The sequence below is a fragment of the Lysobacter daejeonensis GH1-9 genome (assembly GCF_000768355.1).
Classification (GTDB): domain Bacteria; phylum Pseudomonadota; class Gammaproteobacteria; order Xanthomonadales; family Xanthomonadaceae; genus Aerolutibacter; species Aerolutibacter daejeonensis.
The window spans coordinates 1-57671 of the sequence record NZ_AVPU01000017.1; the positions used below are offsets into that span (position 1 = coordinate 1).

General features: G+C 68.8%; 50 protein-coding genes (1 of these 50 running past the window's edge). 39 read left to right on the forward strand and 11 right to left on the reverse strand.

From position 1 onward, the window contains the following. Window positions 1-3629: glutamate synthase large subunit (gltB, locus tag N800_RS10120; RefSeq protein WP_084087473.1), on the reverse strand; the 3629-nt coding region annotated here is incomplete at its 3' end. A gap of 229 nt (window positions 3630-3858) precedes the next feature. Here gltB and N800_RS10125 point away from each other — a divergent pair. Beyond that, window positions 3859-5151 (forward strand): TCR/Tet family MFS transporter, encoded by a 1293-nt coding sequence (locus tag N800_RS10125; RefSeq protein WP_425476508.1) that lies wholly within the window; start codon window positions 3859-3861, stop codon window positions 5149-5151. A gap of 13 nt (window positions 5152-5164) precedes the next feature. Here N800_RS10125 and N800_RS10130 read toward each other — a convergent pair whose 3' ends face one another. Then, window positions 5165-5605: a barstar family protein gene (locus N800_RS10130; protein WP_036137927.1), complete on the reverse strand. Its 441-nt coding sequence runs from the start codon at window positions 5603-5605 to the stop codon at window positions 5165-5167. Then, window positions 5602-6102 (reverse strand): guanyl-specific ribonuclease, encoded by a 501-nt coding sequence (locus tag N800_RS10135; RefSeq protein WP_036137930.1) that lies wholly within the window; start codon window positions 6100-6102, stop codon window positions 5602-5604. The genes N800_RS10130 and N800_RS10135 overlap by 4 nt, the downstream gene beginning before the upstream one ends. Before the next feature lie 123 nt (window positions 6103-6225). On the opposite strand from N800_RS10135, the gene N800_RS10140 reads away from it, so the two are divergent. After that, window positions 6226-7431 (forward strand): L,D-transpeptidase, encoded by a 1206-nt coding sequence (locus N800_RS10140; protein WP_156962953.1) that lies wholly within the window; start codon window positions 6226-6228, stop codon window positions 7429-7431. Window positions 7432-7597: 166 nt separating this feature from the next. After that, window positions 7598-8311, forward strand: coding sequence for a murein L,D-transpeptidase catalytic domain family protein (locus tag N800_RS10145; protein WP_425476506.1), 714 nt, complete (start codon window positions 7598-7600; stop codon window positions 8309-8311). Here the strand turns inward: N800_RS10145 and N800_RS10150 are convergent. Further along, window positions 8289-8612, reverse strand: coding sequence for an I78 family peptidase inhibitor (locus tag N800_RS10150; RefSeq protein ID WP_052108141.1), 324 nt, complete (start codon window positions 8610-8612; stop codon window positions 8289-8291). The genes N800_RS10145 and N800_RS10150 overlap by 23 nt on opposite strands. Before the next feature lie 139 nt (window positions 8613-8751). Between N800_RS10150 and N800_RS10155 the strand changes: the two genes are divergently transcribed. The 6 genes from N800_RS10155 to N800_RS10180 all read left to right on the forward strand — a co-directional run bounded on the left by N800_RS10155 (window position 8752) and on the right by N800_RS10180 (window position 16712). Beyond that, window positions 8752-9366 (forward strand): DUF938 domain-containing protein, encoded by a 615-nt coding sequence (locus N800_RS10155; protein ID WP_036137932.1) that lies wholly within the window; start codon window positions 8752-8754, stop codon window positions 9364-9366. 90 nt (window positions 9367-9456) lie between these two features. Next, window positions 9457-9972: an EF-hand domain-containing protein gene (locus tag N800_RS15390; protein WP_052108142.1), complete on the forward strand. Its 516-nt coding sequence runs from the start codon at window positions 9457-9459 to the stop codon at window positions 9970-9972. Window positions 9973-10022: 50 nt separating this feature from the next. Next, window positions 10023-11009: a calcium/sodium antiporter gene (locus N800_RS10165; protein ID WP_036137934.1), complete on the forward strand. Its 987-nt coding sequence runs from the start codon at window positions 10023-10025 to the stop codon at window positions 11007-11009. A 113-nt stretch (window positions 11010-11122) separates the two neighbouring features. Next, on the forward strand, window positions 11123-12874 hold the full coding sequence (locus N800_RS10170; protein ID WP_156962954.1) for a serine hydrolase: 1752 nt from the start codon (window positions 11123-11125) through the stop codon (window positions 12872-12874). A gap of 236 nt (window positions 12875-13110) precedes the next feature. Then, on the forward strand, window positions 13111-14784 hold the full coding sequence (locus tag N800_RS10175; RefSeq protein ID WP_036137936.1) for an NAD(P)/FAD-dependent oxidoreductase: 1674 nt from the start codon (window positions 13111-13113) through the stop codon (window positions 14782-14784). A gap of 212 nt (window positions 14785-14996) precedes the next feature. Next, entirely contained in the window at window positions 14997-16712 is a 1716-nt protein-coding gene (locus N800_RS10180) for a hypothetical protein (protein ID WP_156962955.1), read from the forward strand. A 257-nt stretch (window positions 16713-16969) separates the two neighbouring features. Here N800_RS10180 and N800_RS10185 read toward each other — a convergent pair whose 3' ends face one another. Beyond that, window positions 16970-20662 carry an indolepyruvate ferredoxin oxidoreductase family protein gene (locus N800_RS10185; protein ID WP_036137940.1) on the reverse strand — a complete coding sequence of 1231 codons (3693 nt, stop codon included), beginning with the start codon at window positions 20660-20662 and terminating at the stop codon, window positions 16970-16972. Window positions 20663-20860: 198 nt separating this feature from the next. On the opposite strand from N800_RS10185, the gene N800_RS10190 reads away from it, so the two are divergent. The 15 genes from N800_RS10190 to N800_RS10260 all read left to right on the forward strand — a co-directional run bounded on the left by N800_RS10190 (window position 20861) and on the right by N800_RS10260 (window position 37962). Beyond that, window positions 20861-21490 carry a tetratricopeptide repeat protein gene (locus tag N800_RS10190; RefSeq protein ID WP_036137942.1) on the forward strand — a complete coding sequence of 210 codons (630 nt, stop codon included), beginning with the start codon at window positions 20861-20863 and terminating at the stop codon, window positions 21488-21490. Window positions 21491-21586: 96 nt separating this feature from the next. After that, on the forward strand, window positions 21587-22783 hold the full coding sequence (locus tag N800_RS10195) for an EAL domain-containing response regulator (protein ID WP_036137944.1): 1197 nt from the start codon (window positions 21587-21589) through the stop codon (window positions 22781-22783). 8 nt (window positions 22784-22791) lie between these two features. After that, window positions 22792-25749: an ATP-binding protein gene (locus tag N800_RS16450; RefSeq protein WP_156962956.1), complete on the forward strand. Its 2958-nt coding sequence runs from the start codon at window positions 22792-22794 to the stop codon at window positions 25747-25749. 50 nt (window positions 25750-25799) lie between these two features. Next, a complete protein-coding gene (gene ggt / locus N800_RS10205) occupies window positions 25800-27563 on the forward strand; it encodes a gamma-glutamyltransferase (protein WP_425476507.1) in 1764 nt (587 codons plus the stop codon). Then, window positions 27563-28471 (forward strand): AEC family transporter, encoded by a 909-nt coding sequence (locus tag N800_RS10210; protein ID WP_036137950.1) that lies wholly within the window; start codon window positions 27563-27565, stop codon window positions 28469-28471. The genes ggt and N800_RS10210 overlap by 1 nt, the downstream gene beginning before the upstream one ends. A gap of 95 nt (window positions 28472-28566) precedes the next feature. Continuing rightward, on the forward strand, window positions 28567-29199 hold the full coding sequence (locus tag N800_RS10215; protein ID WP_036137953.1) for a ParA family protein: 633 nt from the start codon (window positions 28567-28569) through the stop codon (window positions 29197-29199). 22 nt (window positions 29200-29221) lie between these two features. Then, window positions 29222-29698: a SixA phosphatase family protein gene (locus N800_RS10220; protein ID WP_036137955.1), complete on the forward strand. Its 477-nt coding sequence runs from the start codon at window positions 29222-29224 to the stop codon at window positions 29696-29698. Then, a complete protein-coding gene (locus N800_RS10225) occupies window positions 29695-30258 on the forward strand; it encodes a YceI family protein (RefSeq protein ID WP_198032520.1) in 564 nt (187 codons plus the stop codon). The genes N800_RS10220 and N800_RS10225 overlap by 4 nt, the downstream gene beginning before the upstream one ends. Next, window positions 30255-32267 carry a phospholipase D family protein gene (locus N800_RS10230; RefSeq protein WP_036137960.1) on the forward strand — a complete coding sequence of 671 codons (2013 nt, stop codon included), beginning with the start codon at window positions 30255-30257 and terminating at the stop codon, window positions 32265-32267. The genes N800_RS10225 and N800_RS10230 overlap by 4 nt, the downstream gene beginning before the upstream one ends. Before the next feature lie 228 nt (window positions 32268-32495). Next, window positions 32496-32747 carry a hypothetical protein gene (locus tag N800_RS10235; protein ID WP_036137963.1) on the forward strand — a complete coding sequence of 84 codons (252 nt, stop codon included), beginning with the start codon at window positions 32496-32498 and terminating at the stop codon, window positions 32745-32747. 43 nt (window positions 32748-32790) lie between these two features. Next, window positions 32791-33237, forward strand: coding sequence for a hotdog fold thioesterase (locus tag N800_RS10240; RefSeq protein ID WP_036137966.1), 447 nt, complete (start codon window positions 32791-32793; stop codon window positions 33235-33237). A gap of 80 nt (window positions 33238-33317) precedes the next feature. After that, on the forward strand, window positions 33318-34121 hold the full coding sequence (locus N800_RS10245; RefSeq protein WP_036137969.1) for a lysophospholipid acyltransferase family protein: 804 nt from the start codon (window positions 33318-33320) through the stop codon (window positions 34119-34121). A 3-nt stretch (window positions 34122-34124) separates the two neighbouring features. Continuing rightward, window positions 34125-35123, forward strand: coding sequence for a YheT family hydrolase (locus N800_RS10250; RefSeq protein WP_036137971.1), 999 nt, complete (start codon window positions 34125-34127; stop codon window positions 35121-35123). 57 nt (window positions 35124-35180) lie between these two features. Then, window positions 35181-37253, forward strand: coding sequence for a tetratricopeptide repeat protein (locus N800_RS10255; protein ID WP_036137973.1), 2073 nt, complete (start codon window positions 35181-35183; stop codon window positions 37251-37253). Between the two features lie 82 nt (window positions 37254-37335). Beyond that, a complete protein-coding gene (locus N800_RS10260) occupies window positions 37336-37962 on the forward strand; it encodes a YbhB/YbcL family Raf kinase inhibitor-like protein (protein WP_036137976.1) in 627 nt (208 codons plus the stop codon). 99 nt (window positions 37963-38061) lie between these two features. Here N800_RS10260 and N800_RS10265 read toward each other — a convergent pair whose 3' ends face one another. Both N800_RS10265 and N800_RS10270 read right to left on the reverse strand, forming a co-directional pair. Further along, complete coding sequence (locus N800_RS10265) at window positions 38062-38916, reverse strand: undecaprenyl-diphosphate phosphatase (protein ID WP_036138040.1); 855 nt, start codon at window positions 38914-38916, stop codon at window positions 38062-38064. Window positions 38917-39014: 98 nt separating this feature from the next. Next, window positions 39015-39917 carry a LysR family transcriptional regulator gene (locus N800_RS10270; protein WP_232227600.1) on the reverse strand — a complete coding sequence of 301 codons (903 nt, stop codon included), beginning with the start codon at window positions 39915-39917 and terminating at the stop codon, window positions 39015-39017. A gap of 165 nt (window positions 39918-40082) precedes the next feature. Here N800_RS10270 and N800_RS10275 point away from each other — a divergent pair, with 165 nt between their 5' ends. Next, window positions 40083-41126, forward strand: a complete 1044-nt coding sequence (locus tag N800_RS10275) for a YeiH family protein (protein WP_052108150.1) — start codon at window positions 40083-40085, stop codon at window positions 41124-41126. 61 nt (window positions 41127-41187) lie between these two features. On the opposite strand, the gene N800_RS10280 is transcribed toward N800_RS10275, so the two are convergent. Then, window positions 41188-41370: a hypothetical protein gene (locus tag N800_RS10280; RefSeq protein ID WP_036137979.1), complete on the reverse strand. Its 183-nt coding sequence runs from the start codon at window positions 41368-41370 to the stop codon at window positions 41188-41190. Between the two features lie 501 nt (window positions 41371-41871). On the opposite strand from N800_RS10280, the gene glnA reads away from it, so the two are divergent. The 6 genes from glnA (at window position 41872) to N800_RS10310 (ending at window position 47227) form a co-directional block, all read left to right on the forward strand. Beyond that, on the forward strand, window positions 41872-43281 hold the full coding sequence (gene glnA, locus N800_RS10285) for a type I glutamate--ammonia ligase (protein ID WP_036137983.1): 1410 nt from the start codon (window positions 41872-41874) through the stop codon (window positions 43279-43281). A gap of 214 nt (window positions 43282-43495) precedes the next feature. Continuing rightward, window positions 43496-44272, forward strand: coding sequence for a TorF family putative porin (locus N800_RS10290; protein ID WP_052108145.1), 777 nt, complete (start codon window positions 43496-43498; stop codon window positions 44270-44272). A 49-nt stretch (window positions 44273-44321) separates the two neighbouring features. Beyond that, on the forward strand, window positions 44322-44660 hold the full coding sequence (locus N800_RS10295) for a P-II family nitrogen regulator (RefSeq protein ID WP_036137985.1): 339 nt from the start codon (window positions 44322-44324) through the stop codon (window positions 44658-44660). Between the two features lie 31 nt (window positions 44661-44691). Further along, window positions 44692-46095, forward strand: coding sequence for an ammonium transporter (locus N800_RS10300; RefSeq protein WP_425476509.1), 1404 nt, complete (start codon window positions 44692-44694; stop codon window positions 46093-46095). 171 nt (window positions 46096-46266) lie between these two features. After that, window positions 46267-46788, forward strand: a complete 522-nt coding sequence (locus N800_RS10305; protein ID WP_052108146.1) for a GNAT family N-acetyltransferase — start codon at window positions 46267-46269, stop codon at window positions 46786-46788. Window positions 46789-46882: 94 nt separating this feature from the next. Continuing rightward, a complete protein-coding gene (locus N800_RS10310) occupies window positions 46883-47227 on the forward strand; it encodes a hypothetical protein (protein ID WP_156962957.1) in 345 nt (114 codons plus the stop codon). A 21-nt stretch (window positions 47228-47248) separates the two neighbouring features. On the opposite strand, the gene N800_RS10315 is transcribed toward N800_RS10310, so the two are convergent. The 3 genes from N800_RS10315 to N800_RS10325 all read right to left on the reverse strand — a co-directional run bounded on the left by N800_RS10315 (window position 47249) and on the right by N800_RS10325 (window position 50024). Then, entirely contained in the window at window positions 47249-47815 is a 567-nt protein-coding gene (locus N800_RS10315; RefSeq protein ID WP_156962958.1) for an NADPH-dependent FMN reductase, read from the reverse strand. A 189-nt stretch (window positions 47816-48004) separates the two neighbouring features. Continuing rightward, complete coding sequence (locus tag N800_RS10320; RefSeq protein WP_036137991.1) at window positions 48005-49348, reverse strand: amino acid permease; 1344 nt, start codon at window positions 49346-49348, stop codon at window positions 48005-48007. 172 nt (window positions 49349-49520) lie between these two features. Then, window positions 49521-50024: a YybH family protein gene (locus N800_RS10325; RefSeq protein ID WP_232227602.1), complete on the reverse strand. Its 504-nt coding sequence runs from the start codon at window positions 50022-50024 to the stop codon at window positions 49521-49523. A 199-nt stretch (window positions 50025-50223) separates the two neighbouring features. On the opposite strand from N800_RS10325, the gene N800_RS10330 reads away from it, so the two are divergent. The 8 genes from N800_RS10330 to N800_RS10365 form a co-directional block, all read left to right on the forward strand. Further along, window positions 50224-50484, forward strand: a complete 261-nt coding sequence (locus N800_RS10330) for a DUF2249 domain-containing protein (protein ID WP_036137993.1) — start codon at window positions 50224-50226, stop codon at window positions 50482-50484. Between the two features lie 89 nt (window positions 50485-50573). Next, entirely contained in the window at window positions 50574-51176 is a 603-nt protein-coding gene (locus tag N800_RS10335; RefSeq protein ID WP_052108147.1) for a hypothetical protein, read from the forward strand. Window positions 51177-51286: 110 nt separating this feature from the next. Continuing rightward, a complete protein-coding gene (locus tag N800_RS10340) occupies window positions 51287-51937 on the forward strand; it encodes a YjfI family protein (protein WP_036137996.1) in 651 nt (216 codons plus the stop codon). Continuing rightward, the gene (locus N800_RS10345; RefSeq protein ID WP_036137999.1) at window positions 51934-52677 is read left to right on the forward strand and encodes a PspA/IM30 family protein; all 744 of its coding nucleotides are present in this window, start codon (window positions 51934-51936) and stop codon (window positions 52675-52677) included. The genes N800_RS10340 and N800_RS10345 overlap by 4 nt, the downstream gene beginning before the upstream one ends. Next, window positions 52674-53309 carry an OB-fold-containig protein gene (locus tag N800_RS10350; RefSeq protein ID WP_036138001.1) on the forward strand — a complete coding sequence of 212 codons (636 nt, stop codon included), beginning with the start codon at window positions 52674-52676 and terminating at the stop codon, window positions 53307-53309. The genes N800_RS10345 and N800_RS10350 overlap by 4 nt, the downstream gene beginning before the upstream one ends. A 27-nt stretch (window positions 53310-53336) precedes the next feature. Continuing rightward, the gene (locus N800_RS10355; RefSeq protein ID WP_036138005.1) at window positions 53337-55352 is read left to right on the forward strand and encodes a flotillin family protein; all 2016 of its coding nucleotides are present in this window, start codon (window positions 53337-53339) and stop codon (window positions 55350-55352) included. 76 nt (window positions 55353-55428) lie between these two features. Then, window positions 55429-55686: a hypothetical protein gene (locus tag N800_RS10360; protein ID WP_036138007.1), complete on the forward strand. Its 258-nt coding sequence runs from the start codon at window positions 55429-55431 to the stop codon at window positions 55684-55686. 73 nt (window positions 55687-55759) lie between these two features. Continuing rightward, on the forward strand, window positions 55760-57671 hold the 5' portion of the coding sequence (locus tag N800_RS10365; RefSeq protein WP_084087487.1) for a DNA repair ATPase. It continues 3407 nt past the right edge of the window; the window shows 1912 of its 5319 coding nt (coding positions 1-1912); the start codon lies at window positions 55760-55762; its stop codon lies off the right edge, out of view.

Below are 57671 nucleotides of genomic sequence, written 5' to 3' on the forward strand. Positions count from 1 at the left end.
ACCAGGCCGTCGCTGGCCAGCAGCGGCGCCAGGTCGAGGTGGCGCTGGCGCGGGCCGACCGCGTCGTTGGACGCGCCCTGCGACAGGCGCACGCCGCGCTGCTCGAGCAGGTCGGTGCGGCCGACGATCTCGCCCAGCGTGCGCACGCCCAGTTGCGCCAGCAGCCGGCGCACTTCCTCGGCCATCAGGCGGAAGAAGTTCTCCACGCGCTCGGGCAGGCCGGTGAAGTGGTCGCGGCGCAGCGCGTCGTCCTGGGTGGCGATGCCGGTGGCGCAGTTGTTGAGGTGGCAGATGCGCAGGTACTTGCAGCCCAGCGCGATCATCGGCGCGGTGCCGAAACCGAAGCTCTCCGCGCCGAGCAGCGCCGCCTTGACCACGTCCAGGCCGCTCTTGAGCCCGCCGTCGGCCTGCACGATCACGCGGTCGCGCAGGTCGTTGGCCAGCAGCGCCTGGCGTGCTTCCGACAGACCCAGCTCCCATGGCGTGCCGGCGTAGCGGATCGACGACAGCGGGCTGGCGCCGGTGCCGCCGTCGTGGCCGGAGATGGTGACCAGGTCGGCGCCGGCCTTGGCCACGCCCGCGGCGATGGTGCCGACGCCGGCATGCGACACCAGCTTCACCGAGATCAGCGCCTGCGGATTGACCTGCTTGAGGTCGTAGATCAGCTGCGCGAGGTCCTCGATCGAATAGATGTCGTGGTGCGGCGGCGGCGAGATCAGGCCGATGCCCGGCCGCGCGTAGCGCAACTGCGCGATCATCGCGTTGACCTTGTGCCCCGGCAGCTGGCCGCCCTCGCCGGGCTTGGCGCCCTGCGCCATCTTGATCTGCAGCACCTCGGCGTTGACCAGGTACTCGGGTGTCACGCCGAAACGGCCGGAGGCGATCTGCTTGATCTTGGAGACCTTGTCGGTGCCGTAGCGCACCGGGTCCTCGCCGCCTTCGCCGGAGTTGCTGCGCCCGCCGAGGCGGTTCATCGCGATCGCCAGCGCTTCGTGCGCTTCCGGCGACAGCGCGCCCAGGCTCATCGCCGCCGTGTCAAAGCGGCGAACAATTGCTTCCACGGGCTCAACGTCGTCGAGTGCGATGGGCGTGGCGGCGGAGCGCAGTTGAAGCAAATCCCGGATCGCGGCGGTCGGGCGTTCGTTGACCGCGGTGGCGTAGTGGTGCCAGTCGGTCCAGTCGCCGGTGTGCACCGCGCGCTGCAGGCGGGTGACCACGTCGGGGTTGAACAGGTGGTACTCGCCGCCCGGCACGTAGCGCAGCAGCCCGCCGATCTCCGGCGGCGTGGTCGCGTCCCACGCCTGCGAGGCGAGCAGCTCGGCATCGGCCTGCAGCGCGTCGAAGCCAGCGCCGCCGATGCGCGCCGCGGTGCCGGCGAAACACAACTCCACTACTTCCTTGTCGAGGCCGATGATCTCGAACAGCTGCGCACCGCGGTAGCTGCCGATGGTGCTGATGCCCATCTTGGAGATGATCTTGAGCAGGCCCTTCTTGATCGCGCGGCGGTAGCTGCGGCCGATCTCGGTGACTTCGCCGCTGACGGTGTTGAGGATGCCGCGCGTGCCGAGGTCGTGCAGGGTCTGGTAGGCCAGGTACGGGTACACGGCGGTGGCGCCGAAGCCGAGCAGGCAGGCGAAGTGGTGCGGGTCGCGCGCGGTGCCGGTCTCGATGATAAGGTTGCTGTCGCAGCGCAGGCCGGTGCGCACCAGGTGCTGGTGCACCGCGCCGGTGGCGAGCAGCGCGTGCACCATCACGCAGTCGCGCTGCGGACGGCGGTCGGTGAGGATCAGCAGCACGTGGCCTTCGCGCGCGGCGGTCTCGGCCTCGGCGCAGATCCGGCGCAGCGCGGCCTCCAGGCCTTCGCTGGGTGAATAGTTCAGGTCGATGTAGTGGTGCGAGCTGTCGTACGGCGCCATGGTCAACAATTGTTTGACCTTGCGCTGGGCGAGGATCGGCGAGTTGAGCACCACGTGGTTGACGTTGCCCGGGCCGTCGACGAACACGTTGCCCTCGCGCCCGATCTGGGTGGACAGCGACATCACGCAGTCCTCGCGCAACGGATCGATCGGCGGATTGGTCACCTGCGCAAAGGCCTGGCGGAAGCAGTCGTACAGCGGGCGCACGCGCTGGCTGAGCACCGCCATCGGTACGTCGTCGCCCATCGAGCCGGTGGCTTCCTGTTCCAGCTCGGCCATCGGCCGCAGCACCAGTTCGCGTTCCTCGCGGGTCAACTGGAACAGCTTCTGGAAGCCTTCCAGCGTGGCCGCGTCGAACGGGTCGGCGGTGAGGTTGGGGTCGATCAGCTCGGTCTGCAGGTGGGTGGTGCCCTGCTTGAGCCAGCGCTTGTACGGTGCGCGCGCACGGTTGATCGCGTCGATGGCCTCGCTGTCGAGCAGCTCGCCGGAGTACAGGTCGGCGGCGATCATCTCGCCGGGGCCGAGCTTGCCCTTGGCCTCGATCTCCTCGGCCGGCAGCTCCCACACGCCCGCTTCGGAGGCGATGAGGAAGTGGCGGTCGCGGGTGCGCAGCCAGCGCGCCGGTCGCAGGCCGTTGCGGTCCAGCGTGCACGCGGCGTAGCGCGCATCCAGGGTGACGATGCCGGCCGGGCCGTCCCACGGCTCGGTGTTGAGCGCGTAGTACTCGTAGAACGCGGCAAGGTCGGCGTCCCTGTATTCCAGCGACTGCGTGGCCGGCGGGATCAGGATGCGCATCGCCTTGAGCAGGTCCATGCCGCCGGCCTGCAGCAGCGCCAGCATGTCGTCCAGGCTCTGCGAGTCCGAGCCGCTGGTGGTGATCACCGGGTCGAACTCGCGCAGGTCCAGTGCGGGGGTGCGCCACACGTGGGCGCGCGCCTGCGCCCAGGCGCGGTTGCCGGCGATGGTGTTGATCTCGCCGTTGTGCGCCAGCAGGCGGAACGGCTGCGCCAGTGGCCAGCGCGGCGTGGTGTTGGTGGAGAAGCGCTGGTGGAAGACCACGGCGCTGGCGGCGAGGTCGGCGCGCTGCAGGTCAGGGTAGAACTGTGCCAGCCGGTCCGGCAGCACCATGCCCTTGTAGCCAATGCTCGCGGCCGACAGGCTGACCACGTAGAAGTCAGCCAGGTCATGCAACTGTTGTTCGGCGCGGCGGCGGGCGAGGAACAGCGAGCGCTCGAAGCCGACCGCGTCGAAGCCGCCGGTGGGGGTGACGTACACCTGTTCGATGCGCGGCATCGACGCGCGCGCCAGTGCACCGCAGGCCGACGGATCGACGGGCACCTCGCGCCAGCCGGCCACCGCCAGCCGTTCGTCCTGCAGCAACGCGGCCAGTGTGTCGCGCGCGCGGGCCGCCTCGTCCGCGTCGTGCGGCAGGAACACCAGCCCCGAGGCGAAGTGGCCGCGCACCGCGATGCCGCTCTCCTCGGCCAGCCGGCGCAGGAACGCGGTGGGCTGGCGCAGCAGCAGACCGCAGCCGTCGCCGCTGAGGCCGTCGCGGGCCACGCCGCCGCGGTGGGTCATGCGCACCAGTGCCTCGATGCCGCGTTCGACGATGGCGCGGCTGGGCGTGTCGTCCAGGTGGGCGATCAGGCCGAAACCGCACGCGTCGTGCTCATCGCGCGGGTCGTACAGCGGCAGGGTGGCAGCAGCGGACATGGCGGTTCCTTGGCGATGGGGCAGGGCACGGCCGCCCGTCGCGTCCGGGAGCCCCGCGCGACAGACCAACGTGTCCGTGTATGACCCGAATAAAGCACATTTTGTGCAACGCGGCAAATACGTAAATAGTTGAAACTGAAATAGTTTCCTACGTAACAGCCGCCTGCTTTCCGAGTATCCCCGGCGGCGCTGGAACCTGCGCTCGACGTGGCCGCGCTAGACTGCGCGACTGCCCCGAGCCCGGCGAGTTTCCGTGACCGAACCTGTAGCGCCGCGCGTGCGCAAGGCCGCGCTGATCTTCATCTTCATCACCGTGCTGATCGACGTGCTGTCGTTCGGCGTGATCATCCCGGTGCTGCCGCACCTGATCGAACAGTTCGCCGGCGGCGACACCGCCAATGCGGCGTATTGGGTGGGCGTGTTCGGCACGGTGTTCGCCGCGGTGCAGTTCGTGTGCTCGCCGATCCAGGGCGCGCTGTCGGACCGCTTCGGCCGGCGCAAGGTGATCCTGCTGTCGTGCCTGGGCCTGGGCATCGATTTCATCTTCATGGCGCTGGCCAACACGCTGCCGTGGTTGCTGGTGGGCCGCATCATCTCCGGCATCACCTCGGCCAGCTTCAGCACCGCCAACGCCTACATCGCCGACGTCACGCCGCCGGAGCAGCGCGCCAAGAGTTTCGGCCTGATCGGCGCGGCGTTCGGGCTGGGCTTCATCGTCGGTCCGCTGATCGGCGGCTGGCTGGGCGAGATCAACCTGCGCTGGCCGTTCTGGTTCGCCGCGGCGTTGGCGCTGTGCAACTTCCTGTACGGTTGGTTCGTGCTGCCCGAATCGCTGCCGCCGGAAAAGCGCAGCGCCAGGTTCGACTGGTCGCACGCCAACCCGGTCGGCTCGCTGGCGCTGCTCAAGCGCTATCCGCAGGTGTTCGGGCTGGCGGCGGTGGTGTTCATCGCCAACCTGGCGCACTACGTGTACCCGAGCATCTTCGTCCTGTTTGCCGACTACCGCTTTGGCTGGGGCCCGCGCGACGTGGCGTGGGTGCTGGCGGTGGTGGGCGTGTGCAGCGTCATCGTGAATGGCGCGCTGGTCGGACGGGTGGTGAAGGCCATCGGCGAGCGCCGCGCGCTGCTGCTGGGGCTGTCGTGCGGGGTCACCGGTTTCGTCCTGTACGGCCTGGCCAGCGAGGGCTGGATGTTCTGGTTGGGCATACCGGTGAGTGCGTTGTGGGCGCTGGCCGCGCCGTCGACGCAGGCGCTGATCACGCGCCAGGTGGGCGCGCAGGTGCAGGGCCGCATCCAGGGCGCGTTGATGAGCCTGGTGAGCCTGGCGGGGATCATCGGCCCGTCGCTGTTCGCGGGCAGCTTTGGTTACTTCATCGGCAAGAGCGCGCCGGTGCATCTGCCCAGCGCGCCGTGGTTCCTGGCCGCGGGGCTGCTGGCGTGCGCGGTCGCGATTGCGTGGGTGTTCGCCAAGGTGCCGGCGGATGCAGCCGCCAAGGTCGCGCCGGAGACGCCCGCGGCCTGAGCCGCCGCGCGGCTTACTCGTCCTCGTCGTCCGGCAACGCTGCGGCCGGCATCGGCAGGATCGCCCAGAACGGGCGATCGTCCTCGGCCCAGCGGAACGCGGCCTCGTTGAGGATCTCCAGCAGCGTGTCGAAATCGTCGGGCGAGGCTTCGCGCAGGTCCGCCGCGTGTTCGATCAGCAGCAGGTAGCCCACCGCCGGCTGCCACGACAGGTCGCCCAGTACGTCGGCCAGCGCGTCCCAGGTGCCGCCGAACCAGGTTGGCAGGCGCATCGCCGCGGCCAGCCGCTCCATCAGCTCCACCTTGTCCGGGCAGCCGGCCAGGTCGATGCGGTAGACGTGGTAGTCCAGCGCCTCGCCCGCGTCGGCCATGGCCTCGGCGTCGCCCGCGGCGACGAAATACGCGCCGCTCTGTGCCGGGTCGGCCAGCACGTTGCGCAGGTCGGTGTCGTTCATCGCGTCGCTCCGGTCAGTTCGAAGCGGCGGAAGCTACGGTAATGGTCATCGGTGTACCAGTACTCCGACGGCGGGTTGCCGCCGGTGATGATGCGACGCGCGCCGCGGTCGTCGGAGCCGGGCGTGTCGACCGTGAACTCGTGGTAGTAGCCGCGCGGTTGCGCGGGCAGGCGGCGTTCGCGGTTCTGGAACACGCCGCCGTCCTGGCGGTAGCGGTACGGGCCGCCGCGGGCGATCGCGTCCAGCACCGGGTGGGCTTCGGCGGGCAGGAACGCGGGATAGCCGGGTGCGGTGCCCGCGTCGCGCGGGGTGTCCGCGGCGGTGTCCGCGCCAGGGGCGGTGGGCGGCGTGGCGGGTGCCTCACCGGTAGCCGGCACCGCCGGCGCCTCTTGCGTGGCAGGCGTCGCCGGCACGGTATCGGGGTTGTCCACGCGCTTGGACCAGGCCCACAAACCCAACAGCACGACGGCAGCCAACAGCCAGTGGTGGTGACGCATCGCCCTGCTCCCTGCAACGGTGTGGCTGCAGTCTAAACCCACGGCAACGGCGCGGGTGCGGCATTGACTGCAATCAAGCTGCCGTCGCACGCGGCGGTTACCGTTATCGCAGGAAGGAATGCCATGCCCACGATGACCTCATCCCCTGCGCGTTGGCCGCAGGCGCGTCACTCGCATCGCCTGTTGGCGGTGGCCGTGGCGTTTGCGCTGTCGATGACCGCGACGGCCGCCCCGCAGGTCGCGCCCCCCACCGTGCGCCCGGCGGAGAGTACGGTCGTACCCGCGCGTGCCGCTGTGGCGCCCGTGCCCACGCCGCTGACCGCCGCGTCGCCGTTGGCCGCGCCTGCACCGCCGCCGTTGGCGCTGAAACCCGGCGAATACCTGTGGACGCCTGAACTGGCACCGCAGGGTCCGGTGGTGATCGTGATCAGCCTGCCGGAGCAGCAGGCCTACGTGTACCGCAACGGCGTGCGCATCGGCGTGTCCACGGTCAGCAGCGGCAAGAAGGGTTACGAGACGCCCACCGGCGTGTTCACCATCCTGCAGAAGCGCAAGGAGCACTACTCCAACCTGTATGACGATGCGCCGATGCCCTACATGCAGCGGCTGACGTGGGATGGCGTGGCACTGCATGCCGGGCGCGTGCCCGGCTATCCGGCCTCGCACGGGTGCGTGCGCCTGCCGCTGGAATTCTCGAAGAAGCTGTTTGACGTCACCTCGCACGGCATGACCGTGGTGGTGGCCAACGCCGCGTCGCACGATCCGGATGTCGTGTCCCCGGGGCTGTTCGCGCCCGTGGACGCGTCGACCGGCCGGGCGCGCAGCCCGTCGAAAACGCTACCGAAGGGTCAGTTCAGCTGGACGCCCGAACGTGCGACCGAAGGCCCGATCACCCTCGTGTTCAGCACCCACGACGAGGAAGTGGTGGTGATGCGCGAAGGCACCGAGATCGGCCGCGCCGCCGTCACCCTGACCGGCGAGCCGATGAGCGGCACGCACGCCTACGTGCTGCTCGACGGGCAGGGCACCGGTCCCAACACGCTGGTGCCGGGACGGCCGCCGCTGCGCTGGATGCAGGTGGAAGTGCCCGGCGCCACGCCTGACCTGCACCAGGACCTGCAGGCCGCGATCCGCGGTGAACGGCTGCTGGTGCCACCCGTGTTCAGCCAACTGGTGTACGAAACGCTGTCGCCGGGCGCCACGATGGTGGTTACCGACGAGCCGTTGCAACCGCACGAAGCCAATGCCGGCCTGACCGTGATCCGTGCCCAGGACGACGACAGCGACGAGGAAGAAACCCCTGTTCAACCTGACCCCGACGGTCAGTAAGCTGAACACCCTTGACGCGATCTTCATGTAACCTCGCCGCATGACAAAAACCCCACTGGCCCTGCTCACGGCAGTGCTGGCAGCGGGATGTGTCGCGCCTTCGGCAAGGACGTCAAACGCCGCGGCCATTCCGCCCGTCGCACCGCCTCCGTCCTCGACCTCTGTGGTGGCCGCCGATCGTGGCGACCCGAACCCCGCTTCTTCCCCCCCGACCGCGCAGCCCACGCTGCTGCAGCGGCTGGTGAAGGCCGCGCCCAAGGCCGACCCGGAAGTGCTGGCGCTGGCACTGGAAGCGCGCACCTGCGCCGGCCGCACCGGCACCGGAGCCGACGCCACGCGCCTGGCGGTGATCGACTACTCCAAGCCGTCCACCGAGCGCCGCCTGTGGGTGTTCGACCTGCGCAACGCGAACTTGCTGTACGACGAGTACGTCGCGCACGGCCGCGGCAGCGGCGAGAACATGGCCACCCAGTTCTCCAACACCGACGGCAGCCACCAGACCAGCCTGGGCCTGTTCACCACCGCCGAGACCTACATGGGCGGCAACGGCTACTCGCTGCGCATGGACGGCCACGAGCCGGGCTGGAACGACAACGCGCGCAATCGCCTGATCGTCATGCACGGCGCGCCGTACGTGAATCCGCTGCAGGCCCGCGTGCAGGGTCGCCTCGGCCGCAGCTTCGGCTGCCCCGCGGTGCGCCCGGAAGTGGCCAAGCCGATGATCGACACGCTCAAGCAGGGCCAGCTGGTCTTCGCCTACGCGAAGAACGACAAGTGGCTCAAGGGCTCACGCTTCCTGGGGTGTAGCGGGGCCGCCGCCCTCGTGCGCGGCGGACGGCCCGACACCACCTCGATGGTCAGCCGCACCGCAACCCTGTGATCGCCTCGCGTTCGTTGACGTCGATGTTGAGGCGGTCGGCGCGGTATTCCATCGTCACCACCTGACCGGGGCGAAGCACCCGCGACACGGCCGCGCCGCTGTCGCGCGTGGCGCGGTCCACCACGTCCTGGGTGGGCGCACGGCCGATGGCCCAGCTGGCGGCCTGCGCATTGCACATGCCGGTGGGCGCGCCGTCCATCGGCGGCTCGGCGGGCATGGTGCTGCAGGCGACCATCGACGCCAGCAGCACGGCGAGCGGGATCAGGGGCAGGCGGGTGTCAGCGGTGCGGGGTGATGCCATGGCGGAGACTCCGACGGGGCTTGGGGGCGACAATGCGGGTGCAACGGTGAGCGGCATGTAAAGGCCCGGCCGTCGCACCGGCTGCGACCGGCCACGCTGCCACCGCCCCGACCCCATCCCCGAGTGGAACCCATTGCGCATGGACAAACCGAACGCCCCCTCGTGCGAGCGCAACCGCGACCCGATCCTGGCGGTACTGCAACCGCGCCTGGCGGCAGCGCGCCGGGTGCTGGAGATCGGCAGCGGCACCGGCCAGCACGCCGTGCATTTCGCTGCGGCGATGCCATGGCTGCAGTGGCAGTGCAGCGACCGTGCGGAGAACCTGCCGGGCATCGCGATGTGGCTGGATGACGCGGCGCTGGCCAACACGCCGGCCGCGCTGCAACTCGACGTCGCCACCGGGCCGTGGCCCACGCCATCGTTCGACGCGGTGTTCAGCGCCAACACCCTGCACATCATGGGGTGGCCCGAGGTGCAGGCGTTCTTCGCCGGTGTGTCGCGCGTGCTGGCCGACGGCGGCCTGCTGGTGGTGTACGGGCCCTTCAACTACGGTGGCGAATACACCAGCGACAGCAACCGCGCCTTCGATGCGTGGCTGCTGGCGCGCGATCCGCGCTCGGCGATCCGCGATGCGGAAGCGGTGGACGCGCTCGCTGCAAGCGTCGGCCTGGTGCTGGAGGAAGACCTGGCCATGCCCGCCAACAACCGCTGCCGGGTGTGGCGCAAGACAGGGACGACGCCCACCCGCGGCTGAATGGCGCGGTCGCGTCGTCAACCGCGTTGGCGCCGTGGCGTTAACCGGTACATGCCCGGCACGTCGCCGGCGTCTACCGAGGAACATCCCATGAAGCGCACCCACCTGCTTGCCCTTGCCCTGACGGCCGTGACGGTGTCGGGCTTCGCCATCGCCCACGGTGGCGCCGATGGCCACGACGGCGCCCGTCCGCACCGCATGCACGGCGAGCGCCTGATGCAACTGGACACCGACAAGGACGGCCGCATCAGCAAGGCCGAGGCCGCCGCGCGCCCCGGCCTGGCCGAGCGCTTCACCGAGATGGACGCCAACAAGGATGGCTTCATCGACAAGGCCGACCGCCAGGCCCGCCACGCCGCGCGCCGCGAGGCGTTCTTCGCCAAGGCCGACGCCAACCGCGACGGCAAGCTGACCCGCGCCGAACTCGAGGCCGCGCACGAAGCGCGCCGCGCCGAAATGGAGGCGCGCCGCAAGCAGCACGCCGATGCGCGCTTCGCGCAGATGGACACCAACAAGGACGGCACCATCAGCCGCGAGGAAATGGCCAACGCGCCGATGATGGGCGGCAAGCGCGGCCACGGCCACCACGGCCGCATGGACGACTGACCTGCTGAGCAGGGCTGGCGCCGCGGGGCGCCAGCCGGCAAGGTGCAGCCATGGGGCTGCTCCTGCTGACGGTGGGGATGCTGACGCTGGTGCTGGGCGCCGAGGCGCTGGTGCGCGGCGCAACGCGGCTGGCGCGCACGCTGGGCGTGCCGCCGCTGCTGCTGGGCCTGACCGTGGTGTCCATCGGCACCAGCGCCCCGGAACTCGCGGTGGGCCTGGCGGCGGTCGAGCGTGATGCCGGCGCGCTGGCGGTGGGCAACATCGCCGGCACCAACCTGGTCAACATCCTGCTGATCCTGGGCCTGAGCGCCTGGATCCGCGCGCTGCCCTTGCGGCTGCAGAGCCTGCGGCTGGACCTGCCGGCGATGATCCTGGCCACGGTGGCGATGTCGTGGCTGGCGCACGACGGCCGCTTCTCCCGGGCCGACGGCCTGCTGCTGCTGGCCGGCAGTGCGGTGTACACCGTGTTGCTGGTGCGCGTCAGCGGCCGCGAAAGCGCCCTGGTGCGGCGCGAATTCCGCGACATGTACCCACCGGAAACCGCGACCGCGGCGACGCCGGCCATGCGCTCGCGCGGGCCCCGCTGGGCCGCCGACGCGCTGCTGTTGCTGGGCGGCATCGCCCTGGCCGTGCTGGGTGCGGGCTGGCTGGTGAGCGGCGCAGTGGCGCTGGCCCATGCGGCGGGCGTGGACGAGGCCATCATCGGCCTGTCGGTGGTGGCGTTGGGCACGTCCCTGCCGGAACTGGCCACCACCCTGGTGGCGACCCGCCGCGACGAACGCGACGTTGCCGTCGGCAACCTGATCGGCAGCAGCATCTACAACATCCTGCTGATCCTGGGCCTGACCTGCCTGGCCGCGCCCGACGGCCTGCCCGCGCCCGCTGCGGTGAGCCGCTTCGACCTGCCGCTGCTGGTGGCGGTGGCCCTGCTGTGCGTGCCGGTGTTTGCCAGTGGCCGACGGGTCAGCCGTGGCGAAGGCGCACTGCTGGTGGCGATCTACGCCGCGTACGTGGCATGGCTGTACCTGGCCCGCTGAGCCCGTGACTTCGGTCCCGGTGACCAAAGGTGCTCGGCATGTGCGCCCATCCCGGGTAGGGTTGGCTACCCGCCGCGCATGACCGCGGCAGCGCCAACCATCAAGGAGGACTCATGCATCGCCCGATGTACCGCATTGCCGCCCTGGCCGCCGCCCTGGCCGCCGCCCTGGCCCTTGGCCTGGGGGCCGCGGCGCCCGCTGCCGCTGCGACCGCAGCCACGCAGGACGCCGCTCTCCCCACCGCAGCCCCAGCCCAGGCACCCACGCCCGCCGCCGTAGCCCGCTACGCCGCGCAACTGCTGGCCAAGACCTACGACCCCTTCGGCCCCGGCGCCGCGGTGCTGGTGATGCGCGGCGACCAGATGCTGTACCGCGGGTCCATCGGCCGCGCCGACGTCACCGGCGCCAAGCCACTGACCGCCGACGGCATGTTCCGCATCGGCTCGGTGACCAAGCAGTTCGGTGCCGCCGGCGTGCTGCGCCTGGTGGAAGACGGCAAGGTCGCGCTCGACGACCCGCTGTCGAAGTACGTGCCCGGCTATCCCAATGGCGACGCTGTCACCGTGCGCCAGCTGCTGAACCACACCTCCGGCATCCGCAGCTACACCGACATGCCCGGGATGATGGACGGCCCGATCCAGCGCGACCTGACCACCGCGCAACTGATCGACGTGTTCAAGAACGAGAAGCCCGACTTCGCCCCCGGCGAGGGCTGGCGCTACAACAACTCCGGCTACGTGCTGGTGGGCGCGGTGATCGAGGCGGCCAGCGGCATGCCGTGGCACCGCTACCTGCATGAGCAGTTCTTCGCGCCGCTGGGCATGACGCACACCGGCTACGGCCACGACCCGGACGTGGTCGCGCGCCAGGTGCACGGCTATTCGTGGGAAGGCGACAAGGTGGTGGACGCGCGCCCGATCAGCATGACCCAGCCGCACGCGGCCGGCGCGCTGGTGTCGAACGTGGATGACCTGCACACCTGGAACCGCGCGCTGCACGAAGGCCGCGTGCTGAAGGACGCCAGCTACGTCGCCATGATCACGCCGCAGGACAAGGCGGTGGACGAAAACTACGGCTACGGCATCACCGCCGGCCACGTGCGCGGGCGTCCGATGCTGGTGCACGGCGGCGGCATCTTCGGCTTCTCCACCACGCTCAACTATTTGCCCGGCGACGACATTAGCGTGGTGGTGCTGCAGAACGCCGACGGCGCGCGCGGTGGCAACGAAGGCCCCAGCGAACTGGCGCGGCGCATCGCCGCGTTCGCGCTGGGCGACCCGTACCCCACTGCGACGCCGATCGCCATCGACGCCGCCACGCTCAAGCAGTACGAAGGCGTGTACCGGCTGGACGAGAAGACCACCCGCACCCTGCGCGTGGTGGACGGCGGCCTGACCGGCCAGCGCACCGGCGGCCAGCGCGCCAAGCTCATCCCCATCGGCACGGACAGCTTCCTGTACGAGGACGGCTTCAACCGTTTCAACCTGCTGCGCGATGCCGAGGGCAGGGTCAACGCGATGGAGTTCTTCCACGAGGGCGAAGGCCCCGCCGTGGTCACCGCGCTGAGCAACGAACCGCTGCCCGCCGACCGCGCCGCCGTCGAGCTGCCGGCCCCCGCGCTGCAGCGCCTGGTGGGCCGCTACGAGTTCAACGGCATGCCGATGCTGATCACCGTGGCCGACGGCACCCTGCACGCCCAACTGGGCGGCCAGCCGGTGCTGCCGCTGAAGGCCGAGAGCGCCGACCGCTTCTACCCCACGGTGGTGGACGCCACGCTGGAGTTCACCCCCGCCAGCGGTACGCCCGACACCGTGACCCTGCACCAGAACGGCCAGCAACTGGCCTTCAAACGCACCGCCAACTGACCTACCCACTCCGCGCCCCCTTGCCGGGGGCGCGGACCGCCGCCTCACCCTGTCGGGGCGCGGGGTGCCCAGGCCGGTGCGCTGTGGGCGGGCACGGGGCGCAGGGGCACCGCACGTCGCGGCCCGATACCCGGCTTTGGTGCGGTGCCCCTGCACCCCATGCCCCGACGGGCTGAGGGTGGCCCCCGCGTGCTCAGACCCTAAAATGGCGATCCGAACACCCCGGCTACGCCCCCATGCTCCGCATCACTGACCTCAAGCTGCCTTTGGACCACCCGCCCGAGGCGCTGGAGGCGGCGGTGCGCGCCCGGCTGGGCCTGCGCGCGGACGAGCCGCTGACCGTGCACGTGTTCCGGCGCGGCCACGACGCCCGCAAGCGCGGGGACATCCAGCTGATCTACACGCTGGACATCGATACGCCGCGTGCGGCGGAGCTGCTGGCGCGAGAGCAGCCGGGTGCAGGCGGCGCAGCGCCCGCGGTCGCGCCGGCCAAGGGCGCGCCCAAGCTGAGCCCCACCCCCGACACCACCTACAAGCTGGTCACCCACGCCCCCGACGGCCTGACCGAGCGCCCCATCGTGGTCGGCTTTGGCCCGTGCGGCCTGTTCGCCGCGCTGCTGCTGGCGCAAATGGGCTTCCGCCCCATCGTGCTGGAGCGCGGCAAGGCCGTGCGCGAGCGCACCCAGGACACCTGGGGCCTGTGGCGCAAGCGCGAGCTGACGCCCGAATCCAACGTGCAGTTTGGCGAAGGCGGCGCCGGCACCTTCTCCGACGGCAAGCTGTACAGCCAGATCACCGACAAGGAACACCGCGGCCGCAAGGTGCTGCGCGAGTTCGTGCTGGCCGGCGCGCCGGAGGAGATCGAGTACGTCAGCAAGCCGCACATCGGCACCTTCCGCCTGGTGTCGATGATCCAGAACATGCGCGAGCAGATCCTGCGCCTGGGCGGCGAGATCCGCTTCTCCGCGCGCGTGGACGACGTGCTGATCGACACCGACGCCGATGGCGTGCGCCACGTGCGCGGGGTGAAGCTGTCCGACGGCAGCGAGCTGCGCAGCGACCACGTGGTGATGGCGCTGGGCCACAGCGCGCGCGACACCTTCGCCATGCTGCATGCGCGCGGCGTGCACATGGAGGCCAAGCCATTCTCCATCGGCTTCCGCATCGAACACCCGCAGTCGCTGATCGACCGCGCGCGCTTCGGCCCGCAGGCCGGCCACCCGCTGCTGGGCGCGGCCGACTACAAGCTGGTGCACCACGCCAGGAACGGCCGCGCGGTGTACAGCTTCTGCATGTGCCCCGGCGGCACCGTGGTGGCCGCGACCAGCGAGCCCGAACGCGTGGTCACCAACGGCATGAGCCAGTACTCGCGCAACGAGCGCAACGCCAACGCCGGCATCGTGGTGGGCATCGAGCCAGCGGACTACGCCGACTACGACGACAGCGGTTCGCCGCTGGCGGGCGTGGCGCTGCAGCGGCACTTCGAGTCGCTGGCATATGAGCTGGGCGGGCGCACGTATGACGCGCCGGGGCAGCTGGTGGGCGACTTCATCGCCAACCGTGCGTCGACGGCGTTTGGCGAAGTGCAGCCGTCGTACAAGCCGGGGGTGCACCTGACCAACCTGGACAGCGCGCTGCCGCGCTATGCGATTGATGCGATCCGAGAGGCGTTGTCGGCGTTTGGAAAGCAGATCAGGGGGTTTGATCGCGCCGATGCGGTGCTAACTGGTGTAGAGACGCGGACGTCGTCTCCAGTGCGCATCACCCGGGGCGATGATCTGCAGAGCCTCAACACGTGTGGGCTGTATCCGGCGGGCGAAGGTGCGGGTTATGCCGGTGGCATCCTGTCGGCGGGGGTGGATGGCATTCGTATTGCGGAGGCGGTGGCTCGGCACATCACGCAGCTGTGAGATAAACAGTTTTCAACTGCGAAGAGGTGTCAAGTTGCTTTTCCGTTCCGGACAAATTTGGTTCGCGCAGCGATTCTTCGCTCAAAGCCACGAAACGCCTCTCGGATTGCCTCAATCACGCTGACTAGAGGTCGGTGACGACGTAGATGGAGTAGTCCAGGTAAGTTTGGAGGCATTACCCTAGACCATCCGCTCCAAAGGGACATTCGCGCATGTCAATCGAGAATGCACTCGAGAACTTTGTCAGCTCAAAGGAACCGGGTGCGCTTGTACTGCAGGGTAAGTGGGGGCTTGGAAAGACATACTTTTGGCGCCGCCGCGTCGTCGAGCGCTATCTAGCTAAGCCTTGGCGGAAGAAATATTCATACGTTTCACTGTTTGGTATCGGCTCCCTCAGTGATATGAAAGTCGCCGTTTATCAGGCGACTCAAGAGTTCGATCACGACCTTCGTCGAAAGTGGTGGCGATGGATTCATCCCCAGTGGATCTGGTGGCGGATTCAATCATTTTTGCCCATCGCTCTCGACGTGGCTGATATACCCTACCTTCGAACAGGCCTTGCAAAGTCCTACGACGCGCTCAGCTACTACTTGGTCAAAGGCCGCTTGATCTGCTTCGACGACATTGAGCGTCGAGGGGAAGGCTTACCTATGCTCGACTTCCTTGGACTAGTTTCACAACTGGTGGATAAGCAGGGTTGTCGGGTTGTGGTGATCCTCAACACTGGTGGCCTCAACGCGACTGATCAGAAGGTGTGGGACGACAACAAAGAGAAGGTTTTCCACGGTGAGATGACGTATGCGCCATCAATTGAGCAAAGCATCGATCTAGGACTTGAAACGTACTCCGGCGAGACTTGGTATCCCATCGCACGCAAGGCGCTCAGCGATCTTCGTGTCTCAAATATTCGGATAGTTCAGAGAACCGGACGACACGTGAAAGCGGCTCTAGACTCAGCAGGGAAGCGCGAGCTCTATCCCAGAACTATTGAGAGCATCGTCCGAGTATTGGCCCTCTTGACGTACGCGCACAGCGGGCAGGCGGAAGGCGCGCCACCGCTTGACTTCGTTATGCGCTCTGGACCATTCGACATGGCGCTCTACTCAATGTCTGACAAGAAGGACAGGACGGAGAAAGAACTCGCGTGGATGCAATTGATAAGTGACTATCAGATCTTCGTCGGAGATGAATTGGATAAGGCGCTCTGCCAGATGGTCATCAATGGATACCCAGACCCTGCGTTGATCGCATCGGAGGTCGACGCTTACCAAAGTAATGTCGAGTTAGAAAGTAGTAAGGAAGCATTTGAAAAAGCATGGTCGCTTTTTCACGACACCCTTGCGGAGAATCAAGAAGAGCTGGCAGACGCCCTGGAAAAAGCTTGGCCGCCAGTCTCGCACGTCGAGCGTGCGCATAACCTTCAGTCCACGGTGCGTTTACTTCGTTTGCTGGGTCGGCCAGAGGTCGGTAGCAAGTTCATCAAGGCGTGGATCGAACAGCGAGGCGGCGAGAGACTAGGCGACCTCGACGAGGTCGCTATGTTCGGGCCAATCGATGATCCTGAGTTGGTAGAAGCTATTAGGCAAGCCCAGCTCAAAGCGCCTGTCGTGATGGATCTGAAGGAGGCGCTGGAGCTGCTCGGTTCAAGTGGTGGCATAAGCGATGCCGCTATCCAATCCGTCGCAAAGAGCACGCCGGAACGGATCGCGAGCGTTCTTACAGAGCACGCAGGCGCAAAGGCAAGGCGAGCGATAAAAACAGTTCTCGATTTCGGGACAGGTAATCCTTTGTGGGCAGAAGCCAGGCAGAAAATGCGACAGGCCTGCGAAGAGATTGCGAAACGCTCTCCGCTTTCTGCAGAGCGCATGAGCCGCTATGGGGTGACACTCAGTGCTAGCGGTCCAGATGCCAAGAATCAAATGAACTGAGGCGACATTGCGTCGCCCGAAAATCTGGCGTTAGTCGGCCGCATTTGCCACTCGTCGGACGGCCCAAGACAAGAAGCCCCGCCAATGGCGGGGCTTCTGCTTTTCAACTCAACCACCTGCCATCAGGTGGGAGGGTGTGGGTGCTGTGTCGCGCAAGAGCCGGCCATGGATGGCCGGCGGCCCGACTCCGCGCAGGATTGCGCGGACGGAGGGTCGGCGCGGCACAGTGCCCGCGCCCTCCCACCGTGCGACAACCCTTACGCCACCTTCACAATCCGCAACGGATTATCCCACTCCTTCAACAGCGCCGCCTCACGCACCTTGGCGTCATGCAGGTGCTGTTCCTTGACGTGCCCATACCCACGGATGTGCTCCGGAATCGAAGCAATCTCCGCCGCCAGATCCACGTTGCCGCGGTCCAGCTTCGGCAGCAGCCCTTCCACCGTGCGGATGTAATCGGCAATCAACTGCCGCTCCATCTTCCGCTCCTCGGTGTAGCCGAACACGTCCAGCTTGGTGCCACGCAGCTTGCGCAGCTTGGCCAGCCACTTGAACGCCGTCAGCATCCACGGCCCGTACTCGGCCTTGACCAGCTGCCCGTCCGCGTTCTTCTTCGCGAACAGCGGCGGCGCCAGGTGGAACTTGAGCTTGTAGTCACCGTCGAACTGCTGCTGCACCCGGCGCAGGAACTCGCCGCTGGTGTACAGGCGCGCCACTTCGTACTCGTCCTTGTACGCCATCAGCTTGAACGCGTAGCGCGCCACGGCCTCGGTCAGGTCGGTGCTGCCCGGCGCCTTGGACTGCTCGGCGTCGCGCACGCGGTTGACGAAACCGGCGTAGCCCTTGGCGTACTCGGCGTCCTGGTATTCGGTGAGGAACGCCACGCGGCGCGCGATCAGCTCGTCCAGCGAACGCGACAGGCGCTCGTCGTCCAGCGGCAGGAACGCGACGTTGTCGCCGCCGGCGTTGCTGGGCAGGTGGCGCAGCTCGTCCTCGTTGCGCACCGCGCGCGGCGCGGCGTTGGCGCCCCACTCATGGCCTTCCCACTCGGCCGGCGACAGCATCGGCAGCGCATGCGGGGTGGCCTCGGCGGCGGTCTGGGCGTTGCGGATCAGGCCGGCGGCCTCGGCCACCGCATTCGGGTCGATGACCGCCAGGCGGCCCCACGCGAACGCGGTCTTGTTCATCTCCACCGCGGCGCCGTTGAGCTCGATGGCGCGCATCAGCGAGTCCATCGACAGCGGCACCAGGCCCTTCTGCCAGGCATAGCCCAGGATGAACAGGTTGGTGGCAATCGCGTCGCCCATCAGCGCGGTGGCCAGCTGGGTGGCATCCACCGCGTGCAGGCCTTCGCCGCCCAGCGCGCCGTTGATCGCGGCGACGATGTCGGTGGCCGGGAACTGCATGTCCGGGCGGGTGGTGAAGGTGCCCGGCATGGCCTCGTAGGTGTTCAGCACCACCTGCGCGCGGCCGCTGCGGATCTTCGACAGCACCCAGTAGTCGTTGACCACGACCATGTCGCAACCCAGCACCAGGTCGGCCTCGCCGGCGGCGATGCGCACGGCGTGGATGTCATCGGGCGACTTGGCGATGCGGATGTGGGTGGTGACCGCGCCGCCCTTCTGCGCCAGGCCGGTCTGGTCCAGCACGGTGGCGCCGCGGCCCTCCAGGTGGCCGGCCATGCCCAGCAGCGCGCCGATGGTGACCACGCCGGTGCCGCCCACGCCGGTCAGCAGGATGTTCCACGGCTGCGACAGGTCGCTGGCCACCTGCGGCAGCGGCAGGTTGGTCAAACGATCCTTCGCACCCGAACCCTTCTTCTTGCGCAGGCCACCACCTTCGACGGTGACGAAGCTGGGGCAGAAGCCGGTGGTGCAGCTGTAGTCCTTGTTGCAGTTGGACTGGTCGATCTCGCGCTTGCGGCCAAACTCGGTTTCCTTCGGCAGCACCGACACGCAGAACGACTTCTTGCCGCAGTCGCCGCAGCCTTCGCACACCAGCGAGTTGACCACCACGCGCTTCTGCGGGTCGACCATCTTGCCGCGCTTGCGGCGGCGGCGCTTCTCGGTGGCGCAGGTCTGGTCGTAGATCAGCACCGAGGTGCCCTTCACTTCGCGCAGGCGCTTTTGGATGGCGTCCAGGTCGGCGCGGTCGTGGAACTCCATCTCCGACGGGAACAGCTCGCGCTTGCTCCACTTCGCGATGTCGTCCGACACCAGGATGATGGTGTGCACGCCCTCGCTGCGCACCTGGTGGGCGATCTGCGGCACGGTCAGGGTGCCGTCCACCGGCTGGCCGCCGGTCATCGCCACCGCGTCGTTGTAGAGGATCTTGTAGGTGATGTTGACGCCGGCCGCGATCGACTGGCGGATGGCCAGCGAACCGCTGTGGAAGTAGGTGCCGTCGCCCAGGTTCTGGAACACGTGCGGGGTGTCGGTGAACGCCGCCTGGCCCGCCCACGTCACGCCTTCGCCGCCCATGTGGGTGAAGGTGTCGGTGTTGCGGTCCATCCACGTGACCATGTAGTGGCAGCCGATGCCGCCCAGCGCGCGCGAACCGTCCGGCACCTTGGTGCTGGTGTTGTGCGGGCAGCCGGAGCAGTAGTGCGGCACGCGCGGGAACTGCGCGCGCGGCAGGGCCAGTTCGGATTCCTTCTCGGCCATCCAGCGCAGCACGTTCTGGATGTGCTCGCTGTCGTGGAACTTCTGGATGCGGCGGCCGATGACGCCGGCGATGGTGGCCGGGGTCAGCTCGCCGGTGCTGGGCAGGATCCACTCGCCGGCCTCGTCGTACTTGCCGACGATGCTCGGGCGCTGGCCCGGCCAGTTGTACATGTACTCCTTCATCTGCCGCTCGATGAAGGCGCGCTTCTCCTCGACGACGATGATGTCTTCCAGGCCTTCGGCGAAGGCGCGGATGCCCACCGGCTCCAGCGGCCAGGTCATGCCGACCTTGTACACGCGGATGCCGAGGTCGGCGCAGGCCTGCTCGTCCAGGCCCAGGTATTCCAGCGCCTGCAGCACGTCCAGGTACGACTTGCCGGTGGTGACGATGCCCAGGCGCGCGCGCGGCGAGTCGATCACCACGCGGTCGAGCTTGTTGGCACGGGCGAAGGCCTGCGCGGCCTTCACCGCGTACTTGTGCAGGCGCATCTCCTGGTTCATCGGCGGGTCCGGCCAGCGGATGTTGAGCCCGCCCTCCGGCATCTCGAAGTCGTCCGGGGTGATGATCTGCAGCGCCATCGGGTCGACGTCGACCGAGGCGGAGGACTCGACGGTTTCGGCGATGGTCTTGAAGCCCACCCAGCGGCCGGTGAAGCGGCTCATCTCCCAGCCGATCAGGCCCATCTCGAGGATGTCCTGCACGCCGGCCGGGTTGAGGATCGGCATCATCGCGCTGACGAACTCGTCCTCGCTGCCGTGCGGCAGGGTGGAGCTGCGGCAGGCGTGGTCGTCGGCGGCCAGCGCCAGCACGCCGCCGTAGCGGCCGGTGCCGGCCGCGTTGGCGTGCTTGAACACGTCACCGCAGCGGTCCACGCCGGGGCCCTTGCCGTACCACATGCCGTACACGCCATCGACCTTGGCGCCGGGGAACAGGTTGGTCTGCTGGGTGCCCCAGACCATGGTGGCGCCCAGGTCCTCGTTCAGGCCCGGGGTGAACTTCACGCCGGCCTTTTCCAGGTGCTTCTTGGCGCGCCACAGCTCCAGGTCGAAGCCGCCCAGCGGGCTGCCGCGGTAGCCGGAGATGAAGCCACCGGTGTTCAGGCCGTTGGCCTCGTCGCGCAGGCGCTGCATCAGCGGCAGGCGCACCAGGGCCTGCACGCCGCTCAGGTAGATGCGGCCCTTTTCCCGGCTGTACTTGTGCTCGAGGGTGTAGTCGGTGTCGACCACACTGTTGGTCAGGGCGGTGTTCGCCGAGGACGGCGAGCTGAGTTCGGCGGTGCTGGTCATGCGTGGCTCCGGGCGCGGCGGGGGCCGGCGGGGTGGCTGCGGGGGCGGCGAATGCGGCGTCGGGGGCGTTGCGGGGCAACGGGCCGGTCGTGCAAAACCGGACAATTGTACCAGCGACTAAAGTCTCAACCGGGCAAAATGGCCCGGCCCGGGACCGTACCGGGTACGATGGTGATTGCTTTACAGGGGGAAATAACCATGCGAATCCGTGGTTTGCTGCTTGCGGCCAGCCTCATGGCCGCTGCCGGGGCGCAGGCGCAGGCGCTGCCCAAGACTGCCGAGTTCTACTTCGAGGCCGATGCCTTGGCGGTGAAGCCGATCGTGGCGGTGCGCGAAACCGGCGACGCCGCCACGCAGAAGCTGGTACGCGCCATCCAGCGCAATCCGCGCGCCGTGGCCGAACGCGCGCAGCTGGCGCACATCGCGATGGAGGCCGGGCGCGTGGAGCTGGGCCGTCAGCTGTATACCGACGCCCTGGCGCTGGTCACGCCCAGCGACGGCCAGTACCGGGCCCTGCTGTGGAATTACGGCTGGGACCTCTACCGCTCCGGCGATGACGAGGCGGCGCTGACGCAGTGGCTGCAGCTGGTGTCCGCGCGCAACTCCACCGCCAGCTGGATCCCCACCACCCTGGCGATGGTGCTGTGGTCGCTGGAGCGCAAGGAGGAGGCCGTGCAGTGGTACGCCGCCGCCGTGCGCACCGAGCCCACCCAGTGGATCAGCACCACCCGCTACGCCGAACTGCTGCCGGAGTGGAAGGAATCCGAACGCGCCACGCTGGCCGAAGTGCACGCTGCCTGGGTAGCCAATCCACCCACCTGGCCGTGACCCCGCCCGGGCGCGGTTGATCCGTCGCCCGGGTGTCTCGCGTTGTGACGGCGGGCACGCTACAGTCGAGCGGGCGCACCCAGCACCGAGGAACGGATGTCCCTGTCGGCCTTGAGCGTCATGGTGGTCGAGGACCACGGCTTCCAGCGCCGGATGGCGTTGCGCCTGCTCGCCGAACTGGGTGTCACTGACGTTCACCAGGCCGCCGATGGTGCCGGCGCGTTAAGCCAGCTGGACGGCCTGGACCGGATCCCGGACGTGGTGATGGTCGACCTGGACATGCCGGGCATGGACGGCATCGAATTCATCGGCCACGTCGCGCAGCGCCGGCTGGCCCGCGCGGTGGTGGTGGTCAGTGCCCTCGATGCGGCGCTGCTCAACACCGTGCAGACCATGGCCCACGCCTACGGCCTGCGCGTGCTGGGCAGCGTGGAGAAGCCGCTGACCCTGGACAAGCTGGCCGTCGCGCTGGAGGACTATGTCCACGGGCCGCACGACGATGTCGCTGACGAGCCCATGGAGATCAGCGCCAGCACCATCCGCGAGGCGCTGGCCGCCAACGAGATCACGCCGTGGTACCAGCCGCAGGTGGAGTTCGCCAATGCCCGCGTGGTCGGGGTGGAAGCCCTGGCACGCTGGGTCCGCGCGGATGGCCACGTGGTGCCTCCGACGCATTTCATCGGCCTGCTGGAGCGCGAGGGCCTGCTTGAGGCACTGACCGACCACATGCTGGTCCAGGCCTGCCGCGACAAGCGTCGCTGGGACGAGCAGGGCCTGCACCTGACGCTGTCGGTGAACGTGTCGCCGACCTCGCTGACGCTCAACAGCGCCGCCGACCGCTACCAGCGCCTGGTGGAGGCCGAGGGCGTGGACCCGGCCGACGTCATCCTGGAGATCACCGAGAGCTCGGTGATGGCCGATGCCGCGCGCGGACTGGGGGTGATGGCGCGCCTGCGGCTGAAGGGCTTCGGCCTGTCGATCGATGATTTCGGCACCGGCTGGTCGTCGCTGGCGCAGTTGTCGCAGGTGCCGTTCACCGAACTCAAGATCGACCAGGGGTTCGTATCGGGCGCGCACAAGCAACCGCGCAAGCGTGCGGTGGTCGAAGCCAGCCTGGACCTGGCGCGCAAGCTGGATCTGAAGGTCGTGGCCGAGGGCGTGGAAAGCATCGAGGACTGGCGGATGCTGGCCGAACTGGGTTGCGGCATCGCCCAGGGCACGCTGATCTCGCGCCCGGTGCCGGCGGCACTCGTGCCAGATGTAGTGGCGCACTGGCGGCGGCCGGGGGCCTGACGGGCGACGTGGCCGGGTTCCTCGCCAGGCTCAGTTTCCGTCACCAGCTCTGGGCGTTGTTCGGCCTGTTCCTGCTCACCGGGGTGAGCGTGCTGGTCATCGACGAGGTGGCGCAGTACCGCGCGCGGCAGTCCTTGTTGATCCTCAAGGACGATTCGCTGCGGCGCATGGCCGTGCTCAAGCGCGTGTCCGACGCCTACGGCCTGGACATCGTCGACACCACCTTCCGCGTGCGCAACCACCTGATCCCGTGGCGCGAAGGCGTGGCGACGGTGGACGCGGCGCGCGTGCACATCGACGGCGAATGGGCGTTGCTGGCGGCGTTGCCGCAGGACGAGCGCGAGCGAGCGCTGCTGGACGAGGTGGCCGCCGCGCGGGTGCGCGCTGACCAGGCGGCGGTGAAACTACGCGGCATATTGGTGCGGCAGGACATCCGCGCATTGGGCCGCTTCGCCGACAGCGAACTGTACCCGGCGATCGACCCGGTGACCCGCCGGATCAAGGCGCTGTCGGACCTGGCGCAGGTGCGCGCCGATGCGCTGGTGGCCGCCGACGTGCGCCGCAACCGGCTGGTGAGCGCATTGCGCGTGGGCCTGTCGGTGCTGGCGTTGCTGGCCGCGGCGCTGATTGGCCGGCTCGTGTTGCGCAATGCCTACCGTGGGGTGGAAAGCCTGACCTGGCTGGCGCGGCGGATGCACGCGCACGACTTCGACGCGCAGCCGCAATACCAGCCCCGTGGTGAGCTGGCCACGGTGATGGATGCGTTCGTCGACATGCGCCGCAACGTGGTGGCGTTTGAAGAGCGGCTCACCGAGAACCTGCGCCAGGTCGAACGCACCCGCGCCGAGTTGGCACGGCGCGAGCGCTTCCTCAGCTCGCTGTTGGCCGCGGCGCAGGCGGCGATCCTAGCGGTGGACCGCGACGGGCGCTGGACCGTGTTCAACCCCTTCGCCGAACGCATGCTCGGCTGGCGGGCCGACGACATCCTCGGCAAGGTGGTGCGCTACGGCGGCCAACCGCGCCCGGACGACGGGCCGCTGCTGGTGCCGCCACAGGAGATCGAGCGCGTCGCGGCGCGCCTGGGGCAGATGCTCAGTCGACCGGTGCCCACCGACTGGCGCGCGCTGGAGGCGTTGGCCTCGCTGCGCCTGCCCCCCGGCGAGGCGCTGCTGCGCCACCGCGACGGCCACCTGGTGCCGGTGCTGATCGCGCTGTCGCCGGTGGACGACGAACACGGCCGTGCCGCCGGCGTGATTGCGGTGGCCACCGATCTCACCCAGTTCAAGCAACTGGAACAGGAACTGCGCGACAGCGAGGCGCGCGCGCAGCATGCCAGCGAGGCCAAGTCCTCGTTCCTGGCCGCGATGAGCCACGAGATCCGCACGCCGATGATCGGCGTGACCGGCATGATCGAGGTGCTCGCGCACTCGCAGCTGGATGCCGACCAGCGGCGCGCGCTGAACGTGATCCAGGAGTCGTCGCAGTCGCTGCTGCGGATCATCGGCGACATCCTGGACTTCTCCAAGATCGAAGCCGGCCGGTTGGCGCTGGTGCCCGAGCCCATGAGCCTGCCGGCGCTGGTGCGCAGCACGGTGGCCAACTACCTGGGCTCGGCGTCGAGCAAGGGGCTGGCGCTGGAATGCCACATCGACCCGAGGGTGGCGCCGGCCTACCGCGCCGACCCGCTGCGATTGCGGCAGATCCTGGCCAATTTCCTGTCCAACGCGATCAAGTTCACCGAGGCCGGGCGGGTGGACGTGGCGCTGGAATGGCTGGGCGCGGACATGCCGGAAGTGGGCGAAGGGCTGGGCGCCGACCAGCTGTGCCTGCGCGTGACCGACACCGGTATCGGCGTGGGCGTCGAGCAGCAGCAACACCTGTTCGAACCCTTCAGCCAGGCCGATGGCGATACCACGCGCCGCTTCGGCGGCACCGGGCTCGGGCTGGCAATCTGCCGGCGGTTGGCCGAGCTGATGGGCGGCGCGGTCAGCATGCAGAGCGCCGCGGGCAGCGGCACCACCCTGCGCCTGCAGGTGACCTTGCCGCGCGTGCGCGCGGAGGACCTGCCAGCGACGCCGGCGGCCAAGGCCACGCACGAGGGCTTCACCCCGCGTCCGCTGCCGAGCGTGGAACAGGCGCGACGCGAAGGTTCGCTGGTGCTGCTGGTGGACGACCACCCCATCAACCGCATGGTGATCGCGCGGCAGCTGGCCCTGGCCGGCTATGCCAGCGAGGCTGCCGAGGACGGCCTGCACGGCCTGGCGCGCTGGCGCGCGGGCGGTTATGGACTGGTGCTGTCGGACGTGCACATGCCCGGCCTGGACGGCTACGACTTCGCCCGCGCGATCCGCGAGGAGGAGGCGCGCAGCGGGCGGCAGCGCATCCCGATCGTGGCCCTTACCGCCTCGGCGCTGAAGGGCGAGGCCGAGCGCTGCATCGCCGCGGGCATGGACGACTACCTGGCCAAGCCGGTGAGCGTGCCCACGCTGGCGGCGTGCCTGCAGCGCTGGTTGCCGGGCACCGCGCCCGCGGAGTTCCCCGCCGGCACGGAGCCAATGCCGACGGAAGAGGGCGCCTTGTCGGCAACTGCGGCTCCCGCGGCGGGCGTGACCCCACAGCTCGACCATCCCCCCGCGCTCGACCCCGCCGTGCTCGCCGACCTCACCGGCGGCGACGCCGCGGAGACCCGCAGCGTGCTCCACGACTACCTGGCCAGCGTCGACCATGACCTGGGCGCATTGTTCGCCGCGCGCGATGCCGGTGACCTCGTGGCCGTCACCCGCGAGGCGCACAAGCTGAAAGGCGCGGCCCGGCTGGTCGGCGCGCAGGACCTGGCCAAGGCCGCCGGCGAACTGGAGGATGCCGCCCGCCAGGGCGGCTGGGCCGAGGCGCGGGTGTTGGCAGCCCACGTCGAGACCGCGGTGCAGCACCTGCACCTGTTCGTGCGCGAGCGCTACCCCGAGTAGGTCGCGATCCGCCGATCGTCGCAACGTCGCGTGGCTGACGGCACGCTAGCATGGCCCCTTCGCCCTCCGACCTGGATACCGGCATGCGTCCGTTGATCGCTGCGCTCCTGCTCGCCTTGCCCCTGGCCAGCCCGGCCGCCGACCGCATCACCGGCAAGCCCTTCGCCACCCGCAGCGAGGTCTACGCGCCACACGCGATGGCCGCGACCTCGCACCCGCTGGCCACCCAGGTTGCGCTGGACGTGATGAAGGCCGGCGGCAGTGCCGTCGATGCGGCGATCGCCGCCAATGCCGCGCTTGGCTTGATGGAGCCGACCGGCAACGGCGTCGGCGGCGACCTGTTCGCCATCGTCTGGGACCCGAAGACCCGCAAGCTGCACGGCTACAACGGCTCCGGCCGCTCGCCCAAGGCGCTGACGCTCGCGGAATTCCAGCGTCGCGGGTTGCAGGCCATTCCGGCGCATGGCCCGTTGCCGGTGACCGTGCCGGGTACCGTGGATGCGTGGTTCGCCTTGCACCAGCGCTTCGGCCGCCGCTCGATGGCTGACAACCTCGCGCCCGCGATCGGCTACGCGCGCGACGGTCATCCGGTGCACGAGGTGATCGCCTACTACTGGGGCCGCTCGGTGCCGACGTTGTCGAAGTGGCCTGGATTCAGCGAGCAGTTCACCGTGCCGTGTGGCGCCAAGGAGACCGGTTGCACCAACGGCCGCCGTGGCCCCCGCACCGGCGAGACGTGGAAGAACCCGCACCTGGCCGCCACGCTGGGCGCCATCGCGCGCGGCGGCCGCGATGCGTTCTACAAGGGCGACATCGCGCGCCGCATCGACGCCTATTTCAAGGCCCACGACGGCTTCCTCGCGTACGACGACCTCGCCGCGCACAAGGGCGAATGGGTCGAACCGGTCAGCACCAACTACCGCGGCTTCGATGTGTGGGAACTGCCGCCCAACGGCCAGGGCATTGCCGCGCTGCAGATCCTCAACCTGCTGGAGCCCTACGACCTCAAGGCCTACGGTTTCGGCAGCCCGGAGCACGTGCACCTGTTCACCGAGGCCAAGAAGCTCGCCTTCGCCGATCGCGCGGCCTCCTATGCCGATCCGGACTACTACCGCACGCCCGTCGCCACGCTGGTGTCGAAGGCGTACGCGCGTGAGCGCGGCAAGCTGATCTCGATGGAGCGCGCGATGAAGGCCGCCGAGCCCGGCGTGATCCCGCAGCTCAACGAAGGCGACACCATCTACATGACCGTCGCCGACGCCGACGGCATGATGGTCTCGCTGATCCAGTCCAACTACCGCGGCATGGGCAGCGGCATGGCGCCGCCGGGGCTGGGCTTCATCTTCCAAGACCGCGGCGAGCAGTTCGTGCTGAAGGAAGGCCATCCCAATGCGTTCGCGCCGGGCAAGCGGCCGTTCCACACCATCATCCCGGCGTTCGTCACCAAGGACGGCAAGCCGTGGCTCAGCTACGGGGTGATGGGCGGCGCGATGCAGCCGCAGGGCCACGTGCAGATCCTGCTCAACCTGATCGACTTCGGCATGAACCTGCAGGAAGCCGGTGACGCGCCGCGCATCCAGCACGATGGCTCGACCGAACCCGCCGGCCAGGCCACGGCGATGGCCGACGGCGGCGAACTGGACCTGGAGTCCGGTTTCCCGTACGAGACGGTGCGCGCGCTGATGCGCAAGGGCCACAGCGTGCGCTTCGCCGACGGTCCCTACGGCGGCTACCAGGCGATCATGGTCAATCCGCATGGCGGCTACATCGGCGCCAGTGAATCGCGCAAGGACGGGCAGGCGGCAGGTTACTGATGGCCTTCGATGCGTTTGCCCTGGTGCTGGCGATGCTGGCGCTGGGCTACCTGTTCCAGCGCCTGCGGGTGTTGCCGGACGATTCGGCGCAAACCCTGAACCTGGTGGTGCTGTACGTGTGCCTGCCGGCGGCGGTGTTGCGCTATGCGCCGCGCCTGCATTTCGAACCGGCACTGGTGGGCGTCGTCGCGGTGCCGTGGCTGCTGCTCGGCGCCACCGTGCTGCTGGTGGGCGCGCTGGCGCGCTGGTTGAAGTTCCGCAATGACGAGCGCGCGGTCTTGCTGCTGACCGTGGCGTTGGGCAACACCAGTTTCCTCGGCTACCCGCTGACCCGCGCGCTGATCGGCGAACACGCGCTGCCGTACGCGGTGATCTACGATCAGTTCGGTGCGTTCCTGATCATGTCGACCTTTGGCCTGTGGGTGCTGGCGCGCTACGGCGGCGACCACACCCCATCGGCCGGCGACATCGCGCGCCGCATCGTGCGCTTTCCGCCGCTGTGGGCGCTGGTGGTGGGCTTCACGGTGATGCCCGCCGAGCCGCCGGCGTGGATCGCCGGTGGCCTGCAGCGCCTGTCCGACGCGCTGTTGCCCCTGGCCATGCTCACCATCGGTCTGTCGGTGCGCTTGTCGTTGCCGCGCGACGAACTCAAACCGCTGGCCACCGGTCTGCTGCTGAAGCTGGCCGTGATGCCGGCGCTGGCGTGGGCCTTGGTTCCGTTGCTGGGCCTGCACGGCGACATGGCCCGCACCACCGTCCTGGAAGCGGCCATGCCCTCGATGGTCACCGCCGGCGCGCTGGCCATCGCCCACAACCTGGCGCCGCGGCTGGCCGCGGCGATGGTGGGCTACGGCCTGCTGCTGTCGCTGCTGACCTTGCCGGCGTGGGTGCACGTGCCCGTGGGGTAGGCGTCGCGAAGGTGGCCGACGCGCAGGTGGCCGCCCGCGCCACTCCCGGTGTACGCTGCGGTTCCCGTCCGGTGTAAGCGCCAAAGGTGGGCTTGATGAGAACCGTGCTGGTCGCCAGCTCCAAGGGGGGCGTGGGCAAGACCACGATCGCCACCCATCTTGCCGCGCAGGCGGCCATCGAGGGCCTGCGCACCGCCCTGGTCGATGCCGACCCACAGCGCTCGTCCACCCGCTGGGCCGAGAAGCGCGCGGGGCTGGACACCGCCGTGCTGCCGCTGGATGGCACCCGCCGCAAGGCGTGGCGTAAGCAGATGCCAGACGATACCCAGCAGGTGGTGGTTGACGCCCCCGCCGGGGCGATGGCCGACGATCTCGAGCCGTTCCTCGAACATGTCGATGCGCTGATCGTCCCCATACAGCCGTCCACCCTCGACATCGAGGCCACCGTGCCGTTCCTCGACTCGCTCGCGCAGCACCCGCGCGTGCGCAAGGGCAGCCTGCGGGTAGGGTTGGTCGGCAACAAGCTCAAGCCGTGGACCAACGCCTCGCAGCAGGCGGTGGAGCTGCTGCGCGCCTGGCCATATCCGATGGTGGCGCAGCTGCGCGACAGCCAGGCGTACGTGGTGATGACCGGGCTGGGCAAGAGTCTGTTCGACTACCACTCCGCGCAGGTGCGCGACCACCAGTCCGACTGGCAGCCGCTGTTGAAGTGGTTGCGCAAGCCCTGACCTCCGCCGGAAAACCGACCGAATGCGCGAACTGATCCTGCTCCGCCACGCCCACGCCGAAGCGGCCTCCGCCGGCCAGGCCGACCTGGACCGCCCGCTGTCCGCCGAAGGCCTGGCCGAGGCCGAGGCCGCCGGTCGCTGGCTGGCGGAAAACCACCTGATCCCCGACTGCGTGCTGTGCTCGCCGTCGCGGCGCACCCGCGAGACGCTGGAAGCGGTGCTGGGGGCCATCGGTTACATCGACCAGCGCATCGAGCCGGCGATCTACGAGGCCACGCCCGGCACCCTGATCGGCCTGGCCGACGCCAACGTCGAAGTTGGACGGTTGATGCTGGTGGGCCACAACCCCGGCCTGGAGCGGCTGGCCGCATTGCTGCACAGCGGCCAGTCGGGTGACTACCGGGGCATGCCGCCCGCCGGGATCGCCGTGCTCCACGTCCCCACCGAGACCGCGCTGGAGCCTGGCATCGCCCAGCTGTCCGCCTTCTGGTGGCCGTGACCCGGCGCTGGTTCCGCTGGCTGGCCGCCGCAGTCTGTTGCGCCGGGGCGGCTTCGGCCGGTGCACAGGAGATCGACAGCGAACGTTCACGCATTGGCTTCGAGCTGCGCACGCGCTGGGGCCAGCGCGTGGACGGCACCTTCGCCCGCCACCAGGGCATGGTCACCGCCCTGGCCGACGGCCGCCAGCAGGTGCAACTCACGCTGGCGGCGGCCGCGATCGAAGTGGCCGATTCAACGTATTACACGGTGATGGCGCGCGGCCCGCAGTTCTTCGACGCCGCGCGCTATCCCTACATCGATTTCCTGTCCGAGCCGCACCGCGAGGCGCTGGTGCATGACGGCGGCAAGCTGCGCGGCAAGCTCACCCTGCATGGCGTGACCCGCAGCGAGTCCTTCATACTGCAGCCTGCGGAATGCGCGCGACCGGGCCGGGACTGCGATGTGGTCGCCACCGGTGTCATCAATCGCGCCGACTACGGCCTGAGCGGCTACCGGTTGGTGCTGTCCGACTGGGTGCGCTTCACCATGCGGGTCAGGTTGAAGAACGAGGACGAATGACGGGTTTGCGATCCATCGTGGTCGCCACGCTGGCGCTGTGGCTGGCCGCGTGTGCGACGTTGTCGCCGGCACAGCGCGACCAGGCCGCCACCGTGGCCGCGCAGGCGCGTGCCGCCACCACCGTGGACTGCGCCGCGGCGGACGCGTGTGCGCAGCCGTCGCCGCTGCGCCGCCTGGCCGGCGAGGCATTCGCCGCTTCCACCCCGGAAGCGCCGCGCCATTACGCGCTGATCCTGGACCACGGCCCGGATGCGCTGCTGGCACGGATCAACCTGATCCGCAGCGCCACCACCACCATCGACCTGCAGACCTACATCTTCGACGAGGACGACGCCGGCCGCCTGGTGATCGACGAGCTGCTGGCCGCCGCGCGCCGTGGCGTGCGCGTGCGACTGCTGCTGGACCAGCTGGCGGCGCTGGAAAAGATTGAAACCCTCGCCGCGCTGGCCGGCGCGCACGCCAACCTCGAAGTGCGGGTGTACAACCCGGTGCTTGGGCGCGCGCGCATCAGCTACCCGCAATACGCACTGGCCGCGGCCTGTTGCTGGCGCCGGCTGAACCAGCGCATGCACACCAAGCTGCTGTTGATCGACGGCGCGGTGGGCATCACCGGCGGCCGCAACTACCAGGACGACTATTACGACTGGGATGCCACCTATAACTTCCGCGACCGCGACGTGCTGGTCGCCGGGCCGGTGGCGCGCGAGATGGACGCGGATTTCGTGCGGTTCTGGGAGGACGCCCGCAGCGTGCCGGCCGAACGCCTGAACGATGTCGGTCGCGAGTTGCTGGCGCGTGGCGTGCCGGCACTGCCGCCCGCGCGCTTCCAGCGCCCGGAGCGTGCCGAGCGCATGCGTACCGATGCCGCCGATAGCGGCCTGGTCGAACAGCGGCTGGTCACGCCGGCACTGCCGGTGGGCGCCGTCGGCTACATCTCCGACACTCCGGCCAAGCACGAAGGCGGTGCCGAGGGCAACGCGCATGCCTCGCATTCGTTGCGCCGGCTGATTGAATCGGCGCAGCACGAGGTGATGCTGCAGACGCCGTACCTGGTGCTGTCCAAGCCGGCGCAGGACATGTTCCGCACGCTGCGTGCGCGCACCGATCCGCCAAGGGTGATCGTGTCGACCAACAGCCTGGCGGCGACCGATGCGTTCATCGCCTATGCGCTGTCGTACAAGTACAAGCGCCGTTACCTGCGCGAATTTGGCTTCAATATCTATGAGTTCAAGCCATTCCCCGCGGATGCGCCGATCGACGTGGCCACGACGGGGGCCACGTTGCCGCCATTGATCGGCGTTCCCGGTGATGATCCAGGTACCACGCCCACCGGGACGGCCAGTGACGGTGCGCCGGCCGTGGCCGACGCGATCCGCGACGCCCCCGTTTCACGGGCGCGGGCGACCCGCCCACGCCGCGACTTCGGCAGCGTCCGCCGGCCGCGCACCAATTATCGCGACCCGCTGTCGCGCGAACACGCCGCGTTGCGCTTCGGTTCGCGCGGCGCCAACGAGCCGGTGCCGCTCAAGCGCGCCGGCGTGCGCATCGGCCTGCACGCCAAGTCGATGGTGATCGATGGCCGCATCGGCGTGGTCGGTACGCACAACTTCGATCCGCGTGGTGACGACTACAACACCGAGAGCGCGGTGGTGATCGAGGATGCCGCGTTCGCGCAGGCGCTGGCGGCCAGCATCCGCCGCGACATCGCGCCGGCCAACGCCTGGGTGATCGCGCGCCGCGACCGGCCGCCGGTGCTGTCGGGGCTCAACTACTCGCTGGGCAAGGCGTTCGAGACGCTGCCGGTGTTCGATTTCTGGCCGGTGCGCTATGCCACGAGCTACGAGTTCGTGCCCGGGCCCGCGTGCCCGCAACCGGTGCCGCCGGACGCGCCCGGCTTCCGCGCCTGCTACCGACCGGTCGGCGATTTCCCCGAGGTGGACCTCGGGCTGAAGAGCCTGACCACGCGGATCTTCACTGCGTTCGGGGCCGGGCTGGCACCGATCCTGTAGGCACGCGGGGAGTGGCGGGGCCCAGGTGGGCCGTCGCGGGCTGCCCCCCTGTCATCAGTCATGGCAACCAAACGCCCCTTGGGGCGATCCAAGTCATTGATTCCGCAGCGCACGCCCCCGCCTTCCAGCTAGGCCATCGGTGGGGTGACTTCCGGCCCATGGCGGAATTGGTCTGGTGTTGTACTTTACCAACACACCAGATCACACCCCAGCCCAAAGGACACCGCCATGAACGCTATCTTCTCCGCCGAAACCCGCGCCGAAAACCGCCGCAACGCCGAACGCCGCCTGGTAGAGCGCCGCATGTCGGCCGACCGCCGCAACGCCGACAACACCACCGCCAAGCTGGCCACCGTCACCCCGATCCGCCACCTGCACCGCGACCGCGACTTTGGCGTGGGCTACGGCAACAGCAGCGGTTACGCCTCCCACGGCCGCTACACCTCGTCCTGGAACCAGCCGCACTTCCGCGTTGCCTGAGCCAGGCTCGCCTGAGGGGAATGGGGTCCGTTATCGTGGGGGCATGGACCGCCCCCACGACCACCCGCCCTCACCGTTCCGCCACCCGCCCGACCTCGACACGCTGAACGCGCTCTCGCGCGACACCGCCATCGACACCCTGGGCATCGTCTTCACCGATGTCGGCCCCGGCCACATCACCGCCACCATGCCGGTGGACGCCCGCACCCGTCAGCCCTATGGCCTGCTGCATGGCGGGTCGTCCGTGTTGCTGGCCGAAACGCTGGGCAGCAGTGCCGGCAACCTGTGCGTGCCCGACGACCGCATCTGCGTCGGCATCGAGATCAACGCCAACCACCTGCGCGCCGCCCGCGACGGGGTCGTGACCGGCACCGCGCGCCCGTTGCACGTGGGCCGCAGCACCCAGGTGTGGGACATCCGCATCGAAGACGAACAGGGCCGCCCGGTCTGCGTCTCGCGCTTGACCCTGGCCGTGGTGCCGCGCGGCTGACCGAGCGACGTTGCATACGCCACGGTGGGGTGTGACCGCGCTGCTGGTCGCGCCGTCGACGCTTCGGTATCGTTTCCACGATGAATGCGCCGTCTTCCCCCGCCGGCGCGCCGGCGCCGTCCGCGCCGCTGGCGCGCGCGCTCCGCTACGCCTACCGCGTGCCGCTGCTGCTGTGGCACCTGCTCGTCGACCTGCCGCTGGTCCTGCTGGCGATGCTGCCCGGCATCGGCGCGGTCGAACTGCGCGGCGAGCGCATCGACCACCTGGCCGTGCGCTGGTGGTCGGCCGGGCTGATGCGGGTGTTCGGCTTCCGCCTGCGTCGCGTGGGCGAGCCGCTGCCGGGCGGGGTGATGTTCGTGGCCAACCACGTCAGCTGGATCGACATCGTCACCATGCACAGCCAGCGCATGATGGGGTTCGTGGCCAAGCGCGAGATCGAGCGCTGGCCGGTGGTGGGCTGGCTGGCGTCGCGTGCGGAGACCATCTTCCACCACCGCGGCAACGCCGAGTCGCTGGGCGGCGTGCTGCACGAGATGCTGGCGCGGCTGCGCAGCGGCCACGCGGTGGGCGTGTTCCCCGAAGGCGGCACGCGCGGCGGCGGCGAGATCGGCCCGTTCCACGCCCGCATTTTCCTGGCGGCAGTGGAAGCCGGTGCGCCGGTGCAGCCGGTGGCGCTGGTGTACGGCGAGGGCGGCAACGCGCAGCGCACGGTCGCCTTCGCCCCGCGCGAGAGCTTCATGGGCAATTTCCTGCGCCTGTTGGGCGAGCCCGCGCGCCTGGCGGAGGTGCACTTCCTGGCGCCGATCGCCGCGGGCGAGGCCGAAGGCCGCCGCCGCATCGCCGAGACGGCGCGGCAGCGCATCGTCGAGGCGATGGCGGGCTGAGCCATGGTCTCGGCCGCCGACTTCCGTCCGGCCTGGTGGGCGCGCAGCGGCCACGTGCAGTCGCTGCTGGGCTCCAACCGCTGGCGCCAGCTCCTGGGTGAGCGCCGCCTGCTGGCGGTCGGCGCGCACAGCCAGGAGCACCTGATCGATGCCGGCGATGGCGTGCGCCTGCTCGGCGTGCACAGCGCGGTGCCGGGGCGTGCGTCGCGCGGCCTGGCCCTGCTGCTGCACGGCTGGGAAGGCAGCGTGGATTCGAGCTACATGCGCCTGACCGCCGCGCGCCTGCTGGAAGCCGGCTTCGAGGTGTTCCGGCTTAACTTCCGCGACCACGGCGGCACCCACCACCTCAACGAGGGCATCTTCCACTCCAACCGCATCGACGAAGTGGTGCGCGCGGCGGCGGAGGTGGCGCGGCGCTTCCCGGCGCGGCCGATGGTTGCCGCGGGCTATTCGCTGGGCGGCAACTTCACCTTGCGCCTGGCGCTGCGGGCACCGGCGGCCGGAATTCCCCTGCAGTGCGTGGCGGTGGTGTGCCCGGTGCTGGACCCGGCGCGGACCATGGACGTGCTGGAGCGGGGCCTGCCGGTGTACCGCTGGTACTTCCAGCGCAAATGGACCGAGTCGCTGGCACGCAAGCGCGCGCTGTTCCCGCACCTGCACGACTTCGACGACCGCGTGCTGCACATGGACATGCGCGAGCTCACCCGCTGGCTGGTGCTGCGGCAGACCGACTTCGGCAGCCTGGAACACTATTTCGACGGCTACTGCATCGCCGGCGACCGCCTGGCGGGCCTGCAGGTGCCGGCGCGGATCCTGATGGCGGCGGACGACCCGGTGATCCCGGTGGCCGACTTCCACCGGCTGCAGCTGCCGCCCAGCGCGCGGCTGGAGATCTCGCCATGGGGCGGGCACTGCGGCTTCGTGGAAGGTGGGCGGCTGGAGGGCTTTGCCGAGCGCTGGATCAGCGCCCAGCTGGCGGACGCCGGGGCCGCGGCCGGCTGACCGGCAGGCCCGCCGGCTGCGGCTACAATGCGGGTTTGCCCCGGATCCAGGCTGTCCATGTACGAAACCATTCTCCAGGCCCTGCGCAGCGGTGACGCCGCCGCCGCCGTGGCCGCCGCGCGCGATGCCGTGGCCGCCAACCCGCAGGACGCCACCGCCCAGCGTTTGCTGGCGACCGCGTTGCGTACCGCCGGCGAGCGCGATGCCGCCGTGGCCGCGATCGAACACGCCATCGAACTGGCCCCGGACGATGCCGAACTGCACCTGGTGCATGCCGGCCTGTTGCTGGACGAGCGCCAGATAGACGAGGCCCAAGCCGCGCTGGCGCGCACCATCGGGCTGGATCCCAACCAGTTCCCGGCGTACGTCGTGCAGGGCCAGCTGGCGATTGCCCGTGGCGACCTCGACGAAGCCGAACGGGTGGCCCGCGTGGCCGCGCGCATCGCACCCGAGCACCCGCAGGTGGCGGCGATCCTCGGCACCGTCGCGCTGCGCCGCGGTGATGTCGACGGTGCGCTGGCGACGCTGGCAAGCGCCGCCGAGCGCGCCCCGGACGACCAGCAGGTGCGCCATGCCCTCGGTTTTGCCTACATGGCCAAGGGCCACTTCGCCTTCGCCGAGCAGGCGTTCCGCTCGCTGTTGGAGTCGCGCCCGGAATCGCGCGCCACGCGCATGCTGGTGGCCAACCTCGCCAGTCGGCAGGGCCGTCAGGCCGATGCCGCCGACCTGCTGACGCCGCTGCTGGAGGGTGATCCGTCGCCGGCGTTGCTGCGCACCGTCGGCATGCTCGAATACGACGGCGGCCGCGCCGATCGCGCCCGCGAACTGCTGCGCCGCGCCTTCGACGCCGCGCCGGCCGACCGGGCCAACATCGCCCCGCTGGTGGAGGTGTGGCGCCGCGAGGAACAGCTCGACGAAGCGCGCAGCGTGCTGGACGCCGCGCTGGAGGCGCACCCGACCGAAACGGCCCTGTGGCACGCCCGCCTGGTGTTCGAGCCGTTCGCTGGCGAAGAGGCGCGCGCGGTGGTCGCGCGCTGGCTGCAGGCCATGCCGGACACCCTGCCGCCGCTGATGGCGCAGTGGGCCATTGAGGACGCCGCGGGCGCCGTCGAGCAGGCGGATGCCATCGCGCGTCGCATCACCGAACTGGAACCGGGCCATACCGGCGCCGAGCTGCGGGTGGTCGATGCGCTGCTGCGCACCGATCCGGATGCCGCGATCGCGCGCATCGACAACCTCATCGTCCGCGCCGCGGACCCGCAGGTGAAGCGCACGCTGCGCCAGCTGCTGGGCCGCGCGTACGACGCCGCCGGCCAGGTCGACGCCGCCGTGGCGACATGGGCGGAGTTGCATGCCGAAGTGGTGGAGCAGCGCCTGCCGTACCCGCCGGTCAGCCCGGCCCGCAGCGATTGGCCGGAGCTGGCGCCGCTGCCGGAAGGCGCCAAGGGCGTGCTGCTGGTGTGGGGTGCGCCGGGCAGCCTGGTGGAACGGATCGCCGGGACCTTCGAGTACAGCGGGGCCCCGCTGCGCATGGATCGGCTCGGACCGAACCCGCCCAACGACTTCCTGCAGCGCTACCCGACCATCGAGCAGCTGTCGGCGAGCGATGCGGAGGCCGACGCCGAGGCGCTGGTGGCGCAGTGGCGCGCGTTGCTGCCGGCGCGTGGCGTGGAGGACGGCAACGTATTCGACTGGCTGCTGTGGTGGGACAACGCCCTGCTGACTGCGCTGCGCCCACACCTGCCCGAAGCGGTGTTGATGGTTGCGCTGCGCGACCCCCGCGACATGCTGCTGGACTGGTTGGCGTTCGGCTCGCCGGTGCCGTATCGGTTGGAGTCGCCGGAAGCCGGTGCGCGCTGGCTGGCGCAGGTGCTGGCACAGGTGGCCTACCTGCACGAGCAGGACCTGTTCCCGCACCGCCTGGTCAAGCTCGACGAGGCGGGCACCGACCCCAAGGCCCTGGCGCAGTTGCTGGCCGATACGCTGGAGACCCAGGTGATGATCCCGCCGCAGGGTGTGGTCCAGCCCGAGCGTCTGGCTGCCGGGCGCTGGCGCGCCTACAGCGGCCCGCTGGCCGAGGCCTTTGCCCTGCTGAGCCCGGTGGCCAAGCGCCTGGGGTACGCCGAGTGATCCCACGGCGGCGCGCCGCGGGCATGGCCTTCGGCGCGCCGCCCCGTCGCTGATCCCGCAGTCCACCGATTCGGAGGCGAGCATGCACATCCACAGCACCAGCTTTGAACACCGCCAACGGCTGCCGGCGGAATTCGCCGCCGGCCAGCCCACCGCCGACGGTTTCGGCTTCGCCCCCAACCGCAACCCGCACCTGGCGTGGGATGACGTCCCCGCCGGCACGCATTCGTTCGCGCTGCTGTGCATCGACCCGGACGTGCCGACCGTGGCGGAGATGGTGGGCCGCACCGACGTGCAGATCCCGGCCGAGCAGCCGCGTTGCGACTTCGTGCACTGGGTGATGGCCGACATCCCGGCCGACGTGCGCGAGATCGTCGCCGGTGCGTGCAGCGACGGCGTGGTGCCGCACGGCAAGGCCGCGCCCGCCGGCCCGGCAGGCAGCCGCCAGGGCCTCAACGACTACACCGGCTGGTTCGCGAGCGATGCGGCCATGGCCGGCGACTGGCGCGGCTATGACGGTCCATTCCCACCGCCCAACGACCTGCGCCTGCACCGCTACTTCTTCCGCGTGTTCGCGCTGGACGTGGCCACGCTGCCGTTGCCGGCGCGCTTCACCGCCGCCGACGTGCAGGCAGCCATGCACGGCCACGTGCTGGCCGAAGCGGCGATCTACGGCACGTATTCGCTCAATCCGGCGGTCAAGGACTGAGCCGGCACGACGCTCTGTGCCGCGAGTGCGTTGCGCGGCACAGGCGGTTGCCACGCCTTGCAGGGGCGGCGCATGCGCGCAAGCGGTGCAGGTACGGGCTCAGCCGCCTTCGGGGATGAAGGCCAGCAGGGCCACGCCGAGCAGTACGCGGTAGACCGCGAACGCGGTGAAGCGGTTTGACTGGATGTAGTGCAGCAGCCACTTCACGGCCACGAACGCTGTCACCGCCGAGGCGACGAACGCCACGCCCAGCGCCGTCCAGTTCTCCGCGCCGAAGCCACCATCGCGCATCATCGACAGCAGCTCGTAGCCGGTCGCCGCGAACATCGTCGGGATGCCAACCACGAATGCGAACTCGGTCGCGGCGGCGCGGCTGGTGGTGCCCGCCAGCAATGCCACGAAGATGGTTGCCGCCGAGCGCGAGGTGCCGGGGAACACGCCGGCGACGACCTGCGCCACGCCGACCAGGAGGGCGGTGGTCCACGCGATGGCCACGCGCTCGCCCTCGCGTTCGGCACGCTTGGCGGCCAGGTGCTCGGCCAGCACCATCCACGCGGCGCCGATGATCAGCGCCCACGCGATCGGGCGCACGGTGTCAGGCAGCTCCCAGCCCAGCTTCTTCACCAGCAGGCCGCCGATGGCGGTGACGGCGAACGCGGCCAGCAACTTGAACGCGTAGTCGCGCGATTGCGCCGGCGTGGCGGTCACGCCCAGCGGGTCGTACGGCGCCGGCGCATCGTAGCCGACGAAGGCGACGAGCATGCCCCACAGCCGCTTCCAGTAGATCAGCACCACCGCAAGGATCGCGCCGGCCTGGATGGCGATGTTGAACAGGTCGCTGCGGTGGCCCAGCCAGTGCTGGGCGATGAGCAGGTGGCCGGTGCTGGAAATCGGCAGGAATTCGGTGATGCCTTCGATGATGCCGAGCAACAGCGCGGCGAGCAGGTCGGTCATGCGGGTGGGGGCGAAAAACGGAGGCGCCAGCATAGCCGATGCGTCGTGGCCGACCGCCGATGGCGGCATGCCGCGCAGGCGGGACTGCGCAGGCTGGATCAGTCGAGCAGCGCGAGAAACGCCTCCAGCGCCGGCGGCCGGGGGCGTTGCGCCAACTCCAGCCGGAACAGCGGTCGCACCAGCGCGCGTTTGCCCGGCGCACTCAGCGCACGCAGGCGGCCCGCGGCCAGGGGATCGGCGACCACCACGGCCGGCAGGATGGCCAGTCCCGCACCCTCGGCCACTGCACGGGCGATGGCATCGTTGCTGCCGATCTCCAGCGTGCGCCGCGGGATGATTCCTTCGGCCTCCAGCCATGCTTGGGCCACCTGGCGGGTGCCCGAGCCGGGCTCGCGCAGCAGCCAGGTGCGCGCGGACAGGGTGCTGGCTGCCGGTCGCCTTCGCTCGGCGAGCGGGTCGCCGGCGGCGGTGACCAGTTGCAGCGGCTCGTCGCGCCAGCGTGCGATGCGCAGGCGCGCGTCGTCGACCGCGCCCTCGACGAATCCCACGTCCAGCCCGCCCGCGGCCACCGCTTCGGCCACGCCGGCGGTGTTGTCGACCTGCAGCGACAGTTCGATCCCCGGGTGGGCGGCGCTGAAGCGCGCCAGCGCGGGCGGCAGCCAGTAGCCGGCGACGGTGGTGCTGGCGCCGATCCGCAAGCGGCCGCGGTGCAGGCCCACGCGGTCGCGCACGTCCTCCAGCGCCGCCCTCTCCATCGCGAACAACGCGCGCGCATGCCGGTACAGCGCCTCGCCGGCGTCGGTCAGGCGCACGCCGCGGCGTGCACCGTCGGTGCTGCCGCGGTCGAGCAACGCCAGATCCAGTTGCCGCTCCAGTTCGCGCACGCCCTTGGAGACCGCCGACTGGGTGACGAACAGCGCGTCCGCCGCGCGCGAGAAGCCGCAGTGCTCCACCACGGCGGCGAACAGGCGCAGCAGGTGCAGGTTCAGGTGCGTGGCCATGCATGAGTCAAATTCATATTCGTTGGAAGTATATGCATTGGATTCATAAGCGGTGCTGGCCTAGCCTGCGCGCCAGTTCCGTCGTCCCGTGCCGCCATGTCCCCTGTTGTGCCGCCGCTGAACCCGCTTGCCGAAACCGCCGCGACGGCGGCGCCCCCGCCCGCCATGCCGGCATCCGGCGCGCAGGTGGTCTTGCCGCCCTGGCGTCGTGCCGGTTTCGCGCCCGGCCTGCTGCTGGCGGCGGCGGTGGCGGCGCTGGCGATGACGCTGTCGCGCGTGCCCCTGCTGCAAGGCGCGGGCCTCAGCGCGCTGACCCTGGCCATCGTGTTGGGCATCGGCCTGGGCAACACGCTGTTTCCGCGCGTGGCGCCTTACACCGCCAGTGGCGTCGACTTCGCGCGCAGCACGTTGTTGCGGCTGGGCATCGTGTTGTACGGGTTCCGCGTCACCTTCCAGGACATCGCCGCGGTCGGTTGGCCGGGCATCGCGATGGCGGTGGTGGTGGTCGCGGTGGTGTTCACGCTGGGCACGTGGCTCGGCACGCGCGTGTTCCGCCTGGACCGCGAGACCTCGATGCTGATCGGCGCCGGCAGCGCCATCTGCGGCGCCGCCGCGGTGCTGGCCACCGAACCGGTGGTGCGCGCGCAGGCGCACAAGGTGTCGGTGGCGGTGGCGACGGTGGTGGTGTTCGGCACCGTGGCGATGTTCGCCTACCCGTGGCTGTACCCGGTGCTGGGCCTGGATGCGCACCATTACGGCCTGTATGTCGGCGGCACCGTGCACGAAGTGGCGCAGGTGGTGGTCGCCGGCCGCGCGGTGGGTGAGCAGGCCGCCGCGGTGGCGGTGATCGAGAAAATGCTGCGGGTGATGCTGCTGGCGCCGTTCCTGATGCTGCTGTCGCTGCGCCTGCAGCGCGGCGATGCGGCGGGTGGCGGGCGCCTGCGGTTCGCGCCGCCGTGGTTCGCGGTGGCCTTCATCGCGATGGCCGCGCTGAATTCGCTGCAGTGGCTGCCGCCGGCGCTGGTCGCGGCCCTGGTCCAACTGGACACCGCGCTGCTGGCGATGGCGATGGCAGCGCTGGGGCTGCGCACCCACCTGGGCGCGGTGCGCCAGGCCGGGCCACGGCCGCTGCTGCTGGCCGCCGTGTTGTTCGCGGTGCTGCTGCTGGGCGGGCGGGCGCTGGTGCAGGTGCTGGCCTGGGCCAGCTGAGGCGGCGCGTGGCCGGCGACCCGCAGGTGAGCGGGCCGCCCGCCTTGCCGTAAGCCGGTGCTTAGCGGCACGCCCCCCGGTAGTCGCCGTGGCCCAGGTGGGCGTCGATCGCCTCGCGCGGCAGTTCCATGGTTTTCTTGCCCTTGTGGCAGACCAGCCCGTGGCTCGGGCCGCCCAGTTCCACCGGCAGCAACACGCAGCCGGACAACGGCACGACCAGCAGGAAGGCGATGAGGCGTTTCATTCGAAGTGTCTCGGATTGAGGATGCGCACAAGGGTAGTGGCGACCTCCACGGCGCGGCCGTGACGCGGGTCGTGGCTCGGCGCGGCCGCGTGCGATGGCGGTCGCGGATTGGCTGTCGGGGCAGGTTGTGCACAGGGGGCGGGTCGTCCACCGGAATCCCGATGTGCCAAGGGGCCTCGGTTGGTGCGGCCGGCAGGCGTGTCGGGCGTCTGGGGCACGGCCGAGGTGCCGCGCTTTGCCCGATGCGCGGTCGCATGCGGGTCATCGCCCGATCCTAGACTCTTCCCCTGGCCGCTCCCCGGAAGGCACCGGAGCTGTGCACCAAAACGGTGCGGGCGTGCGCCATTTGCACCTTGTTGGTGAGGCGGCTGTGCATCAGCCCGGTTTTGCCAAATAAAATCAATGGTTTGCGCAATGTAAAACGTTGGCACGCTACTTGCTTCATACCAAGTACGCCGCCCCATGCGGCCCTGACATCCGATCCCCAGCCGAGGCCACCCCATGTCGTTCGAACACGTCGAAAAGCTGATCAAGGACCACAAGGTCGAATTCATCGACCTGCGTTTCACCGACATGCGCGGTGTGTGGCACCACGTGACCTTCCCGAAGTCGGTGGTGGAGCCGAGCCTGTTCGAGGACGGCAAGATGTTCGACGGCAGCTCGATCAGCGGCTGGCGCGGCATCCACCAGTCCGACATGGTGCTGCTGCCCGACGCCGGCACCGCGTTCCTGGACCCGTTCACCGCCGACCCGACGCTGGTGCTGACCTGCGACGTGCTCGACCCGACCACCATGCAGGCCTACGAGCGTGACCCGCGCGGCATCGCCAAGCGCGCCGAGTCGTTCCTCAAGTCCAGCGGCATCGCCGAACAGGCGTTCTTCGGCCCGGAGCCGGAGTTCTTCATCTTCGACAGCGTGCGCTACGCCAACGACATGGGCCACACCTTCTTCCACATCGATTCGGAAGAGGCGCACTGGAACTCGGGCCGTGAGTACGAAGGCGGCAACACCGGCTACCGTCCGGGCGTGAAGGGCGGCTACTTCCCGGTGGCCCCGCTGGACACGCTGCACGACATCCGTGCCGAGATGTGCAAGACGCTCGAAGCCGTCGGCATCGAGGTCGAGGTGCACCACCACGAAGTGGCCAACGCCGGCCAGTGCGAGATCGGCACCAAGTTCAGCTCGCTGACCCGCAAGGCCGACGAGCTGCAGATGCTCAAGTACATCGTCAAGAACGTCGCCTACCGCAACGGCAAGACCGCGACCTTCATGCCCAAGCCGCTGGTCGGCGACAACGGCAGCGGCATGCACGTGCACCAGTCGCTGGCCAAGGGTGGCGTCAACCTGTTCAACGGCGACGGCTACGGCGGCCTGTCGCAGATGGCGCTGTGGTACATCGGCGGCGTGTTCAAGCACGCGCGCGCGATCAATGCGTTCGCCAACTCCGCCACCAACTCGTACAAGCGCCTGGTGCCCGGCTTCGAGGCACCGGTGATGCTGGCCTACTCGGCCTCCAACCGCTCGGCGTCGTGCCGCATTCCGTACGTGGCCAACCCGAAGGCGCGCCGCATCGAGTTCCGCTTCCCGGATCCGGTGAACTCGGGCTACCTGACCTTCGCCGCGCTGATGATGGCCGGCCTGGACGGCATCCGTAACCAGATCGACCCGGGCGCGCCGAGTGACAAGGACCTGTACGACCTGCCGCCGGAAGAAGAGAAGAACATCCCGACCGTGTGCCACTCGCTGGACCAGGCGCTGGAAGCGCTGGACAAGGACCGCGAGTTCCTCACCGCCGGTGGCGTGTTCACCAACGACTTCATCGACGCCTACATCGGCCTGAAGATGAAGGAAGTGCAGCAGTTCCGCGCCGCGGTGCACCCGCTGGAGTACCAGCTGTACTACACCATCTGATGCCGTAAACCGCCGTGCCTCGCATGGGGCACGGCACGGCAGGACGCCGCAGTACCGCAGCACCCATAACCAGAAACACCTGATAGGCCGCAACCGCCGGCGTGACCTGCACGAGCAGGCACGCACGGAGGCGGCACGGGGCAACTCGTGCCAAAGAAAGCAGCACGCAACACCGAGTGCATAACCAGGGAGGGCCTTTCGAGGAGCCTGGTTCATGAAGTCTCGCAGCACGCAGTCCCGTTCCATCCGTGTTTCGTCCATCGCCCTGACCGTGTTTGCCGCCATGGGGATGGCGCAGGCGCACGCCGGCGTGTCCGGCTCGGCGGCACTGACCAGCGACTACGTCTTCCGCGGCGTGTCGCAGACCAACGGCGACCCCGCCGTGCAGGCCGGCGTCGAGTACGCGCACGACAGCGGTTTCTACGCCGGCACCTGGGGCAGCAACGTCAGTTGGTTGTCCGATTACTCCGCCGCCGGTGCGTCCGTCTCCAACAGCCTGGAGCTCGACGCCTACGCCGGCTACCGCGGCAAGCTGGGCGAGCGCGTCAGCTATGACGTCGGCGCGCTGTACTACTGGTATCCAGGCGACTACCCGGCAGGCTTCAACAGCCCCGACACCGGCGAGGTCTACGCCGGCCTGACCGTGGCCGCCACCGACGCGCTGTCGATTGGCGCCAAGTACTCCTACGCGGTTACCGACCTGTTCGGCTACGTCGACTCCGACGGCAGTGGTTACCTCGACGTCAACGCCACTTACACGCTGGGTGGTGGCTGGTCGCTGGCCGCGCACGGCGGCAAGCAGTGGATCGAGAACAACGAAGCCTACGAATACGCCGATTGGAAGCTGGGCGTGAGCAAGGCTTTCGACAACGGCTTCTCGGTGGGCCTGGCCTATACCGACACCGACGCCGACGAGGTGCTCTACACCAACGCCTACGGCAACGAGATCGCCGGCAGCGCAGTGGCGCTGACCGTGAGCAAGGCGTTCTGAGCGATGACCCATCCATCCAACCACGCAAGCAACCGTTGAGGGGCAACCGATGAAACTCATCACCGCCATCATCCGGCCGTTCAAGCTCGACGAGGTGCGTGAAGCGCTCGCCGAGGTGGGCGTGTCCGGCATCACCGTGACCGAAGTAAAAGGCTTCGGCCGGCAGAAGGGCCATACCGAGCTGTACCGCGGCGCCGAGTACGTCGTCGACTTCCTGCCCAAGCTGAAACTGGAATGCGCGGTCGCCGACGCGATGCTCGATGCCGCGCTGGAGGCGGTGCAGAACGCCGCGAAGAGCGGCAAGGTCGGTGACGGCAAGATCTTCGTCACCTCCATCGAACGCACGATCCGCATCCGCACGGGCGAGATCGATGAAGACGCGCTGTGAACCGGGGGACTGCACGATGAAGCACAACGACATGATGAAGCCGGTGCTGGCGATCGCCGCACCGGACAAGCCCCGGATGACGGGCCGTCTGGCACACGCTGTCTGGGGAGCGGCGGTGCTGGGTGCGCTGGCGGCGTGGCTGCCGGCGCACGCGCAGGATGCCGCGGAGGTGGCGCAGGCCGCTGCCTCCGCGGCGGCGCCGGTGGTGGAGAAGGGCGACGTGGCGTGGATGATGACGTCCACGCTGCTGGTGTTGCTGATGGTGGTGCCGGGATTGGCGCTGTTCTACGGCGGCCTGGTGCGCAGCAAGAACGTGCTGTCGGTGCTGATGCAGGTGCTGACGGTGTTCTCTCTGATCGTGCTGCTGTGGGTGGCCTACGGTTACTCGCTGGCGTTCGCCGGCGGCAACGCGTTCATCGGCACGCTGGACCGGGTGTTCCTGCTGGGCATCACCAAGGACTCGCTGGCGGCGACGTTCACCGCGGGTGTGTCGATTCCCGAGTACGTGTTCGTGGCGTTCCAGGCCACCTTCGCCGGCATCACCGGCGCGCTGATCGTTGGCGCGTTCGCCGAGCGCATCAAGTTCCGCGCGGTGCTGCTGTTCTCGGTGTTGTGGTTCACCTTCGCCTACCTGCCGATTGCGCACATGGTCTGGTACGCGCCTGACGGGTTCCTGTTCGCCAAGGGCGCGATTGATTTCGCCGGCGGCACGGTGGTGCACATCAATGCGGGTGTGGCCGGGCTGGTGGGCGCGTACCTGGTGGGCAAGCGCACTGGTTACGGCCGTGACGCGATCAAGCCGCACAACGTGACCTTCACCATGGTCGGCGCGTCGCTGCTGTGGGTGGGCTGGTTCGGCTTCAACGCCGGTTCCAACCTCGAGGCCACGGCCGGCGCGGCACTGGCGTTCATCAACACGCTGGTGGCCACCGCGGCCGCGGCGATCGCATGGACGCTGGTGGAAGCGGTGCACAAGGGCAAGCCGTCGATGCTCGGCGGCGCCTCGGGCGTGGTGGCCGGCCTGGTCGGCATCACCCCGGCGTGCGGCACGGTCGGTCCGCTGGGCGCGATCGTGATCGGCGCGGTGGCGGGCCTGGCCGGCGTGTGGGGCGTGACCGGGCTGAAGCGCCTGCTGCGCGCCGACGACTCGCTGGACGTGTTCGGCGTGCACGGCGTGGGCGGCATCGTCGGCGCGCTGTTGACCGGCGTGTTCACCGCACCGTCGCTCGGCGGCACCGGTGCGGCCGATTTCTCCATCACACACCAGGTGGGCGTGCAGGCGCTGGGCGTGGGCATCACCGTGGTGTGGTCGGGCGTGGTCTCGCTGCTGGCCTTCGGTCTGGTCAAGGCGCTGGTCGGCCTGCGCGTGCCGGAGGAATCCGAACGCGAAGGCCTGGACATCACCTCGCACGGCGAAACCGCATACGAAAGCTGAGCGCGGCGTTTGGCATCTCTCAACGAAGACGGGCTCACCCTCCCCCCGTTTTCGCCTTTGGGCCCGGGTTTCCCGGGCCCGGTTTTTATTCAGCGTCGTGGCAGGGTATGGCCCATGGCACCCCGACGGCCAATGCGCGGTGCGCCCGGGTTCGCGCAACGGAGATGCGACATGATCAGCTACCGCGAAGTGCGACGTGACGACACCCCGCTGATCGCGGACCTGTGCCTGCTGTTGCAGGACAGCGTGGCGCGTGGCGCATCGGTCGGGTTCCTGCATCCATTGCGCCTGCATACGGCAGCCGAGTACTGGCATGGGACGTTGCGGACGCTGGGGCGCATGCAGCGGATGTGGGTGGCCCAGCACGGCACGCGCACGGTGGGCACGGTGCAACTGGTGCTGTGCGAGCGGGAAAATGCGCGCCACCGCGGCGAAGTACAGAAGTTGCTGGTGCTGGCCGGGTATCGGCGCCGGGGCATCGCCTCGCGCCTGCTGGACCAGGTGGACGCGTGCGCCGATGCCGAGGCGCGCACGCTGTTGGTGCTGGACACGGCAGCCGGTTCGCCGGCCGAGCGGCTGTATCAGGCCCGCGGATGGGCCCGTGCGGGCGCCATTCCCGACTTCGCCCGCGAGCCGGCGGGCGGGCTGACACCGACGGTGCTGTATTACCGGCGTCGCGAGGGCGCGGCCTGACAGGCGCGGGGCCCCCGTTCCGTGACCGGTCCACGCCGGTTTGGGCGTTACGCTAGCTTGGCGCCGCCACATCGTGCGGCCGGATCCGAACCGCGTGGGCATTCTTTTCCATCTCGATGAACGACGTCCCCGCACGGCCGGCCCCAGCGCCGCGCCGATCTCGGTCACGGCCTTTGGTTTCTGCATCGGCCCGACCTTCGTGCCGTGGCAGGCGGTGTCGATGATCCACGCCAGCCGCGTGCACGGCACCCCGAGCGACGATGTGGTGCTGGAGTTTGCCGCCCACGGGCAATGCCTGCCGGTCCGCGCGGCGCAGCCTGGGTTCGCGGCGCTGGAGGCCGCCATGACCGGGGCCTTCCCCGAAACCACCGGCTGGCGCGAGGCCTTGCAGACCCTGTCGCGCCCGCGTGGGCGGACGCTGCTCTACCAGCGACCGTGACTTGAGGTCAGCGCGGGTCGTTCAGCCCGCGCGGCGTGCACCGGCCACGAACGCCGCAAAGCCGCTGACGAACGCCACCAGTTGACGCTGCACCAGGTCGTTGACCAGCATGCCCTCGGCATCGAACGCTTCGTGCGCACGCGACACCATCAGCCGGCCGCCGGCCCACTGCTGCATGCCCAGCGTGCGCAGCACGGGCAACCACGCGTTCTGCGAGAGGATGGTGCCGAAACCCCCGGGCGAGGCACCCAGCATGGCCACCGGCCGTCCGCCGAACACCGCGGGAATGTCGCTGGACGGGCGCGACAGCCAATCGATGGCGTTCTTGAACACGCCGGGGATGCCGTTGTTGTACTCCGGGGTGACCAGCAGGAGCCCGTCGCAGGCCAGCACGCGCGCCTTCAGCGCCTGCACGGCCGCAGGCAGGCCATCCCGCGCCTCAACGTCGCCGTCGTACAGCGGGATCCCATGCAGCGTGGCGACCTCCAGCGCGACGTCGTCGCCGGCCACGCGCTGGGCCGCGCGCAGCAGCGCGGTGTTGTAGGACTGGCGGCGCAGGCTGCCGGAGATGCCGAGGATGCGGATCATGGGTGACTCCAACGAGGGGCGCCCTGGTGCGCCAATGTCGTGTTGAACAACGTTGCGGTGGGGCGCTCCGGGTCAGCGGACCCGCTCGAACACCACCGAAACGCGCCCGGTGTAATGCACCTCCGGTTGAAGGTAGCGGCCCGGCGCCCCCCGTCGCCTCGCGCGAGCCGTTACCTCAACAACCTGCAGTTACCGCTTCGCCCAACGGCACAGCCCGGCGATCGCCACGGTCAATGCGACGGTGGACAGCAACTGGGTGCGCGAAGCCGGCGACAGCAGGGTCAACGCAAAAATCAGCCCGAGGATGCCAAGCCCGGCCAGCGTCACGTACGGAAATCCGCGCATGCGGAACGGCAGCCCGCGACCCTGGCGGTCGGCGCGACGACGCAGCACCCACTGCGAGGCGAGGGTGATGGTCCAGACCATCAGGCAGGTCGAGCCGACCAGGTTCAGCAGCGCCGGCAGCACCTTGTCCGGCCAACGCAACTCCAGCGCGGTGGCGAAGAAGCCGAACGCCACGCTGGCCAACACGGCCAGCACCGGCACGCGCTGGGCGTCCAGGCGGGCCAGCGCACGTGGTGCCTCGTTGCGTTGCGCCAGTGAGTAGATCATCCGCGACGCACCGTACAGGTTGGCGTTGAGCGCCGAGAGCAGCGCCACCACCGCGACCAGCGTGATCGCCGCGGCCGCCCCCGGAATGCGCGCCACCTCCAGCACTGCGGCAAACGGCGACTTCAGCGCCTCGCTGGTCCACGGCACCACCGCGATGATCACCGCCAGCGACCCCAGGTAGAACACCAGGATGCGCCACGCCACGGTGCGGATCGCCTGTGCGAGGCTGCGGCCCGGGTGTTCGGACTCGGCGGCCGCGATGGCGACGATCTCGGTGCCGCCGAAGGCGAATACCACCACCAGCAGCGCCGCGCCAATACCGGCCAGTCCTTTCGGGGCAAAGCCGCCATGCGCGGTGAAGTTGCTCCAGCCCGGCGGCGTCACCTGCGGCAGCCAGCCCATCAGCAGCGCGATGCCGATGGCGATGAAGGCCAGGATGGCCACCACCTTCACGATCGCGAACCAGAATTCGAACTCGCCGAAGTTGCGAACGCCCAGCAGGTTGATCGCGGTGAACACCACCATGAAGCCCAACGACAGCCACGGCACCGGCAGCGCCGGCCACAGCGTGGCCAGCAGCCCCGCCGCGCCCACCGATTCGGCGGCCACCACGATCACCACCTGCAGCCACCACAGCCAGCCGACCGTGGCGCCGGCCACCGGCCCGAAGGCATCGGCGGCGTACACCGAGAACGCGCCGCTGGCCGGATGCGCCGCGGCCATCTCGCCCAGCGCATGCATGACGATGATCACCAGCGCGCCGGCGATCAGATACGACACCAGCACCGCCGGCCCCGCGGCCTGGATGCCCACGCCCGAGCCGAGGAACAGGCCGGCGCCGATCGCCGTGCCCAACCCCATCATGATCAGCTGCCGCGGTTTCAGCGCGTGCTGCAGCGGCGTGGTATCGGCTGCCGCCATCGGCGAGGAGGATGCGGACAGTGCGGAACGGTCGGGGCTGGACATCGGGCGGGCACGCGCTCCGGAGCGGATCGGTCGAGGTGCGTCACCATACCGCGGCGCGGCCCCCTCCAGCGCGCACGGCACCGCATGCGCTATGCCGCGATGCCAGGGCAGGATGGTCGCGGCCGCCTCAGGGCGTCCTTGGCGCGCACACCGGGCTGCCCTTGTCGAACACCACCTTCCACACGCCGGGCGCCTCGCGACGCCAGATCGAGTTGAAGCGGGCGATGACCTTGCCCGACGGGTCGCGCACCGGTCCGGTGCTCAGCGCCAGCGTCCCCGAATCCAGCACCTGCACCTGGTCGGGTTCCCACGAGAACGGCGCGTCCGGGCCTTCGTACAACCGCGCCCACGACTCGGCCACCGCCGCGCGCCCCCGCGTGGCCTGCTCACCGGAGAAGAACACCGTCTCTTCCGCCAGGAAGCCGGCGAAGGCGGCGTGGTCGCGGTCGGCCATGGTCTTGGCGAAGGCGCGCTCGGCGGCCATCACTTCGGCCTGGGCCACGGCCAGGGCGTCGGCGGGAGCGGGGGCCGTCATGGCGGTGCCGGGAGACGTGGCGACGGCTCCGGCGTCTGCCGGCGAGGTCACGGTGGTAGCCAGCAGCAGGACGGTGATCGTGGCGGTGCGCAGCATGGACGAAGGCCGGGGAGGGGGACCGTGCCACTACACGCCACTGCACGGGCCGTGGCACGTCCCAAAGGTGAGGGTGACTTGACGCCTGTCGGCTGCCAAGGGGGGGCGGTGCTCCGATCGCGTGCGCCTGATCTGGGTCAGCGCGTCGGTGGCGCCGCGGCCGTAGCGTGGCGCTTCCCCTCCTCGAGTCGGTTCCGCCATGTCCAACTGCAGCAGCGTCACCCCCAACCCCGAGACCGCCCACCTGTTCGACGCCCGCGGCGTGGCCCGACGCTTCCGCCACTCGGCCATCTTCGGCGCGCTGGGCGCGTTGTATCCGGGCGAGACCATGCGCTTCGTCAACGACCACGACCCGATCCCGCTGCTGGGCCAGTTGCAGGAAAAGTTCGGCGACGGCCTGAACATCGCCTATCGCCAGCGCGAGCCGGGGGCGGTGGTGATCGACTTCACCGTGGTCTGAAACGCGGGCGTCTCCATCGGCCGATGACGTTGCCGGGGCCGCTCATTAGACTGGCGCCACCCCCGCGCCCGCCCTTATGGAGATTCCGCATGCGCTTGAGTCCTGCTGTCCTGATCACCTGCCTGATGCTCGCCACCGGGTTGGCGTCGCCGTCCGCGGCTGCCACCGAAAAGTACCTGCCGTCGGTCATGCCCAATCCGGCGCCGAGCGAGCCGCTGGCCAACTTCGACCGCGTCGAGGTGACCCCGGTGACCATTGCAGCACCGTTCGACAAGCACAACGCCAACATCGCGGCGCGGGACAAGATCCAGACCCACCTGGGCAACCGGTTGTCGGCCTGGGTGCTGGCGATGAACACGCGGCCCCCCAAGGGCGCGACGCCGCGGGTGATGGTGGTCGAACCGGTGATCGAGAAGATCAAGTTCATCGGTACCGGGGCGCGCATCTGGGCGGGCGCGTTCGCCGGCAGCTCGCAGGTGCTGATGCGCGTGCGCCTGCGCGACAAGGAGACCGGCGCGGTGGTGGCCGAGCCGCAGTTCTACCAGCGCGCCAACGCCTGGGGCGGAGCGTATTCGGCAGGGGGCACGGACAACGACATGCTCAGCCGCATCACCGACCTCGTGGCCGGCTACCTCGGCACCAACCTGGAGACGTCGGTCGGTGGCCCGACGGGTGGCGAAGGGTTGGAGTAACGCAATCCGTTCCCCCCGCGGATGCCCTGGAAGCCCGGCCTTGGCCGGGCATCCTTGATTTGTGGGCGACCCTCTTGCGATCTTTCATGTAAGGAGATAGGTTTGCTTACATGAAAGCTGCAAAGCCCTCCTCAGTCTACGTTCGCGAATTCCGCGAGCGGATGCGGCGTGCGGGCCTGATAAAAAAGGATGTGTGGATCCTGCCCGGCTACGCCGCGGACCTGGCCACCATTGAAAAGCGGTTTCGGCAGGTACCCGGCGAGGCGGGTACGGACCCGTTGGCTCAGGGTGGTGCCTGGCCGTCCGTGGACGGCTGGACCCTAGGAGCATTGCAATCCGCAATCGAGGCCAGTCCGCTGGTCCAGGTGGGGAGCGTGGATGTCGCGAGGATCGAAGGCGCCGACCCTGCGTTGAGCCTGGTGATGCGCGATCACGGCGATCTGCCGGTCTTCCTGGTCGTGGGCGCCCTTCAGATCGTGGTGCAGGCGCTCCTGTGGCCGGTGGACCATGTGCGTGACCCGGCCGCCTTCAATGCGTACGTGCTGGGCACGCACAAATTCGTGCCCCTCAGCAACGTGGGGGTCGAGTCCGTGGCCGGCGTGCCCTGCTACATCCTGTTCGGCTCGCTGGACACGCAATCGAGCCTGACCAACATCCTGTTCGAGATCCAGACGCTGGCCGACAATGTCATTGCGTCTGTCGATGCATACCGCAGCTTCCTCAAGGATGAGGTCCTCATGCAGGCAGGATTGAGCGCGTGAAGCCGGGTATCCCCTTCCTCGCCCGGGTCCGTTCCCAATTGTCCGAACTGGGAAGCACGGTCCGCGACGCAGTGCGCGAGGCCAGCAGCCAGCGCGTCCTGGACGAGCAGTTGCAACGGATGAACGAAGAGGTCCGCATTCTGCGGCGCGAGCTCGACACGCTTAACGCCCAGTGGATAACGACGCAGGAGCGACACGACGCGGTCACCGCGAAGCTCGTTGAGCGTGAGGCGCAGGCACTCGCGGCCGTGAAGGCCGGGCGGCATGATCTGGCGCGTGAGGTGGCCGCCGCGATCGTAGGCCTGGAGTTTGAACGGGACGCCGAGCGCGCGTTGCTGGCGCGCAACGCCAGTCACCGCACGGAGCTGCGGGCACGGCTGCAGCTAGGCGAGAACCTGCAGCGCAGGCTGGGGCACGAGCTGGACCTGTTGCGTACCGCCGCAGCGGTTGCCCGGGCCGAGGACGCCTTTGCTGAGCGTTCGGCGGGGGCCACGCTGGGCATTCCCACGGCGCTCGAGTCACTGGGCGTGCTCAGGGCGCGCGGTACCGTGCAGGCGCAACCCGCAAGCCTTCCAAACGAAGGCACCCCGCCAGAGGATCCGCTGGATGAGAAGCTCCGCGCCGCCGGCATCGGGGAACCGCGCTCTCCGGTGGACACGGTCCTCGATCGGATCGCCGCGCAGGCGGAACCACTCACCAAGCCCAAGCGCCGCATTTCCCGCCGCAAGGACACGCCATGACCGAGTTCCTGACCACCGTGTTGACGCTGCCCACCCTTCCTTACAGCGTGCTGTTAGCGGTCTGTACCACCTATTGGCTGTTGGCCGCGACCGGTCTGCTGGAGATCGACGCGCTGGACGGCGTGCTGGGCACCGACGGGGATGCGAGCGATGCCAGCGCCGTCGCCGCGATGCTCGCCAAACTGGGGCTTTCAGGGGTGCCGGTCATGCTGGTGTTGACCGTACTGGCCTTCATCGGCTGGCTGGGCACGTACTTCGTGCAACTTCTGGTGTTGAACCATCTGCCCGATGCATTTCGCGTGTTGGTCGGGCTCGCCATCGGCGTACTGATGCTGGTCCCGGGCCTTGTGGCCACCTCGCTGCTACTACGGCCGGTCAGTCGTCTCCTGCTGAGGCTGCGTCCGCCACGGGAATCCTCGTTGCTGGGGCGCGTGGCGGTGGTCAGCACGCCCCACGTCGCCACCGACTACGGCATGGCGGCGGTCGACGACGGCGCAGCCGGGCTGGTCCTCCAAGTGCGCCATGATGACCCCGGAAAGTTCAGGCGCGGCGACCGGGTCGTCCTCATCGAGTACCTCGGTGAGCAACATGCCTACCGCATCATCTCGGAACAGCAGTTCCAAAGCCTGTAAGCGTTCGTATCCCAAGGAGAGGTTGAAATGAGTGTGTCCATGGTTCTGCCGTTCGTGATCGGCGCAGGCGTGCTGCTGGTCGTGATGCTCGGTATCTTCGGGCTGTTCAAGGCCTTCTACGTGAAGGTGCCGCAGGGCACCGCCCTGATCGTCAATGACCTCAGCTCGACGCCGAAGGTCCGCTTCACCGGCGGCTTGATCATCCCGGTGCTGTACAAGGCCGAGCTAATGCAGATCAGCCTGATCACCCTGCAGGTAGACCGTCGTGGTCGCGAGGGGCTGATCTGCCGGGACAACATGCGCGCCGATATCTCGGTCGCTTTCTATTTGCGCGTCAACGAAACCCAGCAGGACGTGCTACGGGTGGCCAAGGCGGTGGGTGCGGAGCGGGCCTCCGACAAGGCGGCCGTCGATGAGCTGTTCAACGCAAAGTTCTCCGAAGCGCTCAAGACGGTCGGCAAGAAGTTCGACTTCACCGACCTGTTCGAGAAGCGCCAGGAGTTCCGCGACGAGATCGTCAAGATCATCGGCAACGACCTGAATGGGTACGTGCTGGAAGACGTGGCCATCGACTACCTCGAGCAGACCCGCAAGAGCGACCTTGATCCGAACAACATCATGGACGCCGAGGGCATCAAGAAGATCACCGAGATCACCGCCGCCCAGAACGTGGTGACCAACGAACTGGAGCAGAACGAGAAGCTGGCGATCACCAAGAAGAACACCGAAGCGCGCGAAGCGATGCTGGCGTTGGAACGTCAGCAGGCCGAGGCTGAAGCCCGTCAGAAGCGCGAGATCGAGAGTATTCGCGCTCGCGAAGAGGCGGAAACCCGTCGCGTGCAGGAAGAGCAGCGTCTGGTCGCCGAGCAGGCTCGCCTGGAGTCGGACGAGAAGATCCGTATTCGCGAGGAGAACGTGCAGCGCGAGGTCGAGGTCGCCGAGCAGAACCGTCAGCGTGCCGTCGCCATCGAGGAAGAGCGTGTTGTCCGGGCACGTGAACTGGAAAAGGTGACGACCGACCGCGAGGTTCAACTGCAGGCGGTGGAACGCGACAAGGTAGTCGAAGTAGGCAAGAAGGACGTTGCCAATATCACCCGCGAACGCGTGGCCATCGACAAGACGGTGGCGATGGAAGAAGAGCGCATCAAGGAAGTGCGGGTGGTCTCCGAGGCCGAGCGCGAGAAGCAGTCGCGCATCCTGGCTGCTGAAGCAGCCGCGCAGGAAGCGATGGTCCAGGCAGTCAAGGAAGCCGAGGCGGCGGAAACCGCGGCCAAGCACAAGGCGGTGGAGGTCACCACGCTGGCGCAGGCCAAGCTGGAAGCGGCTAGCCGTGAAGCCGAAGCAAAGCGCGTGCTGGCCGAAGGCGTGAAGGCCGAGCAGGCGGCGCCTGGCCTGGCCGACGTCCAGGTCCGCGAAGCTGAAGCGCTTGCCATCGAAAAGCAGGGCGTGGCCGAAGCCCGCGTGATCGAGGCCAAGGCGCAGGCGAGGTTGGTGGAGGGTACGAACGAGGCCCGCGTACTTGCCGAACGTATGGCGGCCGAGGCCGAAGGTACGGCAAAGCAAGGTCGGGCGAGCGCCGAATCGGTTGAAGCCGTGGGTTCGGCCGAGGCCAACGTTACGGTGAAAAAGCTCACCGCAGAGGCCGAGGGCCTGACCAAGAAGTTCGAGGCCATCGACTCGCTCTCGGAAAACGCGCGCACCCACGAAGAGTTCCGCATGTCGCTGGAGATGCATCTCGAACAGGCGCTCGCCTCGATTGCCGCCGGCAAGGACGTCGCCAAGGAAAACGCCGAAGTCATCGCATCGGCATTGCGCAACGCCAACATCGACCTGGTCGGCGGCGACGGCGGGCTGTTCGAGGCGTTCTCCAAGTCGTTGTCGTTGGGCAAGGCAGTCGAGGGCTTGGTCGGCAAGAGCCCGATCGTGCAGGATCTCCTGGGTCGCTACCTTGGCGTCGGCAAGGCTGACGCAGTATCGGCAAAACTGCCTGCGCTCAATGGCGGCGAACGCCCTGCCAACGCGGTATCCGAAGCGAATGCCTGAGCTGTAGTTCCCGAGCGCATCAACCTATGCCGGCGACGATGAGCGTCGCCGGCAACAACCCTGCAAGGACCCGCACATGAGCGCAAACCGCGACCACCTGGAAATGGCGTTCCACTCCATCAGCTGCTTTGGCAACGACGGTCGCCTGGACGCGACTGAACTGGATCGCCTCGTTGCCATCGCCGAACGCGACGGCATCATCGATCCCGACGAGATCCGCGTGCTGAACAACATCATCTCGCGCGTCCAGCCCCACGAGATCGACGCGGCGATGAAAGCGCGGCTGGACGCACTGCGAAGGAAGATCGGTCCGGCCCCCGTTCCCGCCACCTGACGGTTGCCCGTCGCGCCAGCCCGTCCTTCCGATAACCGCACCCATCGCCCGTTAGTCCGGGCAAGGTTCCGCCATGTCGCCTATCGCGCCCGACGCCCCACGTTCCGAAACCGTGTCCGAAGCCCAGCAGGTCGACCAAGCGGTCGCACAAGGGGGCGCCTACGAGGTGCTGAGCAAACGCCTGGGCGAGCAGGGAGCCCGTCTGCGCGCGGCGGCGGAGGCGCTCAACCGCGAAAGGCTGGACGAGTTCGGCAGCAGCCAGCTGGAGGTGATCGGACGCCTGCGCATTCGCACCGAGAACAACTGCATTGGGCGCGACGTCGTGCAAGTCGGCGAGCTGTTGCTATTCGGCTACAACGTCTTCATCGGGCTCAAGACCACCACCCGGATTGAGGACGTTTTCGGTCTCTATCGACTGGCGTCAACCACGGACGGGTTCGATGTCGAGCCCGTCAATCATGCCGGAAGCTTCCTGGCTGACGCACAGTTCGTCCGTGACTTCACCGAGCTGTACGCCTACTACAAGGATGCGCGCCTGCTGCAGTTGGTGGTGCGGGATGGCAAGCTACTGGCGGCCTTCCAGATTGGCGAGCGCATAAGCGACGTGCGGGTGTTCCGCTGGGCGCTGACCGCACAGGGCGAAGCCACCTACATTGACGCCCGCGGTGAGCGGGACCTCACGATGCCGACGCCGTTCGACTTCGAGTGGACACGCGCCACACGGGAGTTGATGGTCAACGGCCGTCACCCGCACTTGAACGTGCTCGACACGTTGTTCGTGGAGACCACCGGGGGCGACCTGACCATCAAGGTCGAGAACAACACCGAAACCGGCCAAGGCATTCACGCCGAACCGGTGGACGACAAGACACAATCGCTGGACGACGCGGCCTTCGACTACGCGCGCGTCGGGTCGCTGATCCTGCTGAAGGTGCTGCCGTATCGCGAGACCGCCTGGCGTGGGTTCATCTACAACACACTCACCGGCAAGGTGCAGCGCAACGACGCAATCCTGCAGGCCTGTGTGCAGTTGCCGGAGGACCACGGAATCATCTTCCCCGGCGGTTACTACCTGCAGAACGGTGAGCACAAGGCGTTCGATGCTGGCATGGATGGTATGCAGTTCAAGCGCGCCGTGCGTTCGCCCAATGGCGAGGATGTGCTGTACGTCTTCTATGAGCGCGAGGCCGGCCGATCGGCGCTGTTCGTCTACAACATGATCCAGCGACACCTGCAGAACCCAGTGTTCGGCCATGGCTACGCGCGCCTGGCCGACGGCCGCATGGTGATCTTCCACGCCGAGGGTGACGGCGCGACCCGAATCCACCCGATGCAGGTGTGGCAGACGCCGTTCGTTTCCGACGAGTTCGCAGCAACCCGCCCGCCGGGCAACAGCTACCTGGGGCGCCTGGGCAATGCCGAGCTGGTCCGTGGGCTGTCCAACCTGCTCAACCTAAGCCGCGAGATCGAAAGTCCCGAGGTATCGGTGCAGCGGTACCAGCTACTGACCCAGAACACGCGCCGGTTGTTCGACGCGCACCATTGGATCGACGACGCCCACTGCGGCGGCGCGGCGACTCTGCTGCGCGAGATTGCCGCCACCGGCGAAGCCGTGCTGGACGAATTCGAGAAGGTCGAGGGCATCCGCCGCCAGTCCGAGCAGGCAATGGCCGAGGCGCGGCATGACCACACCGCGCTCCTAAGCCGACTGCTGCCGGAGAGCTGGAGCCAGGTACAGGAGTTCGTCGAAGCACTCAACGCGATCACCCGCCTACGCGGTCGCCTGCTGACCATCCGCGACTACCGCTACGTCGACGTCATGGCGATCGACGCGATGGGAGCGGAGCTGCTGGGCCAGCACGAGCGCATCGGCGCGGCGACGGGCGAGTTCCTGGCTGGCGAGAAGGCGCTGGTCCCGCTGGCGGAGCGGCTAGCCACCTTCGATTCGCAGGCGCAGGAAGCCGAAACCGCCAAAGTGCTGGCCA

Excerpts from the sequence above, each read along its gene's own strand:
- N800_RS10130 (WP_036137927.1), bottom strand. The coding sequence starts at position 5,605 with ATGAACGACACCGACCTGCGCAACGTGCTGGCCGACCCGGCACAGAGC.
- N800_RS10135 (WP_036137930.1), bottom strand. The coding sequence starts at position 6,102 with ATGCGTCACCACCACTGGCTGTTGGCTGCCGTCGTGCTGTTGGGTTTG.
- N800_RS10140 (WP_156962953.1), top strand. The coding sequence starts at position 6,226 with ATGCCCACGATGACCTCATCCCCTGCGCGTTGGCCGCAGGCGCGTCAC.
- N800_RS10150 (WP_052108141.1), bottom strand. The coding sequence starts at position 8,612 with ATGGCATCACCCCGCACCGCTGACACCCGCCTGCCCCTGATCCCGCTC.
- N800_RS10155 (WP_036137932.1), top strand. The coding sequence starts at position 8,752 with ATGGACAAACCGAACGCCCCCTCGTGCGAGCGCAACCGCGACCCGATC.
- N800_RS15390 (WP_052108142.1), top strand. The coding sequence starts at position 9,457 with ATGAAGCGCACCCACCTGCTTGCCCTTGCCCTGACGGCCGTGACGGTG.
- N800_RS10165 (WP_036137934.1), top strand. The coding sequence starts at position 10,023 with ATGGGGCTGCTCCTGCTGACGGTGGGGATGCTGACGCTGGTGCTGGGC.
- N800_RS10170 (WP_156962954.1), top strand. The coding sequence starts at position 11,123 with ATGCATCGCCCGATGTACCGCATTGCCGCCCTGGCCGCCGCCCTGGCC.
- N800_RS10175 (WP_036137936.1), top strand. The coding sequence starts at position 13,111 with ATGCTCCGCATCACTGACCTCAAGCTGCCTTTGGACCACCCGCCCGAG.
- N800_RS10180 (WP_156962955.1), top strand. The coding sequence starts at position 14,997 with ATGTCAATCGAGAATGCACTCGAGAACTTTGTCAGCTCAAAGGAACCG.
- N800_RS10185 (WP_036137940.1), bottom strand. The coding sequence starts at position 20,662 with ATGACCAGCACCGCCGAACTCAGCTCGCCGTCCTCGGCGAACACCGCC.
- N800_RS10190 (WP_036137942.1), top strand. The coding sequence starts at position 20,861 with ATGCGAATCCGTGGTTTGCTGCTTGCGGCCAGCCTCATGGCCGCTGCC.
- N800_RS10195 (WP_036137944.1), top strand. The coding sequence starts at position 21,587 with ATGTCCCTGTCGGCCTTGAGCGTCATGGTGGTCGAGGACCACGGCTTC.
- ggt (WP_425476507.1), top strand. The coding sequence starts at position 25,800 with ATGGCCCCTTCGCCCTCCGACCTGGATACCGGCATGCGTCCGTTGATC.
- N800_RS10210 (WP_036137950.1), top strand. The coding sequence starts at position 27,563 with ATGGCCTTCGATGCGTTTGCCCTGGTGCTGGCGATGCTGGCGCTGGGC.
- N800_RS10215 (WP_036137953.1), top strand. The coding sequence starts at position 28,567 with ATGAGAACCGTGCTGGTCGCCAGCTCCAAGGGGGGCGTGGGCAAGACC.
- N800_RS10220 (WP_036137955.1), top strand. The coding sequence starts at position 29,222 with ATGCGCGAACTGATCCTGCTCCGCCACGCCCACGCCGAAGCGGCCTCC.
- N800_RS10230 (WP_036137960.1), top strand. The coding sequence starts at position 30,255 with ATGACGGGTTTGCGATCCATCGTGGTCGCCACGCTGGCGCTGTGGCTG.
- N800_RS10235 (WP_036137963.1), top strand. The coding sequence starts at position 32,496 with ATGAACGCTATCTTCTCCGCCGAAACCCGCGCCGAAAACCGCCGCAAC.
- N800_RS10240 (WP_036137966.1), top strand. The coding sequence starts at position 32,791 with ATGGACCGCCCCCACGACCACCCGCCCTCACCGTTCCGCCACCCGCCC.
- N800_RS10245 (WP_036137969.1), top strand. The coding sequence starts at position 33,318 with ATGAATGCGCCGTCTTCCCCCGCCGGCGCGCCGGCGCCGTCCGCGCCG.
- N800_RS10250 (WP_036137971.1), top strand. The coding sequence starts at position 34,125 with ATGGTCTCGGCCGCCGACTTCCGTCCGGCCTGGTGGGCGCGCAGCGGC.
- N800_RS10255 (WP_036137973.1), top strand. The coding sequence starts at position 35,181 with ATGTACGAAACCATTCTCCAGGCCCTGCGCAGCGGTGACGCCGCCGCC.
- N800_RS10260 (WP_036137976.1), top strand. The coding sequence starts at position 37,336 with ATGCACATCCACAGCACCAGCTTTGAACACCGCCAACGGCTGCCGGCG.
- N800_RS10265 (WP_036138040.1), bottom strand. The coding sequence starts at position 38,916 with ATGACCGACCTGCTCGCCGCGCTGTTGCTCGGCATCATCGAAGGCATC.
- N800_RS10270 (WP_232227600.1), bottom strand. The coding sequence starts at position 39,917 with ATGGCCACGCACCTGAACCTGCACCTGCTGCGCCTGTTCGCCGCCGTG.
- N800_RS10275 (WP_052108150.1), top strand. The coding sequence starts at position 40,083 with ATGCCGGCATCCGGCGCGCAGGTGGTCTTGCCGCCCTGGCGTCGTGCC.
- N800_RS10280 (WP_036137979.1), bottom strand. The coding sequence starts at position 41,370 with ATGAAACGCCTCATCGCCTTCCTGCTGGTCGTGCCGTTGTCCGGCTGC.
- glnA (WP_036137983.1), top strand. The coding sequence starts at position 41,872 with ATGTCGTTCGAACACGTCGAAAAGCTGATCAAGGACCACAAGGTCGAA.
- N800_RS10290 (WP_052108145.1), top strand. The coding sequence starts at position 43,496 with ATGAAGTCTCGCAGCACGCAGTCCCGTTCCATCCGTGTTTCGTCCATC.
- N800_RS10295 (WP_036137985.1), top strand. The coding sequence starts at position 44,322 with ATGAAACTCATCACCGCCATCATCCGGCCGTTCAAGCTCGACGAGGTG.
- N800_RS10300 (WP_425476509.1), top strand. The coding sequence starts at position 44,692 with ATGATGAAGCCGGTGCTGGCGATCGCCGCACCGGACAAGCCCCGGATG.
- N800_RS10305 (WP_052108146.1), top strand. The coding sequence starts at position 46,267 with ATGATCAGCTACCGCGAAGTGCGACGTGACGACACCCCGCTGATCGCG.
- N800_RS10315 (WP_156962958.1), bottom strand. The coding sequence starts at position 47,815 with ATGATCCGCATCCTCGGCATCTCCGGCAGCCTGCGCCGCCAGTCCTAC.
- N800_RS10320 (WP_036137991.1), bottom strand. The coding sequence starts at position 49,348 with ATGGCGGCAGCCGATACCACGCCGCTGCAGCACGCGCTGAAACCGCGG.
- N800_RS10325 (WP_232227602.1), bottom strand. The coding sequence starts at position 50,024 with ATGCTGCGCACCGCCACGATCACCGTCCTGCTGCTGGCTACCACCGTG.
- N800_RS10330 (WP_036137993.1), top strand. The coding sequence starts at position 50,224 with ATGTCCAACTGCAGCAGCGTCACCCCCAACCCCGAGACCGCCCACCTG.
- N800_RS10335 (WP_052108147.1), top strand. The coding sequence starts at position 50,574 with ATGCGCTTGAGTCCTGCTGTCCTGATCACCTGCCTGATGCTCGCCACC.
- N800_RS10340 (WP_036137996.1), top strand. The coding sequence starts at position 51,287 with ATGAAAGCTGCAAAGCCCTCCTCAGTCTACGTTCGCGAATTCCGCGAG.
- N800_RS10350 (WP_036138001.1), top strand. The coding sequence starts at position 52,674 with ATGACCGAGTTCCTGACCACCGTGTTGACGCTGCCCACCCTTCCTTAC.
- N800_RS10355 (WP_036138005.1), top strand. The coding sequence starts at position 53,337 with ATGAGTGTGTCCATGGTTCTGCCGTTCGTGATCGGCGCAGGCGTGCTG.
- N800_RS10360 (WP_036138007.1), top strand. The coding sequence starts at position 55,429 with ATGAGCGCAAACCGCGACCACCTGGAAATGGCGTTCCACTCCATCAGC.